The sequence below is a fragment of the Pseudanabaena sp. BC1403 genome (genome assembly GCF_002914585.1).
In the GTDB taxonomy this organism is placed as follows: domain Bacteria; phylum Cyanobacteriota; class Cyanobacteriia; order Pseudanabaenales; family Pseudanabaenaceae; genus Pseudanabaena.
In genome coordinates this window covers 55,997-113,667 of the sequence record NZ_PDDM01000002.1, presented here as the reverse complement: position 1 = coordinate 113,667, position 57,671 = coordinate 55,997, and the positions used below count along the sequence as shown (strand labels likewise).

The 57,671-nt window shown below is 43.0% G+C and carries 43 protein-coding genes and 1 pseudogene (2 of these 44 running past the window's edge); 22 read left to right on the top strand and 22 right to left on the bottom strand.

The features are described from left to right. Positions 1-4,547, top strand: the 3' portion of a protein-coding gene (locus CQ839_RS02985; RefSeq protein ID WP_181016071.1) for a methyl-accepting chemotaxis protein. Its footprint begins 1,333 nt before the window's first position; 4,547 of the gene's 5,880 nt are visible here — the last part of the coding sequence; its start codon lies beyond the left edge, outside the window; its stop codon occupies positions 4,545-4,547. A 47-nt stretch (positions 4,548-4,594) separates the two neighbouring features. Here the strand turns inward: CQ839_RS02985 and CQ839_RS02980 are convergent, their stop codons facing one another. Together CQ839_RS02980 and CQ839_RS02975 are read right to left on the bottom strand one after the other, a co-directional pair. Continuing rightward, a complete protein-coding gene (locus CQ839_RS02980) occupies positions 4,595-5,560 on the bottom strand; it encodes a phosphate ABC transporter substrate-binding protein (protein ID WP_103666800.1) in 966 nt (321 codons plus the stop codon). Between the two features lie 187 nt (positions 5,561-5,747). Next, positions 5,748-7,685, bottom strand: coding sequence for an ankyrin repeat domain-containing protein (locus CQ839_RS02975; RefSeq protein ID WP_103666799.1), 1,938 nt, complete (start codon positions 7,683-7,685; stop codon positions 5,748-5,750). Between the two features lie 143 nt (positions 7,686-7,828). Between CQ839_RS02975 and CQ839_RS02970 the strand changes: the two genes are divergently transcribed. Further along, on the top strand, positions 7,829-9,208 hold the full coding sequence (locus CQ839_RS02970; protein ID WP_258040610.1) for a cytochrome c biogenesis protein: 1,380 nt from the start codon (positions 7,829-7,831) through the stop codon (positions 9,206-9,208). A 232-nt stretch (positions 9,209-9,440) separates the two neighbouring features. Here CQ839_RS02970 and CQ839_RS02965 read toward each other — a convergent pair whose 3' ends face one another. Further along, positions 9,441-10,049, bottom strand: a complete 609-nt coding sequence (locus tag CQ839_RS02965; RefSeq protein WP_103666798.1) for a TetR/AcrR family transcriptional regulator — start codon at positions 10,047-10,049, stop codon at positions 9,441-9,443. Between the two features lie 124 nt (positions 10,050-10,173). Here CQ839_RS02965 and CQ839_RS02960 point away from each other — a divergent pair, with 124 nt between their 5' ends. The 5 genes from CQ839_RS02960 (at position 10,174) to CQ839_RS02940 (ending at position 14,359) form a co-directional block, all read left to right on the top strand. After that, positions 10,174-11,349 carry an HlyD family efflux transporter periplasmic adaptor subunit gene (locus CQ839_RS02960; RefSeq protein WP_103666797.1) on the top strand — a complete coding sequence of 392 codons (1,176 nt, stop codon included), beginning with the start codon at positions 10,174-10,176 and terminating at the stop codon, positions 11,347-11,349. Next, positions 11,346-12,590 carry an ABC transporter permease DevC gene (gene devC / locus CQ839_RS02955; protein WP_103666796.1) on the top strand — a complete coding sequence of 415 codons (1,245 nt, stop codon included), beginning with the start codon at positions 11,346-11,348 and terminating at the stop codon, positions 12,588-12,590. Before CQ839_RS02960 ends, devC begins: the two co-directional genes overlap by 4 nt. A 42-nt stretch (positions 12,591-12,632) precedes the next feature. Further along, positions 12,633-13,379 (top strand): DevA family ABC transporter ATP-binding protein, encoded by a 747-nt coding sequence (locus CQ839_RS02950; RefSeq protein WP_103666795.1) that lies wholly within the window; start codon positions 12,633-12,635, stop codon positions 13,377-13,379. A gap of 39 nt (positions 13,380-13,418) precedes the next feature. Continuing rightward, positions 13,419-13,658, top strand: coding sequence for a response regulator transcription factor (locus CQ839_RS02945; protein ID WP_103666794.1), 240 nt, complete (start codon positions 13,419-13,421; stop codon positions 13,656-13,658). 350 nt (positions 13,659-14,008) lie between these two features. Then, complete coding sequence (locus CQ839_RS02940; RefSeq protein ID WP_103666793.1) at positions 14,009-14,359, top strand: DUF805 domain-containing protein; 351 nt, start codon at positions 14,009-14,011, stop codon at positions 14,357-14,359. A gap of 77 nt (positions 14,360-14,436) precedes the next feature. Here CQ839_RS02940 and CQ839_RS02935 read toward each other — a convergent pair. After that, positions 14,437-14,664: pseudogene (locus tag CQ839_RS02935) on the bottom strand (molybdopterin-dependent oxidoreductase); the annotation flags it as partial. A gap of 256 nt (positions 14,665-14,920) precedes the next feature. On the opposite strand from CQ839_RS02935, the gene CQ839_RS02930 reads away from it, so the two are divergent. Continuing rightward, positions 14,921-19,063, top strand: a complete 4,143-nt coding sequence (locus tag CQ839_RS02930; RefSeq protein ID WP_103666792.1) for a PAS domain S-box protein — start codon at positions 14,921-14,923, stop codon at positions 19,061-19,063. 79 nt (positions 19,064-19,142) lie between these two features. Here the strand turns inward: CQ839_RS02930 and CQ839_RS02925 are convergent, their stop codons facing one another. The 9 genes from CQ839_RS02925 to CQ839_RS02885 form a co-directional block, all read right to left on the bottom strand. Continuing rightward, positions 19,143-19,904: a molybdopterin-dependent oxidoreductase gene (locus tag CQ839_RS02925; RefSeq protein WP_103666791.1), complete on the bottom strand. Its 762-nt coding sequence runs from the start codon at positions 19,902-19,904 to the stop codon at positions 19,143-19,145. Between the two features lie 51 nt (positions 19,905-19,955). Beyond that, positions 19,956-20,540 carry a cytochrome b/b6 domain-containing protein gene (locus tag CQ839_RS02920; RefSeq protein WP_103666790.1) on the bottom strand — a complete coding sequence of 195 codons (585 nt, stop codon included), beginning with the start codon at positions 20,538-20,540 and terminating at the stop codon, positions 19,956-19,958. 79 nt (positions 20,541-20,619) lie between these two features. Next, positions 20,620-21,327 carry a cytochrome c biogenesis CcdA family protein gene (locus CQ839_RS02915; RefSeq protein ID WP_103666789.1) on the bottom strand — a complete coding sequence of 236 codons (708 nt, stop codon included), beginning with the start codon at positions 21,325-21,327 and terminating at the stop codon, positions 20,620-20,622. A gap of 11 nt (positions 21,328-21,338) precedes the next feature. Continuing rightward, complete coding sequence (locus tag CQ839_RS02910) at positions 21,339-21,986, bottom strand: thioredoxin family protein (RefSeq protein WP_103666788.1); 648 nt, start codon at positions 21,984-21,986, stop codon at positions 21,339-21,341. Between the two features lie 120 nt (positions 21,987-22,106). Beyond that, positions 22,107-22,589 carry a DM13 domain-containing protein gene (locus tag CQ839_RS02905; RefSeq protein WP_258040608.1) on the bottom strand — a complete coding sequence of 161 codons (483 nt, stop codon included), beginning with the start codon at positions 22,587-22,589 and terminating at the stop codon, positions 22,107-22,109. A gap of 189 nt (positions 22,590-22,778) precedes the next feature. Then, positions 22,779-23,114 carry a pentapeptide MXKDX repeat protein gene (locus tag CQ839_RS02900; protein ID WP_374937724.1) on the bottom strand — a complete coding sequence of 112 codons (336 nt, stop codon included), beginning with the start codon at positions 23,112-23,114 and terminating at the stop codon, positions 22,779-22,781. Between the two features lie 283 nt (positions 23,115-23,397). Continuing rightward, positions 23,398-24,216 carry an anti-sigma factor domain-containing protein gene (locus CQ839_RS02895; RefSeq protein WP_103666785.1) on the bottom strand — a complete coding sequence of 273 codons (819 nt, stop codon included), beginning with the start codon at positions 24,214-24,216 and terminating at the stop codon, positions 23,398-23,400. Between the two features lie 2 nt (positions 24,217-24,218). Continuing rightward, entirely contained in the window at positions 24,219-24,785 is a 567-nt protein-coding gene (locus tag CQ839_RS02890; RefSeq protein ID WP_103666784.1) for a sigma-70 family RNA polymerase sigma factor, read from the bottom strand. Between the two features lie 209 nt (positions 24,786-24,994). Beyond that, positions 24,995-25,570 carry an Npun_F5749 family FMN-dependent PPOX-type flavoprotein gene (locus tag CQ839_RS02885; protein WP_103666783.1) on the bottom strand — a complete coding sequence of 192 codons (576 nt, stop codon included), beginning with the start codon at positions 25,568-25,570 and terminating at the stop codon, positions 24,995-24,997. Positions 25,571-25,959: 389 nt separating this feature from the next. On the opposite strand from CQ839_RS02885, the gene CQ839_RS02880 reads away from it, so the two are divergent. From CQ839_RS02880 to CQ839_RS02840, 9 genes are all read left to right on the top strand, one after another. Next, complete coding sequence (locus CQ839_RS02880; protein WP_103666782.1) at positions 25,960-27,333, top strand: HlyD family secretion protein; 1,374 nt, start codon at positions 25,960-25,962, stop codon at positions 27,331-27,333. Positions 27,334-27,339: 6 nt separating this feature from the next. Then, positions 27,340-28,602, top strand: a complete 1,263-nt coding sequence (locus CQ839_RS02875) for an MFS transporter (RefSeq protein WP_103666781.1) — start codon at positions 27,340-27,342, stop codon at positions 28,600-28,602. A 92-nt stretch (positions 28,603-28,694) separates the two neighbouring features. Continuing rightward, a complete protein-coding gene (locus CQ839_RS02870; protein ID WP_146048683.1) occupies positions 28,695-28,925 on the top strand; it encodes a type II toxin-antitoxin system ParD family antitoxin in 231 nt (76 codons plus the stop codon). A 26-nt stretch (positions 28,926-28,951) separates the two neighbouring features. Further along, positions 28,952-29,269 carry a type II toxin-antitoxin system RelE/ParE family toxin gene (locus CQ839_RS02865; protein ID WP_103666779.1) on the top strand — a complete coding sequence of 106 codons (318 nt, stop codon included), beginning with the start codon at positions 28,952-28,954 and terminating at the stop codon, positions 29,267-29,269. A 162-nt stretch (positions 29,270-29,431) separates the two neighbouring features. Further along, entirely contained in the window at positions 29,432-32,743 is a 3,312-nt protein-coding gene (locus CQ839_RS02860) for a type ISP restriction/modification enzyme (protein WP_103666778.1), read from the top strand. A gap of 11 nt (positions 32,744-32,754) precedes the next feature. Then, positions 32,755-33,093, top strand: coding sequence for a nucleotidyltransferase family protein (locus CQ839_RS02855; RefSeq protein ID WP_103666777.1), 339 nt, complete (start codon positions 32,755-32,757; stop codon positions 33,091-33,093). Continuing rightward, a complete protein-coding gene (locus CQ839_RS02850; protein WP_103666776.1) occupies positions 33,083-33,424 on the top strand; it encodes a DUF86 domain-containing protein in 342 nt (113 codons plus the stop codon). The genes CQ839_RS02855 and CQ839_RS02850 overlap by 11 nt, the downstream gene beginning before the upstream one ends. 70 nt (positions 33,425-33,494) lie before the next feature. Beyond that, the gene (locus CQ839_RS02845) at positions 33,495-33,710 is read left to right on the top strand and encodes a hypothetical protein (RefSeq protein WP_103666775.1); all 216 of its coding nucleotides are present in this window, start codon (positions 33,495-33,497) and stop codon (positions 33,708-33,710) included. Positions 33,711-33,942: 232 nt separating this feature from the next. Further along, positions 33,943-35,541, top strand: a complete 1,599-nt coding sequence (locus CQ839_RS02840; protein WP_258040607.1) for an MDR family MFS transporter — start codon at positions 33,943-33,945, stop codon at positions 35,539-35,541. A gap of 48 nt (positions 35,542-35,589) precedes the next feature. Here CQ839_RS02840 and CQ839_RS02835 read toward each other — a convergent pair whose 3' ends face one another. The 5 genes from CQ839_RS02835 to CQ839_RS02815 form a co-directional block, all read right to left on the bottom strand. Continuing rightward, complete coding sequence (locus CQ839_RS02835; RefSeq protein ID WP_103666773.1) at positions 35,590-36,834, bottom strand: FAD-dependent oxidoreductase; 1,245 nt, start codon at positions 36,832-36,834, stop codon at positions 35,590-35,592. Positions 36,835-36,917: 83 nt separating this feature from the next. After that, a complete protein-coding gene (locus CQ839_RS02830) occupies positions 36,918-38,474 on the bottom strand; it encodes an NAD(P)/FAD-dependent oxidoreductase (RefSeq protein WP_103666772.1) in 1,557 nt (518 codons plus the stop codon). 315 nt (positions 38,475-38,789) lie between these two features. Beyond that, on the bottom strand, positions 38,790-39,467 hold the full coding sequence (locus tag CQ839_RS02825; protein WP_103666771.1) for an ABC transporter ATP-binding protein: 678 nt from the start codon (positions 39,465-39,467) through the stop codon (positions 38,790-38,792). A gap of 21 nt (positions 39,468-39,488) precedes the next feature. Then, complete coding sequence (locus CQ839_RS02820) at positions 39,489-40,781, bottom strand: ABC transporter permease (protein WP_103666770.1); 1,293 nt, start codon at positions 40,779-40,781, stop codon at positions 39,489-39,491. 14 nt (positions 40,782-40,795) lie between these two features. After that, complete coding sequence (locus CQ839_RS02815) at positions 40,796-42,133, bottom strand: efflux RND transporter periplasmic adaptor subunit (protein ID WP_103666769.1); 1,338 nt, start codon at positions 42,131-42,133, stop codon at positions 40,796-40,798. Between the two features lie 587 nt (positions 42,134-42,720). Between CQ839_RS02815 and CQ839_RS24985 the strand changes: the two genes are divergently transcribed. Both CQ839_RS24985 and CQ839_RS02810 read left to right on the top strand, forming a co-directional pair. After that, positions 42,721-42,882 carry a hypothetical protein gene (locus tag CQ839_RS24985; protein ID WP_181016070.1) on the top strand — a complete coding sequence of 54 codons (162 nt, stop codon included), beginning with the start codon at positions 42,721-42,723 and terminating at the stop codon, positions 42,880-42,882. A 69-nt stretch (positions 42,883-42,951) separates the two neighbouring features. Continuing rightward, positions 42,952-44,610 (top strand): SulP family inorganic anion transporter, encoded by a 1,659-nt coding sequence (locus tag CQ839_RS02810; RefSeq protein ID WP_103666768.1) that lies wholly within the window; start codon positions 42,952-42,954, stop codon positions 44,608-44,610. Between the two features lie 480 nt (positions 44,611-45,090). Here CQ839_RS02810 and CQ839_RS02805 read toward each other — a convergent pair whose 3' ends face one another. The 3 genes from CQ839_RS02805 to CQ839_RS02795 form a co-directional block, all read right to left on the bottom strand. Further along, the gene (locus CQ839_RS02805; RefSeq protein ID WP_103666767.1) at positions 45,091-46,794 is read right to left on the bottom strand and encodes a ShlB/FhaC/HecB family hemolysin secretion/activation protein; all 1,704 of its coding nucleotides are present in this window, start codon (positions 46,792-46,794) and stop codon (positions 45,091-45,093) included. A 269-nt stretch (positions 46,795-47,063) separates the two neighbouring features. Then, positions 47,064-50,234 carry a DUF4347 domain-containing protein gene (locus CQ839_RS02800; RefSeq protein WP_103666766.1) on the bottom strand — a complete coding sequence of 1,057 codons (3,171 nt, stop codon included), beginning with the start codon at positions 50,232-50,234 and terminating at the stop codon, positions 47,064-47,066. 440 nt (positions 50,235-50,674) lie between these two features. Beyond that, positions 50,675-52,009, bottom strand: coding sequence for an efflux RND transporter periplasmic adaptor subunit (locus CQ839_RS02795; protein WP_103666765.1), 1,335 nt, complete (start codon positions 52,007-52,009; stop codon positions 50,675-50,677). Between the two features lie 803 nt (positions 52,010-52,812). Between CQ839_RS02795 and CQ839_RS02790 the strand changes: the two genes are divergently transcribed. Further along, complete coding sequence (locus tag CQ839_RS02790; protein ID WP_103666764.1) at positions 52,813-53,829, top strand: adenylate/guanylate cyclase domain-containing protein; 1,017 nt, start codon at positions 52,813-52,815, stop codon at positions 53,827-53,829. A gap of 88 nt (positions 53,830-53,917) precedes the next feature. Here the strand turns inward: CQ839_RS02790 and CQ839_RS02785 are convergent, their stop codons facing one another. Next, a complete protein-coding gene (locus tag CQ839_RS02785) occupies positions 53,918-54,838 on the bottom strand; it encodes a peptidoglycan DD-metalloendopeptidase family protein (protein ID WP_103666763.1) in 921 nt (306 codons plus the stop codon). A gap of 389 nt (positions 54,839-55,227) precedes the next feature. Between CQ839_RS02785 and CQ839_RS02780 the strand changes: the two genes are divergently transcribed. Together CQ839_RS02780 and CQ839_RS02775 are read left to right on the top strand one after the other, a co-directional pair. Further along, positions 55,228-56,736 carry a bifunctional orotidine-5'-phosphate decarboxylase/orotate phosphoribosyltransferase gene (locus CQ839_RS02780; protein ID WP_103666762.1) on the top strand — a complete coding sequence of 503 codons (1,509 nt, stop codon included), beginning with the start codon at positions 55,228-55,230 and terminating at the stop codon, positions 56,734-56,736. Between the two features lie 78 nt (positions 56,737-56,814). Beyond that, a protein-coding gene (locus tag CQ839_RS02775) for a hypothetical protein (RefSeq protein ID WP_103666761.1) crosses the window boundary here: on the top strand, positions 56,815-57,671 show its 5' portion. The gene runs 19 nt beyond the window's last position; 857 of the gene's 876 nt are visible here — the first part of the coding sequence; the start codon lies at positions 56,815-56,817; its stop codon lies beyond the right edge, outside the window.

The following is a 57,671-nucleotide window of genomic DNA, read 5'->3' as shown; positions in this document are numbered from 1 at the left end:
TAATGGAGGCTGAGGTAGGCAACCTATTAGATGTTGTCTCATCAATGGAAGAGGGGGATCTCACTATTGAGGCACAAGTAAATGATCGCGCTACAGGGCTAGTCGCCGATACCCTCAACCGTCTACGCGAAAAACTCGTAGAGATTATCTCCAGCGTCTTAGGTACAGCTAAACAGGTAGCACAGGGAGCTTCAGATCTTGAAGAATTAGCCAAAACCGTGGTGCTAAATACCGCTGAGCAAGCCCAGTCAATTGCCCAAGGACAAGCCCTTACAGAACAGGTCGCGGCAATCGCAGAGAGATCTTCAGCGCAGGTCAATGTTGCTAACCAATCACTTCAAGAAGTACGCGACACAGTTGCTTCTGGGCAAATAGCGATTATCGCCCTAACTGATAGTATTAGCGTCTTACAGACAGGTTCAGCCCAAATCGTGCAACGCATGAAAACATTGGGCGAATTCGTTGGTCTCGCAGAACAATTTGTACAAGATCAAGGTCAAATTGCTTCTTTAACTCAAGTTCTGGCTCTCAATGCCACCCTTGTAGCTGCCCGCGCTGCTGAACAAAAAGATCCTAAACAATTTGCTAGTGTAGCCCGTGAATTTGAGTCAATCGCAGGTCAAGTTAATGATTTGGCAACTCAAACCAATGACGGTTTGACGGTGCTACAGCAACGTACATCCCAAATCCAAACTGTGGTAACAGCGATCGATGCTGAAGTTCAGAATCTAAGTGGACTGGTCTCAGGCTTTACAACTGGTGTAGAGTCCTCACAATCTGCCTTCAATAGCATTCAAATGGCTACCGAAGAAGTTGTGCAAATTGGACAAACTATTACTGAGTCTAGTAGCGAAATTGCTGAAGCGGCAGGTTCTACAGCAAGTTATATGAGCGAAATTGCGCAGTTAGCAGATCGCACTGCCGACCTAACTCGATCTGCTCGACAACAAGCTGAAGCGATGGGAGATCAAGCACAGCAACTATTACAAGGCATTCAGTTCTTCCGCCTCCCTGAAACATCTGGACCACTAATCTCTGATACATCTGTCAACAGTTTGTTCGATTCCTCAACAGAATCGAGAAATATTGGGACTAACAAGAATTTAGGTGCAATTGCACCTGCGATCGCTGTAGCCGCATCGGCAACGGCAGTTAGCTTTTCGCAATCAGCGCAGGCTTTGCCAAATGAAAATGCAACGGCTGACTACGAAGATAACACTGCTACCGATAGTAGATATCTTGAAAATTTACTTGACGATGGTGTTAGCAATGACCTAATCGAAGATAATATTGCCGAATCACTGCAAGAACAAAGTTTTGATTCCGTTTCAGAAAATTTCATGTCAGGAGATGTTACCGATCATCAAAATCAAGATTCAGCAGCATATTCTAATCTCACAGACATCTCTCTAATCGAAGAATCACTCCTTGCAGACCTCAAACAAGAAATCTATGATGATAGTTTACTTGAAGAAGAGTCTTCACTAGAGGATACTGAGCCAACTCTAAAAAATCAGATGGAGGGAGTGAACGAGTTTTCGATCGTTGAAGCTTCAAGTGATCCTTTAATTGTTTCTGCAACCTCTTCATTTTTAGAAGACACTGCTTTTGGTACTGTGACCCCACTTGCTGAAGATGAAAATCTGAACTTGCCAACTTTTGTTGATTTTTCTATTCCAGACTTGGATGACGATGACTTCATAATCCCAAAAATGGATATAGAATCTACGCTTGATGATTCCAATTCATTCTTTGACAACATTAATTCAATAAAATCTCCTGAAGTTAATCAAGCTGTGGATAGCTTTGATCCATTTGCGATGGACGATCAAACAGTATTTCAACCAACAGTGGATGTCGATGATTCTGCGATCGCAAATAGTGGCAGTATATTTGAATTAAGTGAATCTGATATAAGTTTCTCAGCAAGCAATCCTGACAACATTTCTGAGAGTTCTGAATTCAACGAGTTTGGAGATTACGAGCAATTTGCATCTAGCGATGTGATTAATGAATCTTTAGATGGCTCTTTAGATGGCTCTTTAGAAATAACTTCCAATGAGGATTTTGGTAATTCTTTTGACATATCTTTTGATGAGTCCCCATTTGATACAGGCTTGAATGAAGCTCTTAATTATTCTCTAGACGAGTCCTTTGCTGTTGCTGAAGATGTTGAGGCTACTCTCCCAGAGGCTACTCTCCCAGAGGCTACTGATGATGAATTGAACTACGAACTACTTGGACAAGATCCTAACGATGTATTTGACTTAGATCAATTAGAGCAACCAGTTGATGTTTATTCTAATAATCTTGAAAATCAAGAGAACTTATTTGAGTCACCTGCTCAAATCCCCGATATTTATCTTGATGAATCTTCAGATGATGAATTTATAGAAGAGTTTAATTTTGAAATCGATGATGTTCCATTAACAAGTTACACAAATTCAGTCGAACCAGATAATTTCTTTGATCCGATGCCGAATCAAGTGAGTGAGGGGTTGGGCGAAGAAATTGCTGGGGCTTTTAATGATCAAGTAAATGATTATGACGATTATGCGATCGCATCAGAGTTGGAAATTCAATCATCTTCAATAGATCTATCTAAGCAGCAATCAACAGAATTCACTTTTGAAATCAATGAAAGCTTGTCGATGGAATCACCTGATTTAGCTGAATTAGATGATTTTGCGGAAAGTTCTTCTAATGGCTTATTTGATGATAGTCCCATCAATGAAAGTGAAGGATTGATCAATCCATTCGATACTTTTGCAAATATTCAAGGCGATGAGTCTTTTGTCCAAGAAGCTCAAGGTATCTCTTCACCAGACTTGCCTGATGAGCAATTTGAAGATTTGTCTTCATTGTTTAATGTGATTGAAGAAGATGCGGTAGCAGATCTGGGCGATCAATACGACCAATTCGGACTTGATCAAAATGAAACAGATAGTCTAGTGGAACAAGCTAATGAGTTAGAATCAATCTGGCAGACTGATTCCTCAGGCTCAGATGAGTCAGACTTGTCTGCGATCTTTCACGCAAGTGCAAGCCCAGCCAACGAGCAAGTCTCCGAAGCATTTGACTTTTCTACAAATCTTCAAGAAGAAGATTCTTTCTCTTCAGAAATAGACCTGCAAGAATCGCCAGTATTAGATCTATCTGATCAACAGTTAGTAGAAATTCCTGATGAGCTTTCTGAGGACTTCTCCTTTGAAATAGAGGAAGATTTGCCAACTCAGCAAATGGATGCAGCATATACTACATTCTCTACTGAAGCCGAAGACATTAGCGCATCAGCCCTGACAGAATCAGAGCTAGCATTTCCTTCATTTACTGAAGCCGAAGACATAAGTGCATCAGCCCTGACAGAATCAGAGCTAGCATTTCCTTCATTGATTGATGAAAGTGAAAATATAGAAGAGGAATTTATAGGATCGGAGACTGATGACGCGATCGCATCAGTTTTTGGCGAAATCTCTAACATTCAGGAAGATTTGACTGAAGGTCAGTCTTCTTTTGCATCTGATAGCTTTAGTTCGACCTTTGATCTGCCAGATTTGTCAAACATGGAAGAAAATGATGATGCATTAATGAATGAAATGTTTGATTTTGGCATATCGAATGAAGCAGATGATTTTGGGGCTCCAATAAATTCGTTGGAGGAAGAATCTCCTATAACTTTTGATGAACTCATACTGAATGAGTCAGAAGCAGATTTGTCCTCAGTATTTAGTGACAATCTAGAGCAAGGAACAGAATTAAGCTTAAGCTATCAAGAATTTATCAGCAATTCTGAAGACAACGTTGACTTAGATGAGAATACCTCAACTTTTGCAGCTTTGACTGGAGGTTTAGAATCTGAGGACGAATCGATCAAGTTTAGTGAACTGATGGATGCGGAAAACTTTGCGGACAACGCTTTAGTTTTAGAAGATTCAATTGTTTTTGAGGCGATCTCAGATGGAGCAAACGATCTAGATGTAGAATCTTCAGGAGATTCTCTAGGCTTTAGTATCTCTGAGGCTAGTAGTTTTGGCATAGATTCAGTAAATTCTGAATCTATGCCAGATCTTTCTCTGGATTTATCGGATAGTTGGCTTGATGCAGTTACTGAAGACAGAGATGTAAATAGAGCAAAATTCACTGATTCAGATGATGATCTGTCCATTGGATACCCAGATGAAGATGAAGTTAGTGCCGCGTCAGATGGCGATATCTATGGGTTTGCTGATAATCTACTAGAAAGTCTCATGGATGAATCAGATGAAGAATTTGACAATCTATCTATGGATTTACCAGATTTGCAAACATTGCCACACTTACCTAATCTTAATAATGATTCTTTAGAGACTGAAGATAGTAATATTGAATTAGAAAGCGAGCATGAGTTTGACTTTTCTGCTTTTGACTTGCCAATAGAAGATTCAATCAATACAGCTAGAGCCGAAATTGATGATTTTCTGTCAGGCAACTTAGATATTGAGGAAGAGAAAATTGAGAAGAAGATTCCTCCTAAGAAAGTTGAGCCAGACAATTTAGGATCAGTTTAAAGCTAAAAGAGCAAGAGACCTCGTCTCTCACTCTTTTGGCGTACAATCTAATTCACAGAAATAAATCCTAGCCTTTGGACAATTTGTTGCCCTTGAGGTGAGAGCGCAAACTCAATAAACTGCTTCGTGACAGGACTGGTGATCTTTTTCACACCTAAAAATAGACTGCGACTAATTGGATATTTGCCAGCTTTGACCGCACTAACGTCCGTAGGCAGAACTCCATCGATCGCAATAATTCTCACAATTTCTTGCTTCTCTACCTGTGAAACTGTGGCATAACTGATCCCGTTATCGCCTATATCACGCAAAATTGCTGTTGTTTCGTCTTGTTTCCATGTAATGAAGTTAGGACTATCTGGCGCGAACCCTTGACCGAGTAAAACAATATCTTGAAAAGCTTCTCTAGTTCCGCTTGTGATGGCGCGATTGATCACTCTAATTGGTTGATTTGCCCCGCCAACCTGTGACCAGTTAGTAATTTTACCCAGATAGATATCGCGTACTTGATCCTTAGTTAAATTACCTTTAAAGGGATTATTAATGCCAACTACTAAGGCGATCGCATCTTTAGCGATCGGCACTAATTGTATACCTGCTTGGGCTTCGGCAGCTTTGAGCGGGCGAGAAGTCGCCGCGATCGCGATACTACCATCAATGAGATTTTTCAATCCCTGATTTGAACCAGTTGGATTACCATCTGGAACTCCATAGGCGCTCGGTATGTTTGGATTAACTTGGCTAAAGTCATTACGCAGAGCTTTAATTAGAGCAACCATCGCCGTACTGCCATCTATTCCCAAAATACTAGGATTGGGCAGAGATGTATCAAGGTTTAAGTTTGTTGACGTTAGTACGGGCGGGGTTGGTTGTGCTGATGAATCTGGTGTTGCCGTGGTAGCTGGTACTACTGCCGATTTTTGTTGTGAAAAAAACCAGTAGCCTCCGCCAGCAATCCCTGCTGTAACTAGCATCGACAATACTAAAACTGTAGTTTCTTTACCCTGTGACATATGCCCATTTCCCTAAGAATATCTGTAAGATTGGCTTAACTTTACCCTAAATTTAGTTTAGTCTCTAACAGTATCTCAAGTCATAAGCAATTCCCGATCAAACGAACCTCAATACATTTTTGAAAGTGTTGCGAAGCAACACCTTCAAAAATGTATCGGATCGGGGTTGAGTACAAATCGCTGTAGGTCAAATGTCTTTCACCATTGCAGCCTTAGATTGTGATTCTAATAGCTCGATAATAGCGGTATAATCAGAATCTCTCTCTTTATGATGTCCTTCATATTGTCCTCTTCTTGCATAGTCCAAAGCATCATCAAATTCATCATCATGGGTACGTTGAAAGGGATTAGCTCCCTCGGCTAATAATTTCTGGACAACATTTAAGTATCCTCTATAGGCGGCACTAGCAATGGGAGTAAATCCTGATTTCCATCCTAAATTGACATCGGCTCCTGCCCTAATCAGGCGATCGACAATATCCAAATGCCCTTCTCCAGCAGCAGCAACTAAGGCTCGACCATCCCTATAATTCACATTCGCCCCTGCTTGGATTAGTTCCTCTACCTTGATGAGGTTGCCATTACGCGATGCTTCTACTAGGGCAACATCATTTAGCCCTTCTTCAGAAGCTCCTGCTCGTCGTAATAAACCTTGTACTGACCAACTCCCTGACATCATGGCAGTATTGCCTTCGTTATCTCTGAGATCGAGATTGGCTCCCATTTCTATCAAAGCTTTCACTGCATCTGTATTCTCACCCGCCACCATCAGTGCGGTTTTTCCCTTGTCATTTTGAAGATCAACATTAGCACCATGCTCCACAAGAAACTTAATTACCTCCGCTCGATTGGAGGCAAAAAAGCTACTGGCAATATACATTAATGCTGTCATTCCTTCATCAAACTCTTCATCGCCAGCGAGATTTGGGTCAGTACCCGCCTTCAATAGGGCTGATATGACATTTTTATGCCCATACATCGCAGCCAGCATCAAGGGACTTTTGCCACATTCAGTAATGATATTCGGATCAGCCCCAGATGCCAATAATTTCTGAACTTCAGCTAATTTCCCATACATGGCAGCCTCTCCCAACTTTTCGCCGATTTTGTTTGCCAAACGAGATTGACGTTTTCGGGCATTGTCTAATGCTTTCTGTCCATGTTTATCGGCGTAGCGACGAGTTTCTGCATCAACAAGTGGATAGAGATAGTCGTATATGGCTTGATGCTGACCATGAGCCGCGCTCATAATTGCTGTTTCGCCCTGACCCCAAGCGCTCACATCCGCACCATAAGCTACCAAAAGCTTCACCATTTCTAAATTTCCATGAAAAGCCGCTTCCATGATTGCTCGATAGTCATCCTCCATATCCTCATTAGGATCTGCACCATCTTCTAGTAGCCTTTGTAAAAGGGGAAAGTTATTTTTCCTGATCGCTGAACTTAAATCTGTTTGATCAAAATCGTCGTCCTCTGTAAATTCTCCATCATCTTCGGGATCGTCCTCATCCTCAATAAAATCTTCTTCGTCATCTTCTTTATGACTACTATCATCATTCATCACCAGATTAACTTGTGCTTGGGCAAACCCACCAGCCAATTGCAGAAATATATGCCCAGTATTGGATTGCTGACGAATAGTATATTCTTCGATCATTTGCGCGATCGCTAACAAATCAGTAAATACCGCCTGAACTGCACCACAACGTTCTACAAAATCTTCGATATAAAGTTGATGTTGAGCAAATAAATCTGTGGCACTTGCGCCAGCAAAAGAAACTCGATATAGCTTCTGCTCATCGTAGGCATGTTCAAGAACCTTGGTAGTCGTTGTGGTTAAGAAACTGTCATCAGCAAATTTAGAAACACAATCAATTCCACCTAATCCTGTCTTGGTTGCCATTAGGGAAACCACAATAGATTGGTCTGGCGTTGCCAATGCATATATCTCAACATTCGCAAACTCTGAAGAAGTAATTTTACCCAGATAGTCCAAACCTTGATTTATGAATATTTGCGCCACTTCACTAATTTGGGAATGAGCATCTTCAAGGAATTGGGGATCTACGGAACCAAAATACTTTGCAGTTTGACCGTCATAAATCAAGGGAAGAGATTCACTCATAAAGTTAGATTTCTAGAGTTTTAGAAATGTGAATATTACGACAAGAGGCGATTTTGCAATTCTACCAAACTAGCTTCGCTTCAGCCAATTTAAAACCTACATAGGCTAAAATCTAGTCTAGAACTAGTAACCATCGACCTGACGTGTTTGAAAAAATCCGATTCCAAGCAAACCAAATTTGGCGGCATCAAGTAGTCGCGCTCCTTGCCAATCTCAAAGTCGCGATCGCCCTTTTATTATGCATAGCCCTATTTAGCATCCTCGGCACGGTGATCGAGCAGGGACAAACTATTGACTTTTATCATGAAAACTATCCCGAACATCCTGCCCTATTTGGATTTTTATCGTATAAGGTGATTTTGGCGATCGGATTAGAACATGTCTATGGAAGCTGGTGGTTTCTCTCGCTGTTAATCTTATTTGGCACAAGCCTTACTGCTTGCACCTTCAATCGGCAATTGCCAATTCTCAAAGCCTCCAAGCGCTGGTTTTACTATACCAAGCCCCAAAGCTTTGCCAAACTCCCTCTTGCCACGGAAATTATTGGCGGCGATCTCAATAATTTAGCGCGATCGCTACAAGGCAAAAACTACAAGGTTTATCAAGCTGATGATCGCCTTTATGCACGTAAAGGGCTAGTTGGTAGAGTTGGACCAATTATTGTCCATGCCAGCATGTTACTAGTTTTAATAGGTTCAATTTGGGGGGCACTAACGGGTTTCACCGCGCAAGAAATGGTTCCAAGTGGTGAGACATTTCAAGTTAAGAATATTACCGAAGCAGGTGCTTGGTCAGCCAATCAAGTTCCTAAAGATTGGTCGGTACGAGTCAATCGCTTTTGGATTGATTACACACCGAAGGGAAGTATTGATCAGTTCTATTCCGATTTGTCAGTTCTTGATAATGACGGCAAAGAAGTCGATCGCCAAACTATCCATGTAAATAAACCGCTCAAATACAAGGGTGTTACCTTCTATCAAGCAAACTGGGATATTCATGCGGTCAGATTTACGTTTAACAATAGCCCAATCCTGCAATTACCAGTTAGGAAGTTAGAATCTCAGAATGGTGGTCGTCAAGTATGGGGAACATGGATTCCTACTAAGCCTGATCTCAGTGCGGGTGTTACTCTTATTACGCCTGATTTGCAAGGTACTTTCCTGATTTATGACGAGAAGGGCAATCTTCTTACTACAGTTCGTACCAATGGCAGCGCTGAAGTTAATGGGGTTACTTTTACCTTAAAAGAAGCGATCGGTAGTACAGGTTTACAAATTAAAGCTGATCCAGGGATTCCCATTGTTTATGCAGGATTTGGATTATTGATATTAGGGGTGATCTTAAGTTACGTCAGCCACTCACAGGTATGGGCTTTACAAGTTGGCGATCGCCTCTATGTTGGTGGCAAAACAAATCGCGCTCAAGTCAGTTTTGAGTCGGAACTAATTGATGTTACGAACATAGTTGATCAGAGTATGCTCGCCCTCTCAAAGTCCAACAGTACGCCGATCGCCAATTCATAATCACCAAATAGCGATCGACTTCTCAACAGACCGTGATTTCGTGAAAGATTTGCTGTAGGCGATCGCTATTACTGTGAGTCTTGATTTATACCAATTCACAAAAGTGTGACAACACTTCAGTGAATTAAAAAGCAACCCACGTAAGGGTTTTAAAAACACAAAGTGGCTACGCCACTTTGTGTTTTGGTATTATGAGGCGAAAGGTTTGCTGAAGATATGGTCATCTCCATCGCTAAGCGCCCTGCCGAATAATCATATTAATCAAATTATCTACCAAATAATCGCGCTCGATTGGAACAATATCTTTTCCACCCATCATCTCATTGGTCATTAGAAAATAAACTATCGTACCCATAAACATACGAGCCGCTACATCAGGAGTAGGCACATTTAGACTAGCAAAATACTCAGTGAGAGCGCCAAGGATTGACTTATCCATATTGGCAACAAATGATCTACTCAGTTCGGGGAAACGACCAGACTCACCAATCACAAGTCGGACAAAAGTTATCTGTTCAGACGAGCTATTGCAGTTATCTAACACCTCGTTAGCTATGCGCTTCAAAACAATATTTGTTGGTTCTGAAGAGAAATTTTGCAAATCCAAGGGACATTTTGCCCATTCCTTCTCAATGACTAGTTTCTCCATTAGAGCATTAAATAACGCTTCTTTATCTTGAAAGTGATTGTATACCGTTGGCTTCGACACCCCTGCCGCCGATGCAACCTTATCCATCGTCGTGCCAGCATATCCCTGCTCTAAAAAAATCTGCATAGCCCCATCTAAGATAGCTGCTGTTTTTTCGGGGCGATTTGGCTGTGAAGGATTGGAAGATGCCATGAATAAAAAAATATAGAAAAAGGACTTGACACAAGTTTACTACATAGTTTAATTTATTAACAAATTAATTTAACTAAACGGTTTAGTTAAATTAACCAAGAAATTCCAGCGAGGAGCTTGTAATATGCAGGTAGCAAACGCCCCTAAAATCTCGAAAAAAGTCTTTATAATTTTGCCTTTCCTGCTCCTTGGAGCCATTGGTTCATTTACCCTATGGCGATCGCTCTCTTCCAGTTCTCAAGCCCAGCCTACAGAAAATGTAGCACCCAAAGCCAAGACCGTTACCGCTTTGGGGTATTTAGAGCCACAGGGAAAAGTCATAAAGCTTGCAGCGCCTTCATCATCAAGCAGTGGTAATAGTCGCGTAGAAAAACTTTTGGTAAAACAAGGCGACACAGTGAAAGCTGGTCAAGTAGTGGCGATTTTGGATAGTCGAGATCGCCTCGAAGCATCCTTGGTCGAGGCCGAAGAACAGGTTAAAGTGGCTCTATCGAATCTAGAAGTAGTAAAGTCAGGTGCAAAGCGAGGGGAAATTAATTCTCAGCAAGCCACGATCGCTCGTATTGCCGCTCAGCGAGAAGGAGATATTCAAGCTCAGCAAGCATCGATTGCGAGACTTCAGATGGAAGTGCAAAATGCTCAAACAGAATCTCAACGCTATGAAATGCTCTATACCGAGGGTGCATCAAATGCTTCCCTTCGGGATAGTAAACGATTAGCCCTAGCCGTAGCCCAAAAGAATTTGCAAGAAGCTCAAGCAGTAATTAATCGAATTCAAACTACGCGATCGCCTGAATTAAATGAAGCCCAATCTACTTTAGACAGTATTTCTGAAGTTCGCACTGTGGATGTATTGGCATCACAAGCACAGGTAGATAGAGCGCTCGCTTCTGTACAGCAAGCTAAGGTGCAATTAGATTTAGCCTATGTGCGATCGCCTCAGGCAGGTGTGGTATTGGAAGTAAATACCCGTGCAGGGGAATTGGTTTCCAGTAATGGCATTGTCGAAATTGGTAAAACCAACCAGATGCTGGCAGTTCTAGAAGTGTTTGAAGGCGATATTGTCAAAGTCGAAAAGGGGAAAAAAGTAAAACTCTTTGGTGATAGTCTGCCCAAGGCTTTGACAGGTGAAGTGATTGAAATTGGCGAGAGGGTGCAACGTCAGAATGTCGTGAATTCCGATACATCTGCAAATATTGATGCGCGAATTGTGGAAGTCAGAGTAAAACTTGATCCTGATTCAGCTAGTCAAGTGAGATCATTAACCAATCTCCAAGTAACAGGAGAGATTCAACTATGACTTTAATTTTACCTGAGCAAAAGGAACCAGAAATTCCATTGCAAGAAGCTCCACAAAGAAAAACTAAACTGGGACTTTTGCAGAGCTTTACCCAGCGCACTCCGATTGGGTGGAAGCAATTAACCAAGAACAAAGGGCGATTATTTGTCGCGATCGCGGGAATTGGGTTTGCAGACTTACTAATGTTTGCTCAGATGGGCATCCAAGCTGCACTTTTTGATGGCAATGTCTTACTTAATCGGAGTATGGATGCCGATATTGTGATTCGTAGCGCTCAATATCGTGATTTATCTCTGGCAAACACCTTACCTCGTCGTCGTATTTATCAAGTCCAAGATATAGCTAATGTCGCCTCAGCAGATGCACTTTACATTTCCACTGTGGTTTGGAGAAATCCTGAAACACGCCTCAAAACTCAACTCACTTTGGTGGGGCAGAATGTGGAAAGACCAGCATTTAACTTTCCAGAAGTAAATAAAAACTTAGATAAACTGAAGCAGCCAGACACTTTTCTATTTGATCGCAAAGCAAGAGGTAAATATGCCAATGTTGTAACAGAAGTAGAAAATGGAAAGATAGTTGTTACAGAAATCGAACGCCGTTCCATCAAAGTTGCAGGATTGTTTTCTCTAGGAGCCTCCTTCGCTACAGATGGCACTCTAATTACGAGTCAGGAGAACTTTCTTCGTTTTTTCCCAGAACGAAGTGCAGGGCAAGTCACTCTAGGTTTAGTAAAAGTAAAGGAGGGCGCTGATGTTAAGCAAGTACTATCAGACATTAAAGCGGTTTTGCCTAAAGATGCGATCGCCACTACAAAGCAAGAATATATAGATTTTGAATTAGCCTATTGGGCTGAAACAACTCCCATCGGATTTGTCTTTGGCTTTGGCACAGCAATGGCTTTTGTCGTAGGGATTGTGATTGTGTTTCAGATCCTGTCCACTGATGTCAATGATCACCTCGCTGAATATGCCACTTTTAAGGCAATGGGGTATGGCGATCGCTTCATAATTTTTATCGTTTTAGAAGAAGCAATGATCCTCGCCGTATTAGGATTTATCCCTGGATTAGGTTTGGCTCTAGCCCAGTATGCCTTAATTCAGAACGTTGCAGCTCTACCCATAGCCATGACTTTTGCGCGGTTCTCATTTGTGTTTTTCCTAACCTTGGTCATGTGTGGCGTATCAGGGATGATTGCTATCAGAAAAGTTCAGTCTGCCGATCCTGCGGACATTTTCTAGACAAATTCGCTCTATTTATCAAATCAGCAAATTAGGATAGTTATGCAAGTTAAAGAATCTCTGACAAGAACAACAAATCAATCTTCTGGAGAAGCAACATTAAAAGCGATCTCTGTCGAAAATCTCAATCACTTCTTTGGTAAAGGGGATCTCCAAAAACAAGTTTTATTTGACATCAATCTCTCGATTGTTCGAGGTGAGATTGTAATCCTCACTGGGCCATCAGGATCTGGAAAAACGACCCTACTGTCTCTCATGGGAGGCTTGCGATCGCCTCAATCTGGCAATCTCAAAATCCTAGATACTGAGCTAGTTGGTGCGCCTAAGACCACAGCCTTGCATTCGCGAAGATCTTGCGGCTATATCTTTCAAGCCCATAATTTACATAGTTCTCTTACTGTCATTGAGAATGCGATGATGGGGTTGGAAGTCCAAGGAACCTATTCCCGTCCTGAAAGACGCGATCGCGCTAGAGAAATCTTAGGCATTGTCGGTTTAGAGAAGCGAATTGACTATTATCCTGAGAGTCTATCTGGTGGACAAAAGCAAAGAGTTGCGATCGCACGAGCCTTGATCAGTCATCCTAAAATTATCCTTGCAGATGAGCCAACAGCAGCCTTGGACAAGCAATCTGGACGAGAAGTTGTAACCTTGATGCAAAAATTGGCAAAAGAACAAGGCTGCACGATCTTAATGGTGACTCATGACAATCGTATCTTGGATGTTGCCGATCGCATTGTCTATATGGAAGATGGCAAACTTGCGTCGAAAAGCCCTGAAGCCAAATGATCTGTTTTACAAATTTCTAAATTTTAAGGACTAACAATTATGTCATCACCCACAACTTCGAGAATCAAAGCCGATGTTCCCTATCGTTTCAAACTGACCGACCGAGAATTTGAAATACTTTCAAGGATCGTCGAAGGTCAGAGCAATCCTCAAATGGCCTCTGCACTATATCTCAGCCTTAACACTATCAAGTCTCATGTCAATAGCATCTTGAATAAACTCGGCGTGAATGATCGCGTGCAAGCAGCAGTTTTCGCAGTACGCAATCAGTTAGTTTGAATTCCATCAAGTATAGGGGCAATTCATGAATTGCCCCTACGGTAAAATGAGATTTCAGGACTTGTCTTAGGATAAATCAAAACCCAAGAATTGATTGGCGGAGTTTTGCGCCGCCAATCAATTCTTGGGTTTTATGTCTACACTTGGCGACAGCAATATCTAAAGTCTAGACTTGCACCTTATTAATTCGCAAGTACATTATTTCGATTTCACAGACTTTTAAGCTATATCTTTTGATATTTTGAGATTGTTTTCTTAATCTAAAACGCAGACGATTAATTAGCAGAAAACTGCTATAGTCAAAAACCGACAGAATTACATATATATAAGAATTTACAGGGAGATAACACATGGAATGGTATTTGCTGGCTTTAAAAAAGTATAAAGATTTTGATGGAAGGTCAAAGCGAAATGAGTACTGGTACTTTGTTTTATTCAATTTTCTGATTGCTCTTGTACTAGGTATTATTGATGGAGTACTACGTTTAACTCTTCCAGGCTCAGGACTTGGTTTGCTTGGTGGTCTTTATTCTCTAGCTGTTTTATTGCCTGGCGTTGCAGCAGGTATTAGAAGACTCCACGATACGGGGCGTAGTGGTTGGTGGCTATTAATAGCATTCGTTCCATTTGTAGGTGCTATTGTTTTGATCGTCTTCTTAGCATCTGAAAGTCAACCTGAACGGAATCAGTACGATTCTTAAAACCAAGAAAGAGAGGGGCGGCGTTTCGCGCCGCCCCTCTCTTTTAGTTATTTCAGTTCAGCCTGAAGCTCGAAGTGATAGGCAAGTAAAGTTTGCGGATGTAAAGCCGAAGCTATATCCCAACTCTCATAATAATTATCGGCGGACTCAAAATAGACATAACGTGCCCCTGCCTTCGGTTGAACTAACTTCGCTAGATCGTATAGACGCACGCCTCCCCACTGCACGATCGCAGCCCAACCTTCTACACATACATGTCGAATCACCATTGAGACTAATGGCAATGTTTGAATATCTTTCAAGGATTAGAAGTTTGGCATTAGGATAGATATAAGTTTGCAATAGTGAAGCAGGACGACCACATAAGCGCAGAGTTTCCACCCCATTCAATGACCATCCTAATCAAATTAACCCTGATTAGTGTTGTCACACTTTTGCGGATTAAGAACCAAGCTCCATCAGTGCTTAACAGAAAATTTTAAAATGTGGTAATTGTGATATAAATGGGGAACGGGTTTAAACGCCATCTCTTTTTGTCTCAATTTAAGGGTTCACTTCACTATGCTAAGCAATTTGGAAGCGGCGATTGTGCAAAACCCTTTAGTTGCAGGTAGCGAAGCAACTGTGCTTTCAGCAGTAGAACAGATGAGTAACCTGAGTAAGCAAGAGATAGATGGGGACAATGCATCATCAACCTGTGTAGTGATTGTGTCCGATGGGCTAAAAGCTTTAGGTATCTTGACGCAGAAAGACGTGATGCGTCTAGTAATCCAACAGCAGCCGATCGCCAAACTGACACTTAGGCAATTCTTAAAACAGCACCGATCGCCATCAGCCAGCCTCATAATTTCACAATCCGACTTGAGGGACTTGCGTAATATTAACGCTGCGATCGCCTACTTTGAGTCGTCACAAATTACGCATTTAGCGATCGTGGACGCGCAAGAACAACTCATTGGTGTACTCCAGCATGAATCCCTCAAACGTCTGAGAGATAACACCATTCACCAAGCCACTGCATCGCTCTTAGCCAGCCAACAAAAGATTCATGAACGACTTGCCAAGGCAGAACCACTGCAAGATGTATTGGTTGATTTGCTGCAAACGATGGAAACTTATCTGAGGGGTAGTTGTTGTTCGATTACACTCTGTCGGGATGGACGATTGGGAGATGTGATCGCCCCTAGTCTGCCTCCAGACTATGCAAGGATAGTCTCTGAAATGGACTTACCGATCGCGGAAGGGGTTGGTAGCTGTGGGACTGCGATGTTTCGGCGCGAATTGGTCGTGGTGTCGGACATCGAGAATGATCCACTGTGGCAGGATTATAAAAACTTTGCCCTTGCCTATGGCTTACAAGCCTGTTCGTCCATGCCAATTTTTGCTAGCGATCGCACTTTATTAGGTGCGTTTGGCATTTACTATCGCGAACAGAAAGCGCCCCAACCTCAGGAGCTAGACTGGATCGCTCAGGCTGCCAACATTGCAGGTATTGCGATCGAGCGAGATCGAGCCGCAACAGCTTTGCAGCAGCTAAATCAGGAACTGGAAAATCGGGTGCAGGTGCGAAAGCAGGAATTGCAAGAACGGGAACAATTTTTGCAGACGGTACTCGATACATTTCCCCTTTCGGTGTTTTGGAAAGATGTCAATTCTGTGTATTTGGGCTGCAACCAAAATTTTCTGAACGATGCAGGACTTCAGACGATCGCGCAGATTATTGGCAAGACAGATCGTGAAATGCCTTGGGGGGAAACGGAAGCCGATCTTTACCGAGCCGATGATCGGGAGGTGATCGAGAGTCAAACCGCCAAGCTGGGGATTGAGGAAACTTTGCATCTTGCCAATGGGCAAATCATTTGGTTAGAGACTAATAAGCTCCCCCTCCGCAATCTGCAAGGTGAGGTGATCGGTGTGTTGGGGACTTACCAAGATATCAGCGATCGCAAAGTTGCTGAGAAAGCACTGATGCTTAAACAAAAGCATCTCGCTGCCCTGCTAAATAATATTCCCCATATTGCTTGGATTAAGGATGAACAAAGTCGATTTATTGCAGTAAATGAACCCTTTGCCAAAGCCTGTGGCGCTTCGACTGAGGAATTAGTAGGCAAAACAGACTTTGATATTTGGCCTGCGGACTTAGCCCAAGTCTATCGTAACAATGATGCCGATGTCTTACAATCTAGTCAACGCAAGGTAGTAGTGGAGCGAGGCGCAAGGGCTGATGGCACTTTAGGGTGGTTTGAAACAACCAAAACGCCCTTTCGGGACGATCAGCTAAACATTGCGGGAACGGTGGGAATTGCGGCGGATATTACCGATCTTAAAATGCTGGAGCTTTCGTTAAAAGCCAGTGAGCGACGCTATGCCAGTCTCGCGGCGGCGGCTCCAGTCGCTATTTTCCGCTTTGATGTCCCACTTAACTGTGTTTATGTCAATGAGCGTTGGAGTCAGATGAGTGGGCGACCGATGGAATCAGCCTTGGGACATGGTTGGATGGAATCATTGCATCCCGACGACAGTGAGCAACGCATAGCCGAATGGACTGCATACTACGCCAATTCTAATCCTGAGAGTCAGATCATTCATGGCAGCGAAGGTCGGCAACTCCGTCCAGATGGCTCCACAGTGTGGAGTTATATCCAAGTAGCGAAGGAATTCGATAATGATGGCAACGTGGTGGGCTATATCGGCACGCTGACCGATATTACTGATTGCAAAAATGCTGAAAAGAAATTGCAGGAGCTATCCGAACGATTAGAACTAGCAATTCAATCTGCTCAAATTGGCGTTTGGGAATTTGATTTTTCTAGCAATCGCCTATTCTGGGATGAGAGAATGCTGGCGATTCATGGTGTATCGCCCGAAGCGTTTCACGGTACTTACGAGGACTGGAGTAGTCGTGTGCATCCTGATGATTTACTCAAAGCCCAGCCCGATCTTTCAGAGGAGCAAGTCAATTACAGCACAGAATTTCGCATCATTCGCCCCGATGGTGCAGTCCGATGGATCATGGTTTCCTCCTTCAGTCAGCGCAATCTTCAGGGGGAATTATTGCGTATAGTAGGGGTGAATCTCGATATTAGCGATCGCAAAAACACCGAACTTGCACTTCAAGACCTATCAGATCGTCTGGAATTTGCCCTAAAAGGAGCCAATATTGGTATTTGGGAATGGCAAATGAGTGACGGGCGCTTGATCTGGGATGAGCGGATGTTTAGTCTTTATGGAATTTCATCAGAGGAGTTTTCTGGTAAGTATGAGGATTGGTTCCAGTGTGTTCATCCCGATGATCAAGATTGGGTACAGCAGGCTGAAAGACAAGCCTACCAAGGAGCTAAAGAATGTCGCGTCGAATTTCGGATTATTCGCCCCGATGGCACAATCCGCTTTATCGATTCCTATGCCTTCATCCAGTACAACGCTCAAGGAGAAATCCAAAAGACGATTGGTTTAAACATTGATATCACCGATCGCAAACAGGCGGAAGCACAACTACAACGCATTAATGAAGAACTGATCAAAGCAACTCGACTCAAAGATGAGTTTCTTGCCAATATGAGCCATGAATTACGCACTCCCCTCAATGCCATTTTAGGCATGACGGAAATCCTTCAGGAGCAAATTTTTGGTGATTTAAACGATCGGCAAAAGCAATCTCTCCACACTATTGAGAAAAGTAGCAACCACCTACTGGAATTGATTAACGATATTCTGGATGTGGCAAAAATCGAAGCGGGGCAAATTCATCTATCTTGTCAACCCAGTAACATAGAATCCCTTTGTCAATCGAGTTTAGTCTTTATTAAGCAGCAAGCCTTCAGCAAAAATATTCAACTGGAGTCAGTGATTCCCGACAACCTCCCCAGCATCAACCTTGATGAACGGCGAATTCGGCAAGTTCTAATTAATCTACTCAATAATGCCGTCAAATTCACGCCGAACGGCGGCAAAATCACCCTACAGGTAAGCTACATAACGGTTCTGAGTAATGCTGAGAACGCGCATAGCGGCGTAATGCCCTGTGACACCCTAGAGATTAGCATAGTTGATACTGGCATTGGGATTGCGCCAGATCAGATCAAACGGTTATTCCAACCGTTTGTGCAGGTTGAGAGTGCCCTCAATCGTAGCTACAACGGTTCGGGATTAGGTCTAGCCCTCGTCAAGCGCTTGGTTGAGCTACATGGCGGAGAAGTCAGATTAACCAGTGAATTAGAAGTGGGCAGTTGCTTTACGATCGCGATTCCGATCTCGCCATTCTGTGAATTATCCGCTGAGCCAGAACCTCAGCTTCGGTCTGACTCCGAGGCGATCCAACCTGAAATCAAGGACGCACCAGTAATTTTACTCGCTGAGGATAATGAGGAGAATATTAACCTGTTTGCTGATTATTTAAGTCTGAAAGGCTATCGCTTAGTCATTGCCCACAATGGTCGCATGGCGATCGACTTGGCTCAGCAAACTCATCCTAATGTAATTTTAATGGATATTCAAATGCCAGAAATGGATGGATTGGAAGCTATCCAGCAAATTCGCCAAATGCCTGAGTTAGCTGATACGCCAATCATTGCATTAACCGCACTGGCGATGGCGGGCGATCGCGATCGGTGCATCGAAATCGGGGCGAATGACTATCTCAGTAAACCCGTGTCACTAAAACAGCTAGTCAAGAAAATCAACGGATACTTGACAGAGCCTTAATACTGTAAAAACCAGATTGCATCGCCGCTCGCATTGCGGGCGGTACGGCAAGGTAGCCAGCTCAATGCACCCATGTGAATTACAAACCTGCAAACCATTCATAACCCTCATCTACCCAATAACCTCGGCGTTGTGGGACAAGCTCATTGGTGAAGGAAACTCGAATCACCCATTTTGACTGCTTGTAGCCTAACTTAATAGGAGAAGCCAAACGCAAAGGCGCACCATTCTCAATTGGAATATCTTGACCATTTTTTTGATAGGCAAGTAAAGTTTGCGGATGTAAAGCCGAAGCTATATCCCAACTCTCATAATAATTATCGGCAGATTCAAAATAGACATAACGCGCTCCTGCCTTCGGTTGAACTAACTTCGCAATATCATATAGGCGCACGCCTCCCCACTGCACGATCGCAGCCCAACCTTCTACACATACATGTCGAATCACCATTGATATTAATGGCAATGCTTGAATATCTTTCATGCTCAATTGCATGGGACGTTCCACAGCACCGTCAACTATTAATTTGAATGTATTGGGATTGATGACAGGTGTAGTATCGAAAGAGTTAATCAATAATGCATTGGGTTCAATCGCACTAATTGGATATTCTGGGCTAGGCGTTTTTGCTTGGAAAATCAACTCTTCAATACTTTGATTGAGTGGCTCAAATAAAGCTCTCACATTTCCTGATTGCTGATTGAGCGGCTTAAAAATCGGACTTACTCTACTAGAATCACTAGAGCAACTTCCCAATAATAATCCCATTCCCGACAAGCTAGCATATTGCATGAGCTGACGACGCGAAAACCGACGGTGCAGATGTTTATCAAATTGCATTTTTTATAATCCTAATCAAATCTCTTGAGTAATTCTTTCAACAGCTAAAAGCTAAATAAACATAGACCGAATCATCTTTAAGCCACCTACTCGAAAGGATAGAAAAATATGAACGATCGCAAAAATCAGCACAATCGGAATCGTCAGAAAATGCGCGACACGGAGATTTTGCCAACTGCCGAATAAGCCTGAAATCCATGCAAATTGCACAGGCTTGTACATGCATAAACCAGAAAGAATTGCTAACAGCAAAATTGGTACGATCGCTGTATAAGCAATGCGATGCCATGCGTAAGTTTTGCGCTTAGGGTTTTTAGCTTGGAGTGCTTGAATATCTTTATCAGAAGCAAATCGATGCTTCCAACGGCGGGTAATAAAAATGTAGATACCATAGATCAAGAGGCTCATGGAAAATAACCACATTGAGGCGAAATGCCAATTTCTTCCTGCGCCTAGCCAACCGCCTAAAAGTAATTCTTTAGGGAATCGCCAACCCGCACGCCCACCAAAAACTGGATTGGCATTATAAATTTGCAGTCCGCTAGCTGTCATCAAAATCAGCGCGATCAAATTAAAGGAATGGAACGACTTGGCGATGATCGCTTGTTTGGGAGTAGGGGAAGGTTTCTTACTCATAATTTGTTACAGATTTGATAAAGAACCAAATCGTTTATGGCGCGGCTTCGCCGCGCTATAAACGATTTATTTTAGAGTTTTAAAAAGGTGAGGTCGGGAAATATGGTGCTAACCAAAGCTGGATCTTGACATCCCAACCCAATAGAATCGCGATCGCGGTTAGAGAGATCATTGCGCCGCCAATTCTCTGCAAAAGTTGGCTTCGCGATCGCAATTTCAAGAATGATTTACTAAAGTAACGACTCGCATAGGCAAGCAACAATATCGGCAATCCAGTCCCGAATCCATAGACAAGTAGCAAAATAAAAGCGGTGAAGATCTCATTGTCTGCGGCTGCAAGGATTAAAATGCTGCCGAGTACTGGCCCAGCGCAAGGTGTCCATAACAAGCCCAATTGTGCGCCCAACCAAAATTCTCCTCCTAAGTTAACCTTAGTCGGCTCTTTGACTTTAAATGCAGGGAATTTGCTAGAAACTTTGCTAATTAAGAGATAGCTAAATTTCGGGAAAATCGATAGTAAGCCCAACGCTAGCAAAAAGAAAATCGCGAAGTTCCGAATAATATTGCTTAAATCTGTGAGCCAGTTACTCGCAATTCCTAACAAACTACCTGCGATCGCAAATCCGCTAATTAATCCAGCTACTAAAGCCAATGGCCCATAGCGATGAGTTTGCAATGACCTCCCAACAACAATCGGCAAAATTGGCAAAATACATGGTGAGAAAGCAGTTAACAAACCACCTAATATTGCTAAACCGATGGATAGTGGAGAAAGTGAGAGCGACATGCGCTTAAATCCTAGCCTAGTAATTGCTTGATGGTTTGCTCGGTGCGATCGTAAGCTCCTTCGCCAATGTGGTCATAGACGAGATTGCCTTGGCGATCGGCTAAATAAAGATGCGGCCAATATTCATTCCCATAGGCTTTCCAAGTCTTAAACTCGTTGTCAATCGGAACTGGATAAAGGATACCGTGTTTTTGCATAGCATCTTTGATATTGTTTGCATCGCGTTCAAAGGCAAACTCTGGAGTATGCACGCCAATAATTTTTAATCCTTTGGAAGCATAGCGATCGTGCCATTTGGTGACATAGGGTAATGTGCGCTGGCAGTTGATGCAGCTAAAAGTCCAAAACTGAATCAAGACGACATTTCCCTTTAGTTCCTGAGTAGTCAAGGGATTAGAATTTAACCATTGAGAAATACCTTGAAACTCTGGTAATTTTTGACTACTAGCTTTAGATTTTTCATCCACTGTATTAACTTCAGAACTATTTGGTTTAGTAGTATCAGCTGTTGAAGTTGACCCCACAGATGTTTTGGAAGTGATAGCTATAGATGGGCTTGTCGAGCCAACTTGAGCAGCACATGCAGTACTCCCAATTCCTAAAGCTCCCAAACCTAAATAAGTTAAAAAACGACGACGACGCAGCAATCCTACATTCACAATATGGTCTCCAAATTCAACTATTGATGATTGCTAAACTATATATACATTGCCAACATTAAAATTGATTGAGGAATTGCTTAGATTCCCCTTAAGAACAAGATGAGTTCTAGAATGTCTTTAGACTCCAGTCAAGGGCGCAAAACCAAAAGTAGCGTTAAACTTACGACACCAGATTGCTACAGACTTGAATCTATCTGGTTGGACATTGTTGGGAATCTCGTAGCGCTGCTTACCATTGAAACTTTTGAGCGGAGCAATTAATGCATAATCATTCTCTGCGATCGCAAAGTCAGGTGGTTTGGATATATTCAGGATATTAGGCGATCGATGCAAAATCACAAATAGATCTGGGCCATTTTCTGATGTCTTAAAAGCTTCATCAAGTTCAATGAAATAAGTTCCATTCTCTTGAACAATTTTAGCCTTGCCGTTAGTTGTATGCTCTGCACTAATAAAACTTCCAGATCTCGATTTGGTATTGGCTTTTGTATTAGTTTCTAGAGGAGCAGAAGCAACTGGTGTAGAAACCGCTTCTGCCTGAGAAGTTTTTGGACTGTTTGTTGGGATAGAAGCACATCCCAATATTAAAAATACTGCCATAGTAGACAGGCTTAAATTTTTTGTACTCATAAATTTATAGATATGTTGATAATTTATCCTCTAGACAATTCATGAACAGTTTTCATTTTGCTACAGGCAAAATGAAAACTCCAAACCCATACTGTGATTGTTGTATGTTCTGTATTTGTTTTGCAAATGAGTACATACTCATTTGCAAAACTCTGTAGGCTATTGTTTGGGAGCATCAGCAGGCTTGCCATCTTTCATGGCATCACCTTTCATGGCATCGCTTTTCATCGCATCAGCAGGTTTGCCATCTTTCATGGCATCACCTTTCATGGCATCGCTTTTCATCGCGTCGTTCTTCATCGCATCAGCAGGCTTGCCATCATTCTTCATCGCGTCGCCAGTTTTATCTTTCATGGCATCGCTTTTCATCGCGTCGTTCTTCATCGCATCAGCAGGCTTGCCATCTTTCATGGCATCACCTTTCATCGCGTCATTCTTCATTGCATCAGCAGGCTTGGCATCATTCTTCATCGCATCGCCAGTTTTATCTTTCATGGCATCGCCTTTCATCGCGTCAGCAGGCTTGGCAGATGGAGTGGATTGAGTTGCAGGAGTTGCTTCGGGTGTGGGGGTAGCAGAACAAGAAACAATTCCAGCAGTCAAAGCCAAGCCTGCAATAAGTCCAAAAAATCTATAGTTCATCGTTGTAAGCTCTATTTCCAAAAAATTGATGTGGAGTAATCCTTATCGAGGTTTACTTATTGGATATACGAATGAGCTAGCAAATTGGATGAATTAATTTTGAAGCACACATAGGTGTGCTTCGTGTGCTTCAAAATTACACTTCGCCTTTCATGACCATTTCGCCCGTGGGTTCAGACATATCTTTGTTTGGCTCAATCGTGATAATTAAAGTTGTAGTTTGCTTAAGGGCATTACCTAGTGGCACTTTCACGAAAACCTTGCCTTGATCGTCAGGACGAAACTGAGCGCAATCGACCTTTTTTCCATCAACGATCGCCCAAAGGCGATAACTATTTTCTTGAGGAATGGGCATGAGATTCTGAATGCTGATCATGGCGGTTTTTTCAGTGGGCGCAATCATCACACTTCCCGAAGCCGTAGGAATTGCCCCCATACCTTTAAGCGAGATCATGCGATTGTCAGAACCTTGCAACATCGCAATGGTTTCGCGATGTTTTTGTAACTCGATCTGATTAGTAGCGAGCTGCTGGCGCATTTGGTAATTGTCAAAACCAAGAGTAACTAGAGCGATCGCACCAATGCTACTTAAACCAATCGTGGCTAATTTCCAGAGATTTCGGCTACGCGGCAATCGATTAATAATTGGTGCTAAGGGCTCGCTTAAGGAGTCTATTGATGGATCTAGTGGATCTATTAACAGATTCTCAACGTTGATCGGGATAGCCTGTGCTGCAATGCGATCGCGTAGATTTTTGGCTGGATAGGTTTCGCTTAAGCCTAGAGGAAGCATGGCTAACGTTTCTTGAAAGTGATCGATTTTTGTGACTATGTCTGGATGCTCTAGGATAATTTTATGCATCTCGATAACTTCTTCAGGATCGAGATCTCCCAATACATACCCTGCTAATAGTTCTTCCCATTCATGGGGATATTTATTTTGTGGTGTCGTCATAATCACTCCAACGTATCCTGCAAACTTTCTCTCAATCGAATTAATCCATTTCGCGCCCAAGACTTGACCGTCCCCAACGGAGCACCTAGCATTTTAGCAATTTCGGATTGGCTCAGACCATCAAAATAAGCCATTTCTAATACTTGGCGATGGTTGTCAGGCAACTTTGCCAAGGCTAATTTTACTTTTTCTGAACGTTCGGCAAGTGACGCATTTTCCATGAGCGATGAGGTTCTGATGTCAAGTTCTGAAGAAATGCCCTGTTCCCATTTTTGGAGATGCTGCTGTTGCGATCGCGTTTTACGAATGCGGTCAATCGCTCGCGATCGGGTCAAGACTGTCAAAAAAGTGGCGATCGAACCGCGCTTACTATCGTAAGTACTATTGCGACTAAGCAAAATGAAGATCTCTTGGGTGAGGTCTTCCGCCTCTTGGGGGCTACCTAAGATCCTTAATGATAAGCGGTAAACCAACTCACCATAGCGATCGTAAAAGATGCCAAAAGCTTGACTGCTTCCCGATCGCCAAGCTTGCAGTATTTCTACATCGGTTTGCTCGGAGAGTTTCATAGGGAAATTGAATAAGCTTCGTTACTATACATACGCATCCTAAGCCAGAATGGATGAGTTATCAACCTTAGCCATGCACTCAAGTACTGGCTAAAAGCTCAAGTCTGCTGAAGCAGACTAAAGAATACTTCTAAGCAACCCGTTTCAACGGGTTTAAGCTTTTAGCCCGCACTTGAGTGCAGGGCTACTTGAATGCAGGGCTACTAAAGTTATGGATTAACTTCTTGTTCGCTCCAATTTCCTTGCTCATCGCATAGATATATCCAGCGATTTTGGGGCGTTCCGCGTAATTCGAGGCGATCAACTTCGATGGGTTGTAGCAATAGCAGACAAAAAGAAGTAAGTGGTTGAGTTGGATCGGGTGGCGCTATCTCTAGAAAATCAACTCTCGGCTCCCTTGGATGCGCCCATGCAAACTGCATTCTGGCTGGTTCCGACAGCGCTTGCCATGCAGCCGATCTCGCTGTTTGTAATTCTAAATCTGAACATTCGCTATCAATTAATATGAGTTTGCCTAAAATCCGAAATTGCGATCGCGTTTTCGTGAAATACCAACTCACCTCTGCCAAAGGGTTAGCCTTAATTTGCTCAATCTTCTGACTGCGCGAGTCTGTAACGATTTTTAGGCAATCTGGAAAGCGATCGCTATTTTCTAGGAATCCCCGAAATACGACTGTGCGATTGCGCGGACGCTGATCTAAGTCAATCGTAGCAAGTTGTAAAAAACGTGCTTCGGGTTGGTTGCGGTGCTGATGTAAACTTCGAGCTAAATGCGATCGCCACATAAAATCAATAGAATTAAGTTTGCCAAACCACTCGTATAGTATACCAATGACTAAAACTGAGCCTTTATTTTAACGTAAGGATTTGGTAGTGCTAAATAGGTAAGGATGGGCGGCGCTTCGCGCCGCCCATCCTTACCTATTTAAATTCTTTCCTTTCTGGGACTACCAAGGATTTAGGTGACAATTAGGATGAGAGAAATGGAAAAAGTATCGATTAAAGCTTGACGAAAAAAATAAAGCATTTCAGATTGCAATTTGTATCGTATTCAATCAATTCATGCAGCAAATAAAACATCTACCTGTCAGATTAATGTTAGGAACCTAATTTGCCAATAGATGCGTTACTTTGGCACTAACGCAATCCTACAAATAATTAAGGCTTTCTAATTATGCGCTTATGGAGTGTAGATGTGATTACGGATAAGGATAAATTTGAAGAGCATATTAATAATCTATCGAACAAATCACATCCAGCAACAGCAGCAGATGGAGGGAAAGAAGCAATAGTACTTTTGTCAGAGCAACCAGAAAAGCCAGAACCAAAGCGTATTAAACCAATCGCATTTGTTTTAGCAGGATTAGGCGTTGGCGCAGTCGTCGCAGGTATTTTTGGGTATCGCTATTGGCAATATGCCTCCACTCACCAATCGACAGATAATGCCACAGTAGTCGGGCATATTCACCAAGTTAGCAGTAAAATCGCGGGAACAGTCACCTATGTCCTAGTCGGTGATAATCAGCAAGTGCAAGCTGGGCAATTGCTGTTAAAGCTCGATCCTAAAGACTATGAGAATAAAGTCCAACAAGCTCAAGCTACATTGGAATCCTCGAAGCGAACCGCAAATGCAGCTCAAGCGAATATTGACCTAGCATCCCAAACTACTAGTGGTAAGACAACTCAAGCCCAAGGAAATATAAACACTGCCCAATCCGCGATCGCTACAGCTCAAGCCGTGATGCAAGAAGCTCAAGCAGGAGTTCCCTTAGCTGAAGCTCAAGTCGAACAAGCCAATGCTAGCTTGCAACATGCTGAAACTGACTATAATCGCTACAATACTCTATTTAAGCAAGGAGCTATTACTAATCAACAATTAGATACAGCAAAAGCTGATTTTGATGTTGCTCAAGCTCAGAAGAACTCAGCACTTCAGGTTGTGCAACAGGCTAAATCAAGACTCGCCCAAGCCCAAGAAGGAATTGTCAGTGCTCAATCGAGACTGGCTGCATCTGGTGGTGAATTGGAACAGGCGGCGGCTAGCGGACAGCAAACAACGGTAAATCGTAGCGAATATGAGGCGGCTCAATCAGCGATCGCGCAATCAGCAGCATCCCTCAAAGATGCACAATTACAGCTTTCCTATATCGATGTCTTCGCCACTAGTGCAGGACGTATTGGCAAGAAAAATGTGGAAGTTGGTAATCGCATCCAAGTTGGTGCGCCACTAATGGCGATCGTTGAGAACAATTACTGGATCGTGGCTAACTTCAAAGAGACTCAGCTCAATAGAATCAAAACTGGACAGCTAGTAGAAGTTAAGCTTGATGCCTTTCCCGATCGCACATTTACTGGTCGTGTCGAAAGCATTTCTCCCGCCTCTGGCTCTCAATTCTCTTTATTACCACCAGATAACGCGACAGGCAACTTCACCAAAATCGTCCAGCGTATTTCCGTGAAAATCACCTTAGATCCCCAAAGTCTCAAGGGCTATGAATCACGGATTACGGCAGGGATGTCTGCGGAAGTTACAGTCGAAATCAAATAATTTTGTATGCAAACAACTGAGAACAGATCCTTATTTCCTGCATTGCGATCGCGAAACTATCGCTTATTTTTTGCGGGGCAAGGCGTATCTTTAATTGGCACATGGATGACCCAAATTGCCACAGTATGGCTGGTGTATCACCTCACTCAATCAGCTTTTATGTTGGGAATCGTGGGATTTACGAGCCAAATTCCCAGTTTTGTTCTCGCTCCTTTTGGTGGTGCATTTGTCGATCGCTTTCCTTGTTATCGGATTTTGATCGGTACACAAATTCTAGCGATGGTGCAATCCTTAGCCCTTGCCGCCTTAGCCTTATCAGGTGTGATCCAAATCTGGCATGTCCTTGCCTTAAGTCTATTCCAAGGCATAATCAATGCTGTCGATGCACCAGCACGACAGGTATTTGTATTTGAACTGGTCGAACAAAGAGAAGATTTAGCCAATGCGATCGCCATTAATTCCACCATGTTTAACGGAGCGCGATTAATTGGTCCAGCCCTCGGTGGATTACTGATTGCCAGAGTTGGTGAAGCTTACTGCTTTCTCATTGACGGACTGAGCTACATTGCCGTAATTATGGCTTTACTGGCGATGCGCTTTGTACCGAAGGAAATCACCGCGATCACAGGTAATCATTTCCAAAAGATTATCGAAGGATTCGCCTATACCTTTAGTAGCCCACCCATTCGTTCCATTTTACTGCTATCAGGGCTAGTCAGCCTCATGGGTATGCAATACGCCGTACTCGTGCCAGTCTTTGCCGACAAAATCCTCAAAGGTGATGCTCAAACATTGGGCTTTTTGATGGCAGCATCGGGTGTGGGAGCCATCTTTGGCGGCGTTTATCTAGCCACAAGGCGATCGGTCATCGGACTTGGGAAGTTCATTGTCATCAGTCCTAGCATTTTAGGAATTGGCTTAATTATCTTTGCTCTATCCCGCTTTTTACCACTTTCTCTATTCGCGATGCTCCTGATCGGCTTAGGCACAATTCTGCAAATCTCCGCAGGCAACATCATTCTGCAAACCATTGTCGATGATGATAAGCGTGGGCGCGTCATGAGCCTATACACGATGTCATTTTTAGGCATGACTCCTTTCGGCAATCTCTTAGGCGGAACTTTAGGCGATCGCATTGGCGTTACTGACACCTTAATCATTGCGGGAATCGTTTGCATTTTAGGTTCAATTTACTTCAGCCGCCAATTACCTGCATTAAAGAAGATTGTTTACAAGATATACGAGCGCAAAGGAATCATCACCAGCTAAGGATTTGCCAGATGAGGGAGAGATTTGTTCCCCAATCACATCGAGATAAGCTAAACTGTAATTCTGTTGTTATTTTGCTTATTGAGTTTTTTATGAACAACATTCAAGAACTTGTGATTGACAAAGTAAAAGCTTTATCACTCAATCAACAAAAAACAGTTTTGTATTTTATTGATCAGCTTTTAACGCCTAATGTTATCGATTCCGCGCAAAAACTGGAAGCGTTGTTGATGGAAGGAGTTGATAGTTTGGAACGGGGTGAGGGAATTGTCGCTACTGATGATTGGTGGGAACAAGAGCGAGATCGCTTAATCAACAATTAATCAAATCTTCTAAAGAAATAAAATTAATGTATAGTATTATTATCGCGCTTCCTGCTCGTGCTGATATTACGCATAACTATGAGTATTTATCCGAATTTAATTCTGAAGTGGCGTTGAAGTTTTTTGATGCAACTCGATATAGTTTTGCAGAGATCGCTCGAAATCCTCAAATTGGGCGTAATTATCCCAGCAATAATCCTCGCCTTAATGGGTTGAGAAAGTGGTATGTCAAAGGTTTTAGAAAACATCTGATCTTCTATCGAGTTCAGGAATCAGCCATTGAAATTGTGAGGGTATTGCAGGGTGTTCAGGACATTGAACGTATTCTGAATGATGAGTTGTAGCGATTTTTAGTTTTTTAGAGCTTGTAGAAATAAGGCGATCGCAGTCAGCATCATTAATCCTAATCCTGTCCGCCAAAGGATTTGCCAGATTAGTAAAGATATATGGGCTAAAAATATCAGGATTTTATCTGTTATCCTAAGATTAGCCAATCTCAAAAGACGATGACTAATCAAATTCAAGCTTATTTGCAAGAAGTGACGCAAATTTATCAAAAGGGTAATGCGACAGAGCATACCTATCGTCCTGCGTTGAAGAAGTTGCTTGAATCGTTTGACAACAATATTTTGGCAGTGAATGAGCCGAAGCGGATTGCTTGCGGTGCGCCAGATTTTTGGATTGGTCAGGGGGCTTTAGAAATTGGACATCTTGAGGCTAAGGATATTGGTATTTCGCTAAAGAGTTTGGAAAAGAAGAACCAAATGCAGCGTTATTTTAATGCCTTGGGGAATTTGATTTTGACTGATCATTTGGAATTTCGGTGGTATGTGGGTGGGGAGTTACGGTTAGCGGCATCGATCGCTACCTTTGATAAGCAGAAGAAAATTAAGCCTGAACCTGAAGGGATTGCACAGGTTGACCAGCTTTTGCGACAGTTTTTATTGACTAAGGTTGTGCAAGTCACGACTCCCAGAGCCTTAGCGAAAAGGATGGCGGCTTTGGCGCAGTTGATTAGGGATGCCATTAATACGGCTTTGAATGATAGCGATCGCGGTGGGATGTTGCGACAACAGTTAGAGTCTTTTCGCTTGGTGTTGATTCGCGATTTGACGGGTGAGCAGTTTGCGGATATGTATGCTCAGACGATCTGCTATGGTTTGTTTGCGGCGCGTTGCAATACCGATCAAGTAAGTTCTTTTTCGCGTGAGACGGCAGGTTTTCGCTTGCCAAAAACGAATCCATTTTTGCGGGGTATTTTTAATCAGATTGCGGGTTCGGAACTGGACGATCGCATTGTTTGGGCGGTGGATACTTTGGCGACTATTTTGCAGCAAACGGATATGTCGGCAATTTTGAGCGATTTTGGTAAGCGCGATCGCCGTGAAGATCCTGTGGTGCATTTTTATGAGACATTTCTAGCGGAATATGATCCGAAGATGCGCGAGTCACGAGGGGTTTACTATACGCCTGAGCCTGTGGTTGGCTATATTGTGCGTAGTGTGGATTATATTCTCAAGGAGAAGTTTGGGATTAAGAAGGGATTGGCGGATAGTACGAAGATTCCTAGCCCTCATCCCCCAGCCCCTTCTCCCAAGGCGGGAGAAGGGGAGCAAGAAAAAGAATCTTTAAGTCCCTCTCCCTCTTTGGGAGAGGGATTTAGGGTGAGGGTAGATATGCATAAGGTGCTAATCCTTGATCCTGCGGTGGGGACTGGGACGTTTATGCATCGGGTGATTGAGCATATTTATGAGGGTTTCAAGAATCAGAAAGGGATGTGGTCGGGTTATGTGAGTCAGCATTTGTTGCCGCGTTTGTTTGGGTTTGAGTTGCTGATGGCTCCTTATACGGTGGCGCACATGAAGTTGGGGTTACTGCTTAAAGAGACGGGCTATGATTTTCAGTCTGAGGAGCGTTTACGGATTTATTTAACAAATACTTTGCAAGAGTCTTTTCAAATTGCAGATCAGGCGGTTAGTTTTGGTTCTCGAATTAAAGAAGAAGCTGAGGCGGCGAAAGAGGTTAAACAAGAGCATCCTGTCATGGTGATTATTGGTAATCCTCCTTACTCTGGACATTCAGTAAATACGGGAGATTGGATTAAAGGTTTGCTCAATGGGAAGGATATTATCTCAAATACAAAAACTGATAGTTATTTTGAGGTTGATGGGAAGCCTTTGGGAGAGAAAAATCCTAAGTGGTTAAATGATGATTATGTGAAGTTTATTCGCTTTAGTCAATGGAGAATCGATCAAACGGGTTACGGAGTTTTGGCTTTTGTCACTAATCATGGTTATTTAGATAATCCAACTTTTCGAGGAATGCGTCAAAGTTTGTTAAAGACTTTTGATGAGATTTATATTTTAGATTTGCATGGTAATAGCAAGAAAAAAGAAACTTGTCCTGATGATTCTGTCGATCAAAATGTGTTTGATATTCAGCAGGGTGTAGCGATTGGAATTTTTGTTAAATATCAAAATAGTCAGCAAAAATCAGCAACGGTTTATCATGCGGATTTATGGGGTAAGCGTGAGGTTTTTGAAAATAAGCAACTTGTTGGGGGTAAGTATCATTGGTTAGATGAAAGTGATATTAGCTCAATGATTTCTGATGTAAACAAACTACAACCAGATGCGCCATTTTATCTATTTAAGCCTCAGAATATTGATCAAAGATTAGAGTATGACAAATTCTGGAAAATTACTGAGGTCATGAATACTAATGTTTTAGGATTTCAGACTCATCGCGATGATTTTGCGATTGATTTTGATGAGATAAGTATTATTAAAAAATTTCAAGAATTAAGAAATAATGATCTTTCTGATAATGATTATATTGGTAAATATGAACTTAAAACTAATAAAGATTGGCGTTTAGATAAAGTCCGTCAGAGTGTTCGCTCCGATAATCAGTGGAAAGAAAAAATAATTAGCTGTTTATATCGTCCTTTTGATTGGCGCTACTGTTATTACAGTGATGCGGTAATGGATAGACCTAGACGAGAATTAATCGATCATGTTTTTAAAAAGGATAATTTATGTTTACTATCTTCAAGACAGCAAGCAAATTTAGGTTATAGACATTGTTGGGTATCTAACGAACCTGCTAACGATTGTGTGATCTCAACAACAAGCCGAGAAGCAAATCAAGTTTTCCCTCTTTATCTCTACCCAACCAACACTCCAACCCTATTTGAAGCCGAACCAACTAACTCCCCAAATGGTCGCCGCCCAAACCTAGCACCAGAATTTATCAACGAACTTTCTCAAAAACTCAGCTTAGAATTTTTGACCGATGGCAAAGGCGATCAAGTCAAAACCTTTGCACCAGAAGACATCTTTAACTATATTTATGCCACCTTCCACTCCCCAACCTATCGCCAACGTTACGCCGAATTTCTGAAAATTGACTTTCCGCGAGTACCCCTCACCAGCAACAAACAACTATTTTGGGAACTAGCCACCAAAGGCGACAAACTCGTACAACTTCACCTGATGAAAGAAACAGGGGCAGAAATTAGCAACTATCCCATCGATGGCTCTAACCTTGTCGAGCAAGTCAAATACAACGAAATCCAACAACAAATCTGGATTAACGACCAGCAGTATTTCGCCAACATCCCCAACCACATTTGGAACTTCCACATCGGCGGCTATCAGGTCTGTCAGAAATGGCTCAAAGACCGCAAAGGACGCGAACTCAGCTTTGACGACCTCGTTCATTATCAAAACATCATCTCCATCTTAGGCGAAACCATCGAGATTATGAACGATATTGATCAAATCATTACCAAACATGGAGGCTTCCCATTTGGGTAAGGAGTAATAAAATGTATAGCCAAATATCAAACCCTAAAATCTATAATCGTCTTGGTATTTCTAGCCAACAACTTACTCAATTTTGTCAAAAATGGAAAGTTGCTGAACTAGCATTATTTGGCTCAATCCTACGAGACGACTTTCGGGAAGATAGCGATATAGATTTATTAGTTTCCTATCAACCTAATGCTAAACGCGGTCTATTTGAAAAAATGACTATGAAAGAAGAACTCGAAATAATGCTAAATCGTAAAGTTGACCTAGTTAGCAAACAAGCCATTAACAAAAGTCTTAACTGGCTAAGGCGCAAAAATATCCTTGACTCTGCCGAGGTAATTTATGTCGCGTGATCAAGAAGCAATTATTGATATAACAGAATCTATTAAACTGATTTTGCAGTATATGACAGGAATAGATCAAGAGGCACTTGCAGTCAATTATGAAAAGCAAGACGCTATTTTGCGGCGTGTTACCATCATTGGTGAAGCAACTAAACGACTATCACAAGAATTCAGGCAAAATCATCCCGCTATTCCTTGGAAGAAAATAGCAGGAATGCGAGATGTAATTACCCATGACTATGATGAAATTGACCTAACCGAAATTTGGACAGTCATCACAGAAAACATTCCTGAACTTTTGAAATACTTAGAAAATTTGCATCATACCAATATTGAATAAAATCAAGTGATCGCCCTTAGCTAAAGTTATAAAATAAAAGAAACTTACGCAAACCCATCAAGAGTCAATCATGCTAAACCTTGAATATCTCACTAACAAAGAAGGACAACCCACCGCCGTTGTCATCCCCATCGCAATTTGGAGACAACTCCTACCAATTGATAACGCCTCTCTAGAAGACCTTAGCGAAGCAATAGAAGATTATTGTCTCAATAAAGCAATAGATGAAGGTAAAAACACTCTTCTTTACTCCCATGCCGAAGCTCTAGCCTTTTTAGAGGATTAGATTGGAAGACTAAAATGGAAGTAAAGTATCGCCAATCATTTTTAAAAGATCCGCACATTACACCGCAAAGAATTTTTATCGTTACTTCCCTTAGAAAAAGATCCTAAGTTTTATCGCAGTTAACAAGTGGCGATCGCAATGATTACAACTTATATCGTAATCAATCAATTCATACAGCAAATCAAGTGTTAGTCGGTCAAAGTACGGTATATAGATAAGACTAGTCAATACCTTGCCGAACATCAATGCAATTACCAATCAACGCCCAAAATCTACGCTCCCACTAGATTATGTGCCCTTAAGAATCTGGATAGGAGTTGCCGCCAGTATGTTGGGCGCATTCATGGCAGTATTGGATATTCAAATTACCAACTCCTCACTCCAAGATATCCAAGCCGCCTTAGGTGCAACTCTAGAAGAAGGTTCTTGGATTTCTACCGCTTATCTTGTCGCTGAGATTGTGGTGATTCCCTTGACAGGTTGGTTATCGCAGGTATTCTCGATCCGTCGTTACATCTTGGTGAATGCCGCCTTATTTATCTTCTTTTCGATTTGCTGTGCTTCCGCTTGGGACTTGTCATCGATGATTGTCTTTCGCGCCCTTCAAGGAGCAACAGGAGGGATTTTAATCCCGATGGCATTTACAAATATGTTAGTAACCTTGCCACCATCCAAACAGCCTGTGGGCATGGCACTATTCGGAATTACCGCCACATTTGCGCCTTCGATTGGTCCCACCTTGGGCGGATGGCTGACCAATAATTATAGCTGGCACTATATCTTCTATTTGAATGTTATCCCCGGATTATTACTCCTTGCAGGTGTTTGGTATGGCATCAAGCAGCAAGCACCGAAACCAGAATTGCTCAAGCAAGGCGACTGGTGGGGAATTATTTCGATGGCGATCGGTTTAGCTTCTTTGCAAGTGGTTTTAGAAGAAGGTTCGCGCAAGGATTGGTTTAGCTCATCATTGATTATCACTCTCGGTGCGATCGCAGCTACATTCCTAGCCCTATTTTTCTGGATCGAATTAACGCGCAAACAGCCATTTATTAATTTACGGCTACTACGCGATCGCAATTTTGGTCTGGCAAGTATCGTCAACATCTCGCTGGGAGTAGGGCTATATGGTTCCATTTATCTTTTGCCTCTATATCTAGTCCAAATCCAGAAATATAATGCCTTGCAAATTGGTGAAGTATTAATGTGGGCTGGAATTCCACAATTATTTTTGATTCCTTTTGTACCAAAGTTAATTAAGCTTTTGGATAGCCGTTTGATAATTGGAGTGGGCGTAATTGTGTTCTCAATTAGCTGTTTTATGAACTCCGATCTCACCAATCTCAGTGGCATCGATCAGTTACGCTGGTCACAATTAGTCAAAGCAATGGGTCAACCGCTAATTATGGTTCCTCTGTCGGCTGTCGCTACTGCTGGTTTACCAAAGTCACAAGCGGGTTCGGCTAGTGGATTATTTAATATGATGCGTAATTTAGGCGGCTCTTTTGGGATTGCGGCTTTGGCGACTTTGCTAACCCAGCGCGAAAAGTTCCATTCTAATCGTTTGGGTGATGCGATCTCTCTGTATAATCCTGAAACTCAGCAACGAGTAGATACTTTGACACAGTTGTTTGTGAGTAAGGGGGCAGATTTTAATACAGCCCAGTCTCAGGCTTTTCAAGCGATCGCGAGTACGGTGAGTCGTGAGTCCTATGTGATGGCTTTTAATGATTGTTTCTATTTTGTCGGCTTTGCATTGTTGTTGAGTGGAGTGGCGGTCTTATTTTTTAAGAAGGTGCGAGTCTCAGATACTTCTGGTGGCGGTCATTAACTAGAGAGCGTACCGCCCGCGTAGCGGGCGGTACGCTTGTCTAGGTTCTTAGCTACATAACAAAACCTCAAATTGTTCTACGCCAATCAGTTCAGCGACTCGATAGGCTGAGGCGATCGCACCTTCATGCAAACCATCACCGAGATAAGCTCCCGCGTGGTAAGTATTATTCTCACCATTAGTGGCTACTACTTCATCTCGGTATCGAAAAGATTCTGTAGTATACAAAGGAGTATGATGCTTTTGGATATGAATATAGCGATCGCGAGCAATTATCTCTTCTAGTTGGTAAGACAGGAAATATTTTTGAGGAGATGAAATATTGCAAAGCTGATTCAGATAACTGTTATAGCCCCAGCGAGTATCTGTTTGAAAGAAATCAAATTCTGAAGGTTGCTTGATGCCATAGCGATCGTAAATGGAAGCATCTTTATGGACTACGCTATCTACATAATTAGGCTGCCAATGGGAAAATCGTTTGATTTCTGATGTAGTTGGATTGGCTAATAGGGCAGTAACTTGGTCGGGCGGTGTGGCGAATACCACTTTATCAAATTCCTCAATTTCACCTGTAGATTGAATAATTTTTATAATATTTGAGCTTCTGACAATGCGATCGACTTCCACATTTAGCAAAATCTTTCCCTTAAATTTCGCCAAGATTTTCTCAATATAGGAATAAACTCCACCTTGAATTCTGAGCCATTTGACCGCAACATCATCTCGTAAAACAGGAATCGCTAATTCTGCTGGGAAATCATCAATCATCTCCAAAGGCATAGAATAACTATACATAACTAGCAACTTTAGCCAAGTATTGCGAGTACAAGGACGTTTCAAATATTGGGATAATGGCTGATTATAGAAATCTTTTGCAGTCGCAAATCTTATCCTTAGCCATAATTTTGCGGAACGTGCATAGAGAGTATCAATGCGTAAATATTCGATAAGACGACGAAAGCCTGTAAAGTTATTCTGAATTGTGACTTTTGATAGATAATGACTTCCATTTTTAAAAAACATTGCCGAGCCAATGTCAACAGGTTCTAGTTCTACTTCTAACTCCTGCATTAGCCCTAAGAAGTGATGAAATGTAGCGGGAAATTCGATTACCCCACATTCCAAAATCTCTTGGCAGTCTGATTGGTTTGGTTGCACATTCTTGTTCAATGTCCGAATATGTCCACCTAAACTTGCTTGTCGCTCAAAAACTGTAACTTGATGTCCCTGCTTATCGAGGAGGTAGGCTGTAGCCATGCCACTAGCGCCACCGCCAATAATCGCGATTTTCATAATGGAATTCTCAGTTAATCAATAAGTCAATAAAATGGATAAAGAATCCCAAAAGCCATTAAAAATGTTGCAAAGCAACATTTTTAATGGCTTTTGGGATTTGGAAGATCGCCTAAAATCACATCACCTGATAATCGCTGATATAGCAATGCACCAGTCCAAATCGTAGGAGCAAACCCAGGGTAGCCAGATGAAGCATTACAGAAATAGAAATGATTGAGTGAAGTTTCGTGATTTAAGCGACCTAACCCCATATTCCGAGGGGTCAAACTAGAACCATAGGAATTACCATTGGGACACCAGCAAAATCTCTCATTGGTTGTCGGGCTACCCGTAATGTGAAAAACCATATGCTTTCTAAAGTTCGGTACATATTTGTCTTCGACCACATCAAGAATGGAATCGAAAATCTCCTGCTTTTTGAGTTTATAAGCTTGGCGATCGCACTCCAGTAATTGCTTGAAGTAGTCATAATTCGCCACCGTGAGAAATTCGACAATCTGACTGTCTTCGGGGCAGTCTTCACCTGATTCGGTAAGTAAAGTGGGAGTAGTGATCGCAAAACTAGGATTAGAAAAATCATGGCGATCGTACATTTGAGCAAAGGCTTCATTGAGATTTTGATGTCCCGTATGGAAGAGATTCCATTTGCCAAAGCCATAGTCGCGCAGGTCAATATCTTTAACCACACAATAAGCCATGTAGTTAGATACCGAATATTCATAGTCGAGTTTTCGACGCACTGTTTTAGAGAATTGTGCTTCGCCAATCATCTTGGCGGCTTTTTTAGGGTCAATATTGCAAATCACTGTATCACCAACAAACTCATCGGTTTGATGGCTCAGCAGATTCATCGCCTGAACTCCTGTCACAGTTCTATTTGTTACTCTAAAGTTTGTGACTTCATGATTTAGGAGTACTTGCCCTCCGTTAGATTCAATCACCTTAACCAACGAGTTGATCACATGCTCAAAATGCTGGGTTGGATAATAGGCTCCTGCTTGGTAGCCTCGAAATAACACCACCCATGCATAGAAAGAGAGTTGATTGGGCGGTAGTAAAAAATCTAGCCATTGGAGAGCTAGTAAAGTTTGAGCAGCTTGGGGAAGTTGAAACTTGTCAAATACATCTTGCAGAGTGCTATTGAGATATTGCACCGTAGAAAATACCTCAATTGGATGTTTTAGTAATTCTATGGGATTAAGTGGCGGTGATAATTTTTTTAAGCCTTGCCCTGTCTGTTCTACTGCGTTGACAAATTGGCGGAGGCGATCGCAAGATTCGGGAAATAGCAAAGATAAGCGCTGAATTAGTTCCTCTGGATCTGAAGGAATATCGATGGCATAGTCTGGCATCCTCATATGGTCAAAGCCTTGAGGATCGTAACTTTCAAAGGTAACTTCTTTCTCTAATCCTAATTTTTTTAGTACCCGATTCACCGTTTGTCCTTCGCCACAGTCCCAGACATAATGAAACTGGGCATTAAACTTATATTTTTTTGCCATCGTAAATGTATGCCCAAATCCACCAGCATGTTCATGGGCTTCAAGGATTTGGACAGTTTTGCCTGAGTGTGCCATCAAAGCACCAAAGGTCAAGGCTGACAGACCACTACCAACTATCAAGTAATCGGTTTTCATAATGCATCACCAATCATAAAACCTTTCAACAATCTTTTCATTTGTAAATCCCTACCTAACTATCTCTTGTTCATTTCAAAACAATTGAGAAGTGGGTTCTCTAGATACTTTGATAGGTCAATGATTGGTTTCTTGAATGATTTGATTGATTACGACTTAAAACGTAATTGAATCATAGATAGGATTTACGCACTAACCACAATTGGTAGGGGCAATTCATGAATTGCCCCTACCAATGAATAAGGTTTTCAAGTCGTTTTACGTAAGTCCTGATAGAGTGTGGCGGCGCTAAGCGCCGCCACACTCTATCAGGACTTACGTTGTCTCCACAATGACACCATCCTGCATATTAATGATTCGCTTGGTCTGTTCTGCAACTGAGGCATCATGGGTAACGATCGCGATCGTGGTTCCCTGTTGATTTAGTTCCGTTAGCAATTTCATAATTTCGCGGGAAGTCTTAGAATCTAATGCTCCTGTTGGTTCATCAGCCAAGACCAAGGCAGGATGATTTACTAATGCCCTTGCGATCGCCACTCGTTGTTGTTGTCCTCCCGACAGTTGGCTAGGACGATTAGTTAAGCGATCGCCTAATCCCATTTTCTCTAAAGCTTCTGTTGCCGATTCTATTCTTTCTGTTCTTGATACATCGGCATAAATCATTGGCAACATTACATTCTCTAAGGCGGTCAACCTTGGTAAGAGGTTGAATTGTTGAAACACGAAGCCAATATACTGATTGCGAATATCGGCAAGCTCATCATCATCTAGGGTAGTCAGGTCTCTATCGTCTAGAATATACGATCCGCTAGTGGGGCGATCTAAACAGCCAATGATATTCATCAGGGTCGATTTTCCTGAACCTGAAGCGCCCATAATAGCAACATATTCGCCATTTTCTACAGAAAAATTAATTCCCTTAAGCACTGGTACATCTAGTTCTCCCAAGTGAAAGGTCTTGGTAATGTCTTCGATCGCGATCATAGTTGCCATAGTGATTTACTTCTATCGTAATTACTCATTGTGAAGGGCAGCGATCGGGTCTAATTTCGCTGCATTCCTTGCGGGGATTCCACCTGCCAAAATACCAACGATTAGCGAGAGTGTGAACCCCGTACCAACTGACCACAACGGTACAATAAACGGAAAGTTGAATATGGCTGCCGCGACCAAAGCCAATCCCACGCCAAACCCTACGCCAATTACACCGCCGATTGTGGAGATGAGAATTGATTCAGTCAAAAACTGCCTCAAAATGTCTCTACCAGTTGCGCCTACAGCTTTACGAATCCCGATTTCTCGCGTTCGTTCCATCACCGAGACCAGCATGATATTAGCTATACCAATGCCTCCCACTACCAGAGAAATACCTGCGATCGCTCCCACCATCAAAGTTAAATAACCCATCACACTGCCGAAGGTGCTAATAATATCCACCAAATTTGTAATCACAAAATCATCAAGGATCGGTGGACGAATGCGATGTCGCAGCCGTAAAATATTTGTTACCTGAAACTGAGCCGAATTGAGTTGATCGGGATCGCTGGCTTCTACCCAAAATCCATTGATTGCCACACCCGTTAAAGCATTGTTGCCGACAATTTGGGCTGACATATTGGTCAAAGGAATATAGATTACATCGTCCATGCTTTGCCCACCCATCGTTCCCTTTGATTCGGCTACTCCGACTACGGTGTAACGCTTGCCTCTAATCCGCAAATCTGCGCCAATTACCTTTTCACCAGATTTAAATAATTTATCTCTCACCGTGGAACCAAGGAACGCCACAGGCTTAGCGGCTTCCAAATCTGACTGATTAAAATAGAGTCCCTCTTGAACTTGAATGTTTCTGATCGCTGGAAGGTTCAAATCTGCTCCAACTAGGATGGTAGAAATATTGATATTGCCTCGCACTACCTGAATAGCGCCACGCTGTAAATATGCCGTAACTGATTTAGCTGCTGGGACTTGCTTGGCGATCGCTTTCGCATCTTCCCATGTCAGCGTACTAGCCGAACCATCACCTTGACTAATCCCCCCTGTTCTCGCCGCTCCTGCTTGGACTAGCATTACATTGGTTCCGAGTTCCTGAATTGTGAGTTCAGTTTGTTTCTGTACCCCTTGTCCGATGGAAGTAATGGCAATCACGGAAGAAATACCAATAATCACGCCCAACATGGTTAAACCAGTCCGCAGTTTGTTACCCCAAAGGGTTTCGACGGACATGATCAGAATTTGACTAAAAGAGACTTTACGTTTGTGAAGTGATCGCTTGGAGGATTGAGAATTTGATTGAGATTTTTGCATAGTGAGAAGGCTCCTTAACCGCCATTAGGGGTCGAAACCTTGCGAGTTCCTGATGGAAAGCTGAGTAAAACTCGTTCGGTTCCAGTTAGCCCAGATTTCACTTCGGTTTTATCGTTCACCGTTGTCCCGACTGTAATTGGCACAAAAGCCGAACCACCTTTATCATTAGCAACAAACACTCCCTGAGCGCCATTCTGCTCGACGATCGCTCCCGTAGGAACTACCAACACATTCGTTAGCTCTCCAGCCTTAAACTGCACGTTTACATTCATGCCCGATCGCAACAATCCTTCAGGATCGGGAACTGATGTTTTTACTTGAAAGCTGGTCACATTCTGTGTCACATCGGACTGAGTAGCAATTTGAGTGACTTTTCCTGTAAAGGTTTTACCCGAATAGGCATCTACTTGAATTGTCGCCTCTAAGTCCAGACGGATTTGGGAAATATTCGCTTCAGCGACCTGAGCTACGATTTGATTTGCTGACGCGAGAGACAAAATAGAAGATGAGGTTGCCGAAGTAACCGCACTACCCGAAGTAGTCGGAGTTACGAAGGCTCCAGGATCGGCAAATTTACGCCCAATCGTGCCGCTAAAGGGCGCTCTTAGCACCATATCATCGATATTTGCTTGGATAACTTGCAACGATCCTTGCGCTGCCATTACTTGAGCGCTAGCCTCATCGATGTCTTCCTGTTGCGATCCCGCTTGTGAAAGATCGAGAGCTTCGAGGTCTTGTTTGACCTGTGCTTGAGCGCGATCGCGAGTTGTTAGCGCCGTATCGTAAGCCTGTTTAGAAATAGCTCCTTCCCGATTTAGCGATTGATTGCGCTGTAAATCATTCTCAGCTAAGCGCAGGGCAAATTCAGAATCCTGTAATTTAGCATTCGCTTGAGCCGTCGCTTGTTGACGATTGCCACCGATTACCTTTTGCAGATTAGCTTCCGCCGCCGCCAGATTTCCCCGTGATTGAAGCAATTGACCTTGAAGATTCGTATCATCCATATAAGCAAGAATCTGTCCAGCTTTGACGACATCACCTTCTTTAACCAGTAATTGCTTCAAGATTCCTGAAGTCTTTGGACTCACATTTACAGATTGCTGTGGTTGCACAGTTCCATTTGCTGAAACCAAAATTGTGAGGTTACTACGCTCAACGGGCGCTGTTTGAATTTTATTCTTCGCCTGCTGTTGGGGAACTATCACTAGTTGGTTATACGCAAAATATCCAACTCCCATCATGGGGATCAATATAAATAACCCAAATAGCCAAGGCTTTGTTTTTGACTTTGGCTTAATAGTCTCCTTATGTTTTAAGGTAGCAGTTTGGGGTAATACTTCTAATTTTTGCATGGAGCTATGGGTTACTAATTTAGTATTTTTTGGCTCGATTAAATAAAATATTAATGTTGGATGATTTTTGGAATTAGGAGTAAAGTGATTTACCGAGAAAGCAAATAAAATATAACTTGAAAAATTAGATTTAAAATTTTAACTTCAATCTAAGTTTAAGCAAGTCAAAATTATAGCTAAACTTAAATATGCCATAAGCATGTTTGAAATAATGTATATATAAATGTTTGAGTTGTATAACCAGTATAAAAATGCATCAAAAATTAATAACTCAATTAAGAAAGCATTGTAATGGATTTTCAAAAAATAATTTCTAATATGGAAATACAATACCAAAACACAAAGCGGCTACGCCGCTTTGTGTTTTTAAAACCTTACAGGGTTTGCTTTTAATCCACAGAAGTGTTGTCACACTTCTGTGGATTGGTATAAGAGATAGCTAAGACATAAAGCTTGCATTTATATCAATGTAATGATTTAAATACTTCTTAAACAAGTTATACAATTACCATTTATTTCAAGCACAAATTAGAACTTATATATGTGAAGATAATTCATGTAAAGCTACAAGCTTTAGAAAAAAATATATGAACCTAAATAATTTTTTTGATAAGTTCTCATCTTCTACTAGCTTTATTTCAGGCATAACAACTGTAATGATTGTTGGTGTCACACCTGCCGCAATCAACGCTCAAATCCATGCTCAAAACTACGGGCAGCGAATTGATTATTATTCACTCCATCGATAAGCGTAGGTCTGAATAATCATGGGGTTGAAATGCTGAAATCGCTGCAAAAATTGGAGTAATTAGAATCTCATGACACAAACAGGAAGATTAGATCATAATCTAGATGGAGATCCTAAAAATTCACGTTTCAAGGGATTTTTTAATAACTTTCGTGGGGACTTGACAGGAGGACTAACCGCCGCAGTTGTAGCATTGCCATTGGCTCTAGCCTTTGCAGTGGCAAGTGGTGTCGAGCCCAAAGCTGGGCTTTATACAGCTATTGTGGCGGGCATTGTCGCCGCTATATTTGGCGGATCGCCAGTGCAGATTACTGGCCCAACAGGGGCGATGGCAGTGGTTTTGGTCGGAATCGTTGCTAAATATGGCATTGAGAAAGTTTGGATTGCTGGTGTAATGGCGGGGATGATCCAAATTGCGCTTGGTGTAGCCAAGTTAGGGCGTTTGGTAAAGTATATGCCCTACCCTGTTACCGCAGGATTTACCAATGGGATCGCGGTAATTATTTTTTGCGGACAGTTAAATAACTTCTTCGGTTTACATCTACCAAATCAGGAGCACTTCTTACAGTCTCTCTGGCAAACTCTCACCCATCTAGAAGGCTATAACTGGTTAGCGATCGCTTTAGCATTACTGACTATCGGTTCCAAACTATTATGGAATCGGGTTAATCAATCCGTGCCTGGCTCTTTAGTTGGTTTAGTAGTCGCCACGATCGCAGCAGTAATTGCCAAATCGCTATGGAATCTCGAAGTGCCAACGATTGGGATCATTCCCCAGTCTTTACCAATGCCGCAAACAATTCCCCATTGGAATGATTTTAGTCTAGTTCGCCAGTTGATCGATCCTGCGATCGCCCTAGCTGCACTCGGTAGCATTGAATCTTTGCTAGCTGCTGTTGTTGCTGATGGTATGAGCGTTAGCGATCGGCACAATAGCGATCAAGAACTAATTGGGCAAGGGTTAGCAAATATGATCGTGCCATTCTTTGGCGGGATTCCTGCAACTGGAGCAATCGCACGTACTGCTGTTAACGTTCGTGCTGGTGGCAAAACTCGCTTATCGGGAATCGTTCATGGTATTGCTTTAGCACTCATTGTACTTGTCTTCGCACCTTTAGCCTCACAAATTCCCTTGGCAGCCCTTGCGGGGATTCTGATGATTACCAGTATCAGAATGATGGAATGGGAAGCGATCGGCTTGCTGCTACATACAACTTACGCTGATTTCAGCGTCATGATGCTTACATGGCTGGTTACGGTCTGTTTTGACTTGGTACTGGCTGTGGAAGTGGGACTGATTGCAGCGGGAATTCTATTTATTAAGCGCATGAGTGAGCTGAGTCTCGTAAAAATGCCAGAAGATAGCGTGTTTCCCTCTGGAGTTCCCATAGGTTTTGGTAAGCATATTGCGGTGTATCGGATCGATGGTCCGATGTTCTTCGGTGCGGCGGAGCAATTTGTCACTTTCTTGCGAGATGCCCCTGAGGTCAGGTATCTAATTTTAAGAATGCGCTATGTTCCAAGTATGGATACTACTGGCTTAGTAGCACTAGAAGAGATTTTTCACGATCTAAAACGTCATGATTGTCAATTGATTTTGAGCGCTCTGCGACCAGAAGTCGAGCAGCTTTTAGACCGCAGTGGATTGCTCGCCGAAATTGGACGTGAAAATTGCTTTGAATCAACTGAAACAGCCCTCCATAAACTTGTCCCAAATATAGCAATGTAAGCTTTGCGTAGGAAATAAAACCCAAATTAATAAAGGCGGAGCTTCGCTCCGCCTTTATTAATTTGGGTTTTATTTTGTCCTAGCTATCTCTTAGAAACCATTTAAGAATTGAGCTAGATCCCCCCCAGCCCCCCTTAAAAAGCTACCGTGTACACACAAGTCATAAAATCCAGTCAAGTCAACAATTAATCGCCCCCTAGCCCCCAATTCTGGGGGGACAAGAAAATAAAATTTCTTTCAAAGTCCCCCAGAATTGGGGATTTAGGGGGCTTAGATCCATCGAAACGAAGACAGTTGACTTGTGTGTACACGGTAGCTTAAAAGGGGGGAGAATTAAATTCTTCCCCCTTTTTAAGGGGGATTGAGGGGGATCTCTTAGAGTTTTTGACCGCAGAAAGTAATTCTTAAATAGTTTCTAAGGTATCAGTTCTCAATTTTATAGATTGAGAACCGATCGCACTGGGTATGGAGAAAGAGAACCTAGAATTGATAGCTGAGGTTGAAATATAATGACTGCTCCTGCACGTTAGTACCGCGATCGCTGAGGTTGACAAAGGGAATAGCGAAATCCAAACGCAAATTTAGGCGCTCCACTGGCGTGTATAGAAACCCGACACCACCACCAGCCAAGAAATTTTGAGCAGGCAAGGTATTGGGATTTTTAGAGTTATTCCACACGCCACCAGCATCTAGAAAGGGGATAATTTGCAGGACTGACGCACCTTTCTCGTTACGAGCGATTGTATTGCGATTTTCTAGCGAAAATCGAATACCATTATCGCCAGATCGGGCATTTTGACGAAACCCACGCAGAGACTGACCGCCCCCAATAATAAACTGTTGCGAAGGCAGCAAGGGATCGGCAGATAGTTGGGCATCCAAAGAAGCGATCAGCAAAGAGTCCGTACCTAAGGACTGCAAGCGCTGCACCTGTCCGAGCCAGCTAAAAAACGAGCCGCTAGGAGTAGTGACATAGGTCGAACCGAATAGCCCTGTACCGAGATTGAACTGCGATCGCAAAGCCCAAGTACCCGAAAGATCGCGCAGGGTATAGTCCTGCCCGAAGCGAAGTACGCTGGTTTTGCTAACGCCATTAGCATCGGGTCCAGTACCAAAGGGCGTGGCGAGATCGTTAAAGGAAAATGTTTGCCCGTTTTGATAGTTATAGCCCAAGGTCAGCGCAAATTCTTCGATGCTCGATCGCACTAACGGTTGTCGAAAACTGACATCGTACTGAGCGTTATTACCATTGATGTTAAATGCATCAAAAGGAGTTTGGGTGATGCGGAAATTACTGGGCGAATATTGCAGCGTCAGAGTTCCATTCATGGGATTGAGCGGCAAATTATAGGAAAAGCTATATTGATTTGAGCCTCCCGTGGTAGTTCTGTAATAGGCCGCCGAGAGGGTATCACCATTGCCCGTGACATTGCGATAGAGTAGTCCCGCGCCCAAGCGTTCCGCACCTACCGCAGGGGGAGAGTAGTTATCAAAACTGCCAAATCCACCAAATTGATTGGATTCTTCTAATTTTACGGAGAGAATGCTGCTATCGGTCTGGCTCCCTGCTTTCAGGCTGGCTTCGACATTCTTAAAAATTGGGTCTGCTCGCAGCAATCGCAACTGGTCTTCGATTTTGGTGGTATTGGCGGGAATACCGATACCTAACTCAAGGCGCGATCGCACATAATCGGGATTGGTATTGTTTAAGCCTTGAATTTCGATCTTTTCAATTCTGCCTTCAATTACGCGAATGGTGACAACTCCATCGACAATTTGATTGGAATCAACTTCGGCGCGAGATGTTGTATAGCCGCGATCGGCATAAAGTTGGGATATCGATCGTGCGGCTTTTTGGATTTCTGCGGCGGATACTTGTTTGCCTTCAAGGGTTGCGGATATTTTGGCGATCGCGCTGCTGAAGTCGGCATTGTCTGATAGGCTGCTGCCGATGACATTAACCTTTTTGATAGCGATCGCCTCTGCGACTAATAAGGGTGAGGTGGGCGCTGGCGCGATTTCATTCCCTACTAACTTAGAACTTTTGGGAGCATTAAGGAAATGGATATCTTTCTGTTCTAATGCCGATGCTTCCATGAGGCGCGAGTTGCAAGCAATAGTGGCAAGGATCGAAAAACTCGACAATGTAACAACAAAGGGGATGAAGGCGTTCGGGCTATTCATTTCGATTTTCTATTTGATTTTCTAAATTAAAAAGAAATTACCCCACCCTAACCCTCCCCTTGCAAAGGGGAGGGAACAAGATTTCTAGTCTTCCCCCTTTGCAAGGGGGAATTAAAGGGGGTAAGTCCGACTTGTTTGTACAAGGTAGCCTTTTTAAGGGGGGCTGGGGGATCTAGACAATTCTTAAATGGGTTTTAAGAATGTCTTTATTTGAAGGCGATGGGAATTGGTTGCAATTCATTCGCGGTCGATCGCAAGTTAGCTCGCCATTATTTAGAGATAGTGGTGAGACATTTTTGATCGAGAATTCCACTCGAATTTTGCGAGCAATCAGTATGATGACCATCAACTTCCTTATCTGCGGCATCTTGCCTTGGTGATTTGTAAGTGTTAGTTGGCAAGAAAGCGTTATTTGACACAGAAGCATTAGTAATCGTGATGGAATTAGATGTAACGGGAGCCTTGGTTGAGATCGCGCCGCTAATCGTAAAAGTGCCTAGACTAGTTGGCAAGGATTGCAAACTTGCGATACCTGAGGCATCGGTAGTGGTGGTGTAGGATGTCGTTTCTCCTGAAGAAGAAGTAACGGTAACCGTGATGGGAATGTTCGGAATTGGCGTATTGGAATTGTTTTCCGTAAGCTGAAAGCCATTGTTGCCGTTTACAGGCGAAATAGTATAGCCCTGAACTTCCACAGCTCCGATGTCAACCACTCCTCCCACGATGCGGCTGTAGCCTCTTTGATCTACGCTTGCGGTTACATTATTTCCCGCATTGATGACGGGGCTAGTGGGCTTGGGCAAATGGGTTTGCGTACGACCGCCATAGTTGCCGAGGGGGGAAAGTTGCGGATCGAGGCGGTTGCTGGCATTGCCTAAGAGTGTGCTAGTCGTGAAGCCCGTACTGCCCGTAGTATCACCGATGAGATTGTTGCCATTATCGACAAACGCGCCCCATACATCGGGGCTAAGCGTTCCCGTTCCTGAATTATTTTTGGTATCAAAGTTGGCGGCGATGATCGTATTGGCAAGGCTGACCGTGCCAAAGAAGTTGAAGATACCACCACCTGTATTGTAAGGTATGGCAGTTGATGATGAATCGGCTGAGTTATTGCTAATCGTGCTGCTGTTAACTGTTACCGCACCGTAAGCATTAAAGATAGCACCGCCACCCACAGCAGAATTGCCAGACAGGGTGCTATTGCTTATTGATAATGTGATGCCATAATTAAAAATAGCCCCACCATAAAAAACAGCAGAATTGCCAGACAGGGTACTGTTAGTAATATCCAAGGTGGAACCATTTTGGTAAATAGCCCCACCATAAGCATCCGTAGAATTGCCAGATAGGGTACTATTGCTGATGGATATTGGGGCAATGGCGTAAATAGCCCCACCACCAGATTGACCATAATTACCAGACAGGGTGCTATTGCTAATATTTAGCGCACCACCTTGAGCAACAATCGCACCACCCACAGCAGCAGTATTGCCAGACAGGATGCTGTTGTCAATATTTAGTATGGTGTTAATGCCGAAAATAGCACCGCCAAAAGAGGCATTATTGCCAGACAGATTGCTGTTGCTAATATTTACCGTGCCTCCACTGCTGTAAATAGCCCCACCACCTGATGAAAAATTGCCAGACAGGTTACTGTTGCTAATATTTATCGTACCACTGCTATTGTTGAAAATAGCAGCACCTCCACCATAGTTGCCATTCTGAATAGTCAAATCGTTGAAGGAGATGGTAGGCGAACCAGTGATGTAGAAAATTCCAGTGTTTCCATTTAAACTCCCATCAATAACCGTATTTGTCTTGCCATTTCCATTAATCGCGAGGCTGTTAGCAATGTTAAGCCCGCCGCTGGTCAGGTAAATGATCTGTCCATTGATGTTAGGTGCAAAGGCGATCGTGTCGCCATTCAAGGCAGTCGTAATCGCATCACGTAGCGATCCCGTGCCGCTATCGCTCACATTCGTTACTGTGTTTGTTGCCAACGCATATTGGTATGCATTTGTTGCCTTACTATCAAAGGCGATCGCAGCGGGACTTCCACCTGTCTGATATTCCAAAGTCCAGTTACCGCCTGAGGCAACACTTCCTGTGCGATCGGTCGAGGCGGCAACCTCATGCCCTGTCAATCCTTTAATCGACTGCACAAAAGCGGCTCCATCCTGTCCTTTGGCAAGGTTACAGGCATAGAGCAAAACGATCGCTGATGGCGAGAGCGCTTTGCCCCATGATTGTAGTTCAGCGGCATAGTTGGCGATGTCGCTGCTGCTCACAAAGTCTTTGCCGAGCCAAAAGTTCCCTGCGTTTCCTTCCGATACGATATGCAGGCTATTCGCTCCCGTGATGCTGGCAAGGGTATCCGTCACTTGCTGGATGCCCTGACTGCTGGCGATGACGCTGATTCTGCTTCCGCCTTTGGTTCCATCGATCAGGGTTTGGTAGTCTTTGACAGCGCTATCGATAAATACTACGTTCCATCCCTGTTGGATATTGGGGGCGTTTAGGTTCGCTTGGCTGCTGTCATAGCGATCGGCGAGTAGGTCTACGCCTTTGGCGCTTAGGTTTCCACTAATTACGGCGCTTCCTGCTTGGGTTGGAGTATTGGCACTCCCTGTTAGCAATTGCGATAGGTCTAGTCCTTCAATCGGTCTACTATTCCCTACGGCTTGTTGGTCTGCGATGGGTAGATCCAGACTTAATAAACTTCCTTCGGGGGAGATCTTTACGTATTTTCCATCGGGAGTAGCGGTGATGTTGATTTTGCCGTTAGGAGCCTCTATCGTTCCTGTGTTAATTACGATTCCGCCCGCGAGGGTGATACTGTTCCCATTCCCTACGGTGAGGTTCCCTTGATTGACGATCGCGCCTTTTGTCTCTCCCGTGGGAATTGCGGTAGAGCTACCCGTAAAGGCGAAGGCGTTGGGTGCGCCAACAAGAGTTTTGATCTCTGCGAGGCTGCTATTAATCCCAAACCATCCATTCCCAACCTGAATCCCTGTGGCAGTGCTGGCGGTGAAGGCGGCGGGGACGTTTAGACTCGCGTTTGCTCCGAAGACAATGCCCGATGGGTTAATGATATATAAGTTCGCATTCCCCCCAGTTACTTGGATTAATCCGTTAATTATCGATGGGTTCCCTCCCACGACTCGACTTAGGATATTTTGGACGCTCGGTTGACTGATAAAGTTGGCGATTTGTCCTTGGCTTAAGCCGAATTCTTGGAAGCTTTGAAAGAGGTTTGCTCCTGCTTGCGTTCCCCCTGTTATGTCTATCGTTTTCCCATTGGGCAAGACTAATGTCCCCGTTCCGTCTGCTGCGGGTACGATCCCTTCTGCCTTGGCTGGGGCTTTGCTGGCGATCTGGATTGTGACAACGGCAATCGCTATGATTACCCCCCTCTTTAATGCTTCGATCAAGAATTTCATACGGTTTCCATATTGAGAATCTTTATAGCTAAGTATATAGAGTACTATAAATTCTGATATTGAGTAGCTAGGTAGTTAAGAACCAGAATAAAGAGCTGTAGCGTATGCTACAGCTCTTACAGTTGTAATTGTTCAACCCAGTAAAATCAATAAGATATGACCGTTAAAAAATTTAACCTCATCTTTATATCGTTTATATATTGGTAAAACCTTGCTTCTTATTAATAAGATAAAATGTCATTTAACTATTTTTAAGGATTTTTATTAGCTAAAACTCTTATTTCTCTTATTTGTTGACGTTATACCAATTTACAAAAGTGTAACAACACTTCTGTGAATTGGTATTAAGCATGATCGCCTATTTTAAAAGTGATGATCATCACTTTTAAAATAGGCGATCGCAAACAAAAAAAGATTTGCAAGGCTGACAAGACAGCTTTTTATGGTTTTGTTGCTGGCGATTTCACAAACACGCGATCGCCTACTTTTGCACCACTCAAAATCTGAGTCTGATTGTCTACCGTTGTACCAATCGTCACAGGTTGGAACTTGGGCTGCCCCTTTTCATCCGCAATTAATAGACCAGTTTTGCCTTCTTGCGTGACGATCGCTACCGTCGGCACAACCAGCGCACCATCAATTTGCTTGCCAATAAAGCGCAAATCCGTATTCATCCCCGATTGCAACTTATCTTTGCCAGTCTCTAAAGTTACACGCACTTGAAATGACGTGACATTCTGCTCAATGATCGCTTCAGGCGCAATCAACCGTACTTTTCCTTTGAAAACCTCAGATGAAAAAGCATCAGCAACAATTTCCACTTCTTGACCGATTTTAATTTGCGAAATATCCACTTCAGGAACCTTAGCAATAATCTCTAAACCATTAGCGATTGCCACAATTGAAGTCGATGAGGAAGAATTGCTTGCCGAAGCTGTCGTCGTCGGCGTGACAAATGCTCCTGCATTGGCATATTTTTGGGTGATAATCCCCGCAAACGGAGCGCGAATAATCGTATCTTCGATCTGGACTTCGATGATTCTGATACCAGCGATCGCTTGAGCAAGTTGTGCTTCCGCTTGAGCAACATCTTCAACACGGCTGCCATTGCGTGTTTCTTCTAATAAACGAGTAGCCTCAACCAGATTCGCTTGAGCCGTCTGCAAGTCAGCCTGAGCACTGCGATCATCAGTTACAACTTCATCAAAGCGATCGCTAGAAATTGCGCCCTCAGTTTGTAAGCCCCGAAAGCGAGACGTTTTCATACTGGTTAAAGCTAAACGCGATCGGGCTGCATCTAAACGACCGCGAGCTGACTCAACCCTAGCCTGAGCCGCCGCAATATCTTCAGGACGGCTACCATTGCGTAGTCTTGCTAAATTAGCTTCACTGGCAGCAGCACTAGCTTGAGCTTGATAAAGTTGCGGAATCAAGTTACTGTTGTCCATTCTGGCAATCACCTGTCCCCGATTTACCCGCGCCCCTTGCTCAACTAATAGCTCCATTAGTTTCCCAGCCTGTTTTGGACTAAGGTTAACAGTTTCAATCGGGACAACGGAGCCACTAGATTTAATTTTGATTGCTAAAGACTTAGACTCAACTTGTTCAGTTTTATCATTGACCGTAGTTGAGCTTTGATCTTTACCAGCTAAGGCACGAAAGAGAATAAATCCTCCACCTAGCAGAACAACGATTAAAACTACGACTAACCAAGGCTTTTTCCAAAGACTTTTGGGCTTATTATTTTCTTGTTTTGGGGTAACAGTAGTTTGCATCGAGATTAAGCCTGACCAAAGCTGACAGTATGTGAAATTAAATTTATAAGTAGCTAGCAGTCTGTCAGAGAAGCAGATTTCTGCTGAATAAGTTTACTGTAGGGCGTGTTAGCGCAGCGTAACCCACCCTATCTTTGACAGTGCGTTAATACCAATTCACAAAAGTGTGACAACACTTTTGTGAATTAAAAACCAAACCCTGTAAGGGTTTTAAAACACAAAATGGCTGCGCCACTTTGTGTTTTGGTATAACACACTCTAACCTTTGACTACTTTAGGCAGTACGACAACAAGGATTTTGGGTTTTCCCGACAGGCTGCTAGCTACTTATAAATAAGTTATGGTATTAGCGTTTATTTTGCATCACCCCTCAGCCTGATTGACTGACAAAACTGCTGAAATCCGCATTTAACCGTAGAGGCAGGTTTTGCTAAAAGCTTTGCTGTAAACCAATCACGGATCTACTAAACCTGCCCCTATAGAGATCTGTCAGTCAATCAGCCCCTCAGCATCATTGCCACAAAATTATCGCGACCAAAACCCAAATAATAACGGTAGCGCTTCGCGCTACCGTTATTATTTGGGTTTTGGGTTTTGACAGCAATTCTCATTTTAAAAAATGGGTTTTCCTGCACCGCAGTCACTGGAAAACCCAAAATTGGTTTCATAATTAGGATTGCTAGGTTTTTGACCGATTACTTGCAACCATCAAAAAAACGGTATATTAGCAAAAGCATAGACTCAAAGAGACGCAAAAATTCTTAGATCCACTCGTAAATTTATATTTGAGGGTTAATAACCTTGTGAGTCAGCCTGCCACAATTTGGGATGAAAAACCACATATCGTACTTCACAGATCTGACGATACGATGCAGATTCCTCTTGTGAATGCTTATTCTTGGACATTGGGGCGAGGCTCAGAAAATGATATCCCCCTGTCTGACAAATGTGCATCGCGCAACCATGCAATGTTTCAAATTGTTGGAGAAAGCAGTTATTTTCTGATCGATCTTGGTAGTCGCAATGGTTCGTTTGTGAATGGCAAGCGAGTAACCTTTCCTGTGAACTTAAAAAATGGCGATCGCATTATCCTAGGCGAAACAAAGTTAGAATTTTACTGCCCAGAAATTATTACTTCCCCCGACACTAGCTCTTCACAAGCTGACGAGACCACCGATGCAGTAGCGACGGCAATGCTCCATAAGCGGCAACTAATTACGGTGTTAGTAGTTGATATTCGGGACTTTACGAAACTAACTCAACAAATGGATGAGCAGATTCTTTCAGAGGCGATCGGGACATGGTTCCGTCGCGCTGGAGAGATCATCGATCGTCATGGCAGTTGGGTAGATAAATATATTGGCGATGCGGTCATGACCGTCTGGATTCACGATGCTGGCATCGGTTCAGAGACTGTGGCAACACAAGATATGCTCAAAGTCTATCGCGCTCTGCATGAGCTGTATGAAATGAGCAATGCACTTAATCAACAGTTTGAATTACCATTCCAATTGCGCGTTGGAGCAGGTGTAAACACGGGATATGCGATGGTTGGGCAAATGGGAACTAGTGAGCATCCAGACTACACTGCCCTTGGTGATACGGTTAATGCCGCTTTCCGATTGGAGTCATCAACTAAGCAATTAGGGCTAGATGTAGCGATCGGTTCTATGACTTACGGTCATACACCTTATGCTGCGGTTTTACTACCCCTAAAGCAATATTCTGTGGAGCTTAAAGGTTACGCGACTCCTACGGTTACCTATGCTGGCACTTTTACTCAATTAGGCACATACATTCAGAAGCTAGATGCAGAATGATTAAAAAGAAAGAACTTCTTTGGAGTGTTTTCTTTCCTACAAAAAAGAGATGATGTGTTGCGCAAGACTCAACACATCATCTCTTTTTTTAATCTTTAAAACTATTAGAAGCCAAATCGAGCGTTACTTGGCGAAGCTGTAAATAATCCATAGGATCTACAGCAGTTCTGCCATCGGGTTGGATTTCAAAATGTAGATGTGGCCCAGTACTCCGTCCTGTTGAACCGACTTCTGCGATCGCCTGTCCCTTATTAATAACCTGTCCCTTGGATACATACACCTTGTTGGTATGTGCATAAAGCGTCAATTCGCCATTCTCATGACGCAACTCGACAACATTGCCATAGCCATCATCTGTCCATCCTGAATAAGTGACTACGCCATCTGCTGCCGCAAAAATTGGCGTACCTGTGGGAGCGGCAAAATCCACACCTTTATGCAATTTCCTCTCGCCCGTGATGGGATGCACTCGCCATCCGAATCCAGAACTAATTGCTGCACCAGTTATAGGCAAAGTAAAGTTAGAAACACTATTGAGGTCGATCGCTGAAATATTTTGGGGAAGCTGCATTGTCCAGCGTCCTGGTTGTCTGGACTTGAGACGTAAATCCTGCGGATTAAGCTTAACTTCAGGCGAAAACTCCACGACCATTCTGGTGGTATTCGCATCAACCTGTCCAACTCGTACTGCTTGCACGCCTTTTCCTACACGTCGTCTTACCGTTGGTCCCTGATAGACAATCCCTGGTAAGTCAATCACGATGCGGGTGGGGTTGCTAATGACAGTTCCCTTCGGCTCAATGTCATTCTTGACGGAAAACTCAATCCTGCTATCCGTCAAATCATAGACAAAGGTTTCGAGACGATTTGCGTGAGCCGTGGGTGTAGCGATCGCTAAACTACTAGTCAAGCCACACAGAGCTAGTGATAGCAGACGCAGGTTCAGGGATTTGGATTTATTGGCTAATTTGTGATTGGTCAATAAATTAAATTGGTGGGAGCGAGACATAAGGTTTTGCATGGGAACGTTGCGCTGTAGGACGGTTGAGAGCAAGCTACAAGCCGTACAAAAATGCACAAAAAGTCTTGTGATAAGACTTGTAGAAGGCTAGGGATAATGCTCTGAAGATTTGCGTAACAGGAACGAGGGAGATTCTACATCAATTTTGATGAAATATGACAACTCGCGATTATTATCCAGATAAAAAGTTGTTTTTACGGACAAGTGCTTGTCCGTAAAAACAACTTTTTATTGCAGTCTCCGCTCAAGAGAACCAGTCTTTGATGGCGCGGCTACGCCGCGCCATCAAAAATATTGCCGAACCCTAAATAATGAATTTCTAAGCAGTATATTTGTTGCAATCTCAAAAAATCTCCTCAATCATAAGTTGTTAAATTATGAGCTTTGCCTCGAAACTCAGGACTGCGATCGCGACGAATCAGAGCATTTTGTGTTTGGGACTTGATCCAAATCCTGAAGTGATGCCTGCTAAGTACAAAGCCAAATATGACTCTGAGATGAATACTGGAGCATATCCCGATCGCACTGTGGCGTACCTATGGGAATGGATGAATTTTATTATTCAGTCCACTGCCGATCTGGTCTGTGCTTACAAGCCGACTTTGGGCTTTTATACGGCTTTGGGTGCGGGAGGTTTGGAGCTATTAGCCAAAACCTTAGCCGCAATTCCCCCAGAAATTCCGATCATTCTGGATGCTAAGCACGCGGATCTCAATAGCAGCAGTGTCATGGCAAAGACAGCCTTTGAGCAGTGGGGTGTGGATGCGATTACCTTAAGTCCCTATATTGGACAAGATTTGGCGGCGCGATTTTTGATGTACCCCGACAAGGCGATTTTTGTGAGTTGCTATTCGTCAAATACAACTGCTCAAGCTTTTCAAGAATATCCCAACCGCGAGAAGCCTTTGTATCTAAATGTAGTGCAAAATTGCCAATCTTGGGCGGGCATGGAAAGTTTAGCACTAGAGATTGGTGCGGCAAATCCTGATGCTCTGGCAAAGGTGCGATCGCTAGCTCCTGAGCGCTTAATCTTAGCGAGAAGTATCTGGGCAAATAGCCAAGGTAGTGGTCAGGCTAATAATCAGAGTATAGAAAACTTAGCAGAAATTCTCAATGCGGGGTTAGATGCCAATGGTGGCGGGCTGATTTTGCCTGTGAATCAGGATGCTCTAGCGATCGGGGAACCAGCACAATTAGTGCGATCGCTAAGGGATGAAGTCAATCAGGCGATCGCGGCAACCCCTCACGATCGCCCCACCTGCGATTTGTGGATGCCAAATGTTTGTTTACTCGATCAAGCAGGACATCCCCATGCCAATCTCATCTTGCAATTGTTTGATATTGGTTGCATTACCTTTGAAGAAACTGTGCAAGCATCTGGTCAAATTTTTCCCTATTACATTGATTTACGGCGGATTATCTCCAATCCTCAAGTATTTGATGCAGTAGTTGGTACTTATGCCGAGATCTTACAAAATCTTAAATTTGATCGCATTGCAGGGATTCCCTACGGCTCGTTACCCACGGCTTCAGGCTTAGCATTGCGTTTAAATTTCCCATTAATTTTTCCGCGCAAGGAGGTGAAAGCCTATGGAGCCAGACGTTTGATCGAGGGCAATTATGAAGCAGGAGAAACCATTGTTGTTGTTGATGACATCTTGATTTCTGGCAAGAGTGCGATCGAAGGGGCACAAAAAATTGAAAGCTGTGGATTAAAGGTTCGTGATATCGTCGTATTTATCGATCATGAGTCGGGAGTATGCGATCGCATCCAAGAAAATGGATATTTACCCCACGCGGTGTTAAAAATCTCGGAAATAAATGAGACACTATACCAATCAGGGCGTATAACTGAGGAACAATTTGTTGTTTTGTCGCATTCTTAAATACCGTGAGTGCGAGTTTGTCGTAGACAAACCCACACTCACAATCCCATCCTTACAGGTTATTGATTAGAGTTACGCATGTTCAAAAGAATTAGTTTGCTACTTGTCTCTGCGGCTGTTGCCACGCTTGCACCGCTCGCCAATCCCACACTTGCAGCCCAATCATCTAAGCCCGCTCCAGCCGAGTTGGAAAATATCGTATTTGCTTTGGACAAAGCTGCCAGCAAGCAAGATATCGAAACGGTGATGAAATATTATGCTCCGACTTTCAATCATTCCGATGGGCTAAACCGCGATCGCTACAAACAGTTATTGAGCCAACTCTGGCAACGATATAAAAATATTTCCTATCGTACTGAAATCTCAAAATGGGAAAAAAAGGGTGACTTAATTACTGCGGAAACAGTAACGATGATCCAAGGAATGCGGGGAGCTGAGAATGATAACTTTAAATTGGATGCCAGACTGATTTCCACTCAGACCTACAAAAGCACCAATGGTCAATTACAAGTTGTTTCTCAACAAGTGTTAGCCGAAAATTCTTCGCTGAGTACTGGAGATGCACCTCCTCCTGTTAAGCTCAAAATCCCTGAACTGATCGGTGTGGGTCGTCAGTATGTCCTTGATGCGATCGTTACGGAACCACTTGGCACAAGTTTATTACTAGGTGCTGCGATCGAAGAACCTGTAGAAGCTAAAAATTATTTGAATGAAAATATGATCGATCTGCGTCCCTTGCGTGCAGGAGGGTTGTTCAAAATTGGTCAAGCTCCTTTTTCTTCAGGCGATCGCTGGATATCCGTAGTGTTGGTTCGCGAGTCGGGCATTACGATCACTAGCCAACGCTTGCGAGTCAGCAAAGACTTTACGGGCAATCAATATACGCCCCTCCCTGAGCCAGATACGACTCCGAGTCGCGTCCGCCCACGCCCTAA

Bases quoted from the DNA above. Each gene is read 5' to 3' on its own strand.
- CQ839_RS02980 (WP_103666800.1), bottom strand. From the start codon at position 5,560: ATGTCACAGGGTAAAGAAACTACAGTTTTAGTATTGTCGATGCTAGTT.
- CQ839_RS02975 (WP_103666799.1), bottom strand. From the start codon at position 7,685: ATGAGTGAATCTCTTCCCTTGATTTATGACGGTCAAACTGCAAAGTAT.
- CQ839_RS02965 (WP_103666798.1), bottom strand. From the start codon at position 10,049: ATGGCATCTTCCAATCCTTCACAGCCAAATCGCCCCGAAAAAACAGCA.
- CQ839_RS02960 (WP_103666797.1), top strand. From the start codon at position 10,174: ATGCAGGTAGCAAACGCCCCTAAAATCTCGAAAAAAGTCTTTATAATT.
- devC (WP_103666796.1), top strand. From the start codon at position 11,346: ATGACTTTAATTTTACCTGAGCAAAAGGAACCAGAAATTCCATTGCAA.
- CQ839_RS02950 (WP_103666795.1), top strand. From the start codon at position 12,633: ATGCAAGTTAAAGAATCTCTGACAAGAACAACAAATCAATCTTCTGGA.
- CQ839_RS02945 (WP_103666794.1), top strand. From the start codon at position 13,419: ATGTCATCACCCACAACTTCGAGAATCAAAGCCGATGTTCCCTATCGT.
- CQ839_RS02940 (WP_103666793.1), top strand. From the start codon at position 14,009: ATGGAATGGTATTTGCTGGCTTTAAAAAAGTATAAAGATTTTGATGGA.
- CQ839_RS02930 (WP_103666792.1), top strand. From the start codon at position 14,921: ATGCTAAGCAATTTGGAAGCGGCGATTGTGCAAAACCCTTTAGTTGCA.
- CQ839_RS02925 (WP_103666791.1), bottom strand. From the start codon at position 19,904: ATGCAATTTGATAAACATCTGCACCGTCGGTTTTCGCGTCGTCAGCTC.
- CQ839_RS02920 (WP_103666790.1), bottom strand. From the start codon at position 20,540: ATGAGTAAGAAACCTTCCCCTACTCCCAAACAAGCGATCATCGCCAAG.
- CQ839_RS02915 (WP_103666789.1), bottom strand. From the start codon at position 21,327: ATGTCGCTCTCACTTTCTCCACTATCCATCGGTTTAGCAATATTAGGT.
- CQ839_RS02905 (WP_258040608.1), bottom strand. From the start codon at position 22,589: ATGGCAGTATTTTTAATATTGGGATGTGCTTCTATCCCAACAAACAGT.
- CQ839_RS02900 (WP_374937724.1), bottom strand. From the start codon at position 23,114: ATGAAAGATAAAACTGGCGATGCGATGAAGAATGATGCCAAGCCTGCT.
- CQ839_RS02895 (WP_103666785.1), bottom strand. From the start codon at position 24,216: ATGACGACACCACAAAATAAATATCCCCATGAATGGGAAGAACTATTA.
- CQ839_RS02890 (WP_103666784.1), bottom strand. From the start codon at position 24,785: ATGAAACTCTCCGAGCAAACCGATGTAGAAATACTGCAAGCTTGGCGA.
- CQ839_RS02885 (WP_103666783.1), bottom strand. From the start codon at position 25,570: ATGTGGCGATCGCATTTAGCTCGAAGTTTACATCAGCACCGCAACCAA.
- CQ839_RS02880 (WP_103666782.1), top strand. From the start codon at position 25,960: ATGCGCTTATGGAGTGTAGATGTGATTACGGATAAGGATAAATTTGAA.
- CQ839_RS02875 (WP_103666781.1), top strand. From the start codon at position 27,340: ATGCAAACAACTGAGAACAGATCCTTATTTCCTGCATTGCGATCGCGA.
- CQ839_RS02870 (WP_146048683.1), top strand. From the start codon at position 28,695: ATGAACAACATTCAAGAACTTGTGATTGACAAAGTAAAAGCTTTATCA.
- CQ839_RS02865 (WP_103666779.1), top strand. From the start codon at position 28,952: ATGTATAGTATTATTATCGCGCTTCCTGCTCGTGCTGATATTACGCAT.
- CQ839_RS02860 (WP_103666778.1), top strand. From the start codon at position 29,432: ATGACTAATCAAATTCAAGCTTATTTGCAAGAAGTGACGCAAATTTAT.
- CQ839_RS02855 (WP_103666777.1), top strand. From the start codon at position 32,755: ATGTATAGCCAAATATCAAACCCTAAAATCTATAATCGTCTTGGTATT.
- CQ839_RS02850 (WP_103666776.1), top strand. From the start codon at position 33,083: ATGTCGCGTGATCAAGAAGCAATTATTGATATAACAGAATCTATTAAA.
- CQ839_RS02845 (WP_103666775.1), top strand. From the start codon at position 33,495: ATGCTAAACCTTGAATATCTCACTAACAAAGAAGGACAACCCACCGCC.
- CQ839_RS02835 (WP_103666773.1), bottom strand. From the start codon at position 36,834: ATGAAAATCGCGATTATTGGCGGTGGCGCTAGTGGCATGGCTACAGCC.
- CQ839_RS02830 (WP_103666772.1), bottom strand. From the start codon at position 38,474: ATGAAAACCGATTACTTGATAGTTGGTAGTGGTCTGTCAGCCTTGACC.
- CQ839_RS02825 (WP_103666771.1), bottom strand. From the start codon at position 39,467: ATGGCAACTATGATCGCGATCGAAGACATTACCAAGACCTTTCACTTG.
- CQ839_RS02820 (WP_103666770.1), bottom strand. From the start codon at position 40,781: ATGCAAAAATCTCAATCAAATTCTCAATCCTCCAAGCGATCACTTCAC.
- CQ839_RS02815 (WP_103666769.1), bottom strand. From the start codon at position 42,133: ATGCAAAAATTAGAAGTATTACCCCAAACTGCTACCTTAAAACATAAG.
- CQ839_RS24985 (WP_181016070.1), top strand. From the start codon at position 42,721: ATGAACCTAAATAATTTTTTTGATAAGTTCTCATCTTCTACTAGCTTT.
- CQ839_RS02810 (WP_103666768.1), top strand. From the start codon at position 42,952: ATGACACAAACAGGAAGATTAGATCATAATCTAGATGGAGATCCTAAA.
- CQ839_RS02805 (WP_103666767.1), bottom strand. From the start codon at position 46,794: ATGAATAGCCCGAACGCCTTCATCCCCTTTGTTGTTACATTGTCGAGT.
- CQ839_RS02800 (WP_103666766.1), bottom strand. From the start codon at position 50,234: ATGAAATTCTTGATCGAAGCATTAAAGAGGGGGGTAATCATAGCGATT.
- CQ839_RS02795 (WP_103666765.1), bottom strand. From the start codon at position 52,009: ATGCAAACTACTGTTACCCCAAAACAAGAAAATAATAAGCCCAAAAGT.
- CQ839_RS02785 (WP_103666763.1), bottom strand. From the start codon at position 54,838: ATGTCTCGCTCCCACCAATTTAATTTATTGACCAATCACAAATTAGCC.
- CQ839_RS02780 (WP_103666762.1), top strand. From the start codon at position 55,228: ATGAGCTTTGCCTCGAAACTCAGGACTGCGATCGCGACGAATCAGAGC.